Genomic DNA, 57,671 nt, shown 5'->3' with positions numbered 1-57,671 from the left:
GGTGAAGTACACCTCCGGCGGCAACGATCTGCCGGTGCTGCTCAACAGCCGGATCGCCGGGGGTTCGCCGCCGGATGTCGCGTTGATCTCGCAGCCCGGGGTGGTGGCCGAGTTCGTGAAGCGGGGCGCGGTCAAGCCGCTGACCGGTGACGCGGCCGCCGCGATCAAGGCCAACTACAGCTCGGCCTGGCAGGAACTGGGCACCGTGAACGGGCAGCTCTACGGCGTCTACTTCAAGGTGGCCAACAAGTCGGTGATCTGGTACCGGGTCGACAGCTTCACCGACGCCGGGGTGCAGCCGCCGAAGACCTGGGACGAGCTGAAGACGGTCTCCGCCGCGCTCGCCGACTCCGGGGTGACGCCCATGGTGGCCGCCGGTGGCGACGGGTGGGTGCTGACCGACTGGTTCGAGAACACCTACCTCCGGGTCGCCGGCCCGGAAATGTACGACAAGCTGGCCAAGCACGAGATCCCCTGGACCGATCCCAGCGTGGTCAAGACGCTGACCCTGCTGGCCGACTACTGGCGTACGCCGCGATTCCTGGCCGGCAACCCGACGCAGACCACCTTCACGCAGGCGATCGCCGACGTGTTCGGCAAGTCGCCGAAGGGAGCGATGCTGTTCGAGGGTGACTTCGTCGCCTCGGAGATCAACAAGCTGGGTGAGTTGAAGGTCGGCGAGTCGGCGAAGTTCTTCAACTGGCCGTCGGTCGACGGCTCGAAGCCGGCGGTGGTGACGGCGGGCGACCAGGCGGTCGCCTTCAAGGACACGCCGGAGGCGAACGCACTGATGGCCTTCCTCGCCTCGCCCGAGGCGGCGAGGATCATGGCGGCCAAGGGCGGGTTCATCTCGGCGAACTCGGGACTGGACGTCGCGACGTACGCGGACGACACCACCCGGGAACTCGCCGAAGCGGTGGTGAAGGCCGAATCGCTGCGCTTCGACCTGTCGGACCTCACGCCGCAGACGTTCGGCGGTGGGACCAGCGCCCACCTGTGGGTGCTGCTGCAGGACTTCCTGGCCAAGCCGACCGCCCCCGAGGCGTTGGCCCAGCAGCTCGAGGCCGCCGCGAAGAAGGACTTCGGAGGCAACTGATGACGATCACGCCCGACCCGGCCCAGGGCATCAGTCCGTCCCCTGCCCGAACAACGATCGGCCGGGCGAGCGTGGCCGATGGCCCCGGCGGCCCACGGCACGCCGCCGGCGGCCCGGGCCACCGGGACGCCCCCGGCGGCCCACGGACCACCGCCGGGACCGCGGCCCGCCGACGGTCGCGGGAGACCCGCCTGATGGTCGCGCTCTTCCTCGGCCCCGCCCTGGTGCTGCTGCTGGTGCTGGTCTGCTATCCCATCGTCTACACGCTGTGGCTCAGCTTCCGCAGCGGTGACGGATCGAGATTCGTCGGCCTCGACAACTACGTCACCATGTTCACCTCGCCGAACACCCGGCGAGCCATCCTGAACAACCTCGTCTGGGTGATCGTGGCGCCTGCCGTGGCCACCACCCTTGGGCTGATCTTCGCGGTGTTGACCGAGCGGCTGCGCCGGTCGGCCGTGCTCAAGGCAGTCCTGTTCATGCCGATGGCCATCTCGTTCCTGGCCGCCGGCGTCACCTTCCGGCTGGTCTACGACGAGAACCCGGACCGCGGCGTGCTCAACGCGGTCGCGGTGTCGGTGCACGACGCCTTCGAGTCCCCGTCGCGCTACCACGGCGTGGATGCCCGAGAGCAGGGCGAGCTGGCGCCGATGAACGGCGGCTTCGAGTCCAGGGGGCCGGCGAACCCGGGTGAACCCGTCCACCTCGCCCTCGTGGGTCTGCCACCGGACCGGATCCCGACCGACGCCAAGCCGGCCACGGCACCCACCGGCGGCCCCGGACTGCAGGGGGTGGTGTGGCTCGACTTCACCCGCGGCGGCGGCGGCCAGGCGGGGATTGTCGACGCAGGCGAGGTGGGGTTGCCCCAGATGACCGTCGAGGCGGTGGCCGACGGGGGCAGGGTGGTCGCCACCACCCGGACCGACGCCGCCGGGCGGTTCGCGTTCCCCGAACTCACCTCCGGCCCATACGTCATCCGGCTGCCCGCCGGCAACTTCACCGAGCCGTTCAACGGCGTCACCTGGCTCGGCCCTTCACTCATCACTCCCGCCGTCATCGGGGCGTACATCTGGATCTGGGCCGGCTTCGCCATGGTGCTGGTGTCGGCCGGGCTGGCCGCCCTGCCTCGGGAAGCACTCGAAGCGGCCCGGATGGACGGCGCGAGCGAGTGGCAGACATTCCGGCACGTGACCGTGCCGCTGGTCCGGCCGGTGCTCGTCGTGGTCCTGGTCACCCTGACCATCAACGTCCTGAAGATCTTCGACCTCGTCTACGTGCTCGCACCCGAGTCGTCCCAGGACGACGCGACCGTGGTCGCCCTGGAGATGTACCGGGTGTCCTTCGGCGGCGGCCTCGACTACGGGCTCGGCAGCGCCCTCGCGGTCCTGCTGTTCGCCCTGGTGCTCCCCGCGATGCTGTTCAACATTCGGCGCCTGAGGAGGGACAGCTGATGAGCCACGCCATCATCGACGCCGTACCGGAACTGATACCCGCCGGTACCGCGCGGGGCGGCCGGCCGCGACCGGGACCGTGGACCCGGTTCATGATGCGGTTCGGCAAGGCACTGCTGCGACTGCTGGTGGTCCTGATCGGCATCTTCTGGCTGCTGCCGACCTTCGGTCTGGCCGTGGCGAGCCTGCGTAGCAGCGCCGACAACAGCGCCACCGGCTGGTGGACGGTCTTCACCGCACCGGCCCAACTGACCCTCGACAACTACGCCCAGGTGCTGCAGAACGAGCGGATCGTCGAATCGCTGTGGAACACGGTGCTGATCACCGTGCCGTCGACCCTGCTCGTGGTGCTGCTCGGCGCACTCGGCGCGTACGCCCTGGCCTGGATGGACTTCCCCGGCCGAGACTGGCTGTTCGCGCTGGTCGTCGCGTTGATCGTCGTGCCGATCCAGGTGGCGATCGTGCCGGACGCACGGATCTTCCGGACCCTCGGCATCTACGGCGAGATCCCAGCGGTGGTTGCCTTCCACGTGGCCTTCGGGTTGCCGTTCGCGATCTTCCTGTTGCGGAACTTCTTCCTGAACATCCCGCGCGACCTGCTGGAGGCGGCCCGCATCGACGGCGCCCGGGAAATGCTCATCTTCGCCCGCGTGGTGCTGCCGATCGGCTGGCCGGCCATCGCCTCGCTGGCGATCTTCCAGTTCCTGTGGGTCTGGAACGACCTGCTGGTCGCGCTCGTCTTCGCCACCTCCGACAATGCCCCGATCACCTACGCCCTGCGGGAGCAGATGCGGTCGTTCTCGTCCAACCTCGACACGATCGGTCCCGGCGCGTTCCTGTCCATGCTCGTGCCGCTCGCGGTCTTCTTCGCCTTCCAGCGCTACTTCGTGCAGGGCGTCCTCGCCGGCTCAGGCAAGTAGCGAAAGGTGAATCACGGGGTGCGCGCCGGACACGACGCAGGGGCGCGCACCCCGGAACCCGGAACCTGGGACCGGGACCGGGACCGGGGTGGGGTCGGACTCCGCTGACCCCACCCCGGGCACCGCCGTTCGGCGAATTCGTCGGCTGCCCGAAGTACGTCGGTCGCCCGAGGCGATCGGCCAGCCTCGCATCTCGTGCGTGCGACCTCGGTGGTGGTGCGCCTGGTGCCGGATCTGCCTCGCGGGCATGGCCGTCACCTACCGGAAAGGAGCCGGTGATGAGCCCGTCGGAACTGCTCAGTACCAGGGCGGAGGCACTTTTCGCCTCCACGCTCCAACCGTCGAAGGATCCGACGCCCGAACAGATCCGGCAGGCGGTGTTGTACAGCGTCAGCCGGTACCGGGTGGCCGGTTGCGCGGCACTCGTCGCGCAGGAGTACGGCGACCATCCGGTCGAGGCGGTCAGTCGCATGCGCTGGGCCGTGGCCGCCGTCCGAGCGACGTACCAACTGGTCGGGCCGTCGGCCTGACCGCCGGCGTCCGGCGTCCGCGAGTACGGACCGAGGTTCAGGCTGGCCGGTGGGGGTAGTGGCGGCCGGCCAGCCAGATGGTGAGGCCCTTCATGGTGGTTGATCAGTCCATGGTCGGCCGGTCGGCCTGCTGCCCTCCGGCTGAGGACGTTTCTCCGGCGGCAGGCTCTGCGCTGTCGGCGATCTCTCGATGCCGTCAAGGATGGCGCCCGCGGACCAGCACCGGTCGCCGTCAGCTGTGCATACCCGTGCTGGATGTCCCGCTGTGCTACGCCGGGCTGGAGTTGCAGACGTCCACCGGCCTGGTCCGACTGCACGCTGAGTCGAGCGCGGTCATGCTCAGTGGCCAGCAGGCCGCCGTGCTGGCCGTCCTGATCACCGCGCGGGGGGCGCCCCTCAGCCGGGAGGCGATCTGGGCCGCCATGCCGCGCGGGTACCGACCGCCGACGGCTGCCCAGATCGGCGTGGTGATCGCCAACATCCGTAGGAAGATCGGTGCCGCACGCATTCTCACCGGGACGGACGGCTGGTGGGTGCGGGACCCGATCGCGCCGGAACCGGTCGACGGCACCGACGTGCTGTCGTTCGGCAGCCTGCGACTCGATGTCGGCCATCGGTACGTCCTCGACGGGCCGGCTCGGTTCATCCGGCTCGGCCCGCAGGAGTTCGCCGTGCTGCGGGTACTCGTCGAGGCGCGGGGAGTGCCGCGTAGCAGGAGTGGGATCTGGTCGTCGTTGCCGCCGCACGACCGGCCCGCCACGATCGCCGCGGTGGGCGTGCACATCCACCACCTCCGGGAACGCCTCGGGCCTGACCGGATCATCACAGGTGGGGGCGGTTGGCGGCTGGCCGGCCCGGCGGATCGACGGCAGGGCTGAGTCGACGATCGGCGCGGGCCCGATCCGCCTCCACCGTGGAGAGGTGCACGGTGCTGCGGCGCCGGTCGAGTTGCCAGGGGTGTGGCCATCGCCGCCGCGCCGATCCGGCCCTCGCACAGTAGGGGGTGAGCGGAGGATACCGATGCGAGCCCATTGCGGATAGTGTCCTCGGCCGTACCGTCCGCTCACCTGAAGGGTTCTGCTATGGCCTTTGGTCATCGATGGCTGGTGCGAACTGCCGCCGCCGCGCTGCTCGTCCTTGCCGGGACGGCTACCCCCGTCGGGTCCGCCTCGGCGGCGGACACGGGCGCGAAGTTCACGTTCGATCTGGCCGGTACGACGATTCCGCTGGGGGTGGCCAAGAAGAGAGTCCACCTGAGACTCACCAATCTGACCGACCAGACCCCGAGAGAGATCATTTTCTACGTCCGCCCCTCCGAGCTGGACTGGTCGACCAAGGCCGCACTCATCTGGCCGGAGGGCGGTGGCTCCGGTGAGTGTGACGGCGACCACTCGGGCTGGTACTGCCGTATCGAATCGAGCCTGTTTCCGGAGCTGATGCCGGAACCCGGCGGGACGGTGGATCTGCCCATCGATATTCAGGTCTACGAAAAAAAGAAGCCCTACGAAGGCAGGTTCCACGTCGAGGCCGGCATGGCCTGGGGCGACGACAAGATGCAACTCAGTGCCAGCAAATGGTTCACGCTCAAGTTGGTCGACGATCCCGAAGCCGACCTGTCGGTGGTGGCGCCGGACGTGAAGCAGTCGGTGCGGGTCGGCGCGGACGGCCGGCTCGAATCCACCGGGACGTTGAACCCGGGGGAGACGGGCGCGGTGCGGTACCGGGTCGTCAACCAGGGCCGGAAGGCAGTCAGCGGCGTCAAGGCCACGCTGCGCCTGCCCAAGGGTGTGACGTTCACCCGACCGCCGAAGGAGTGTGCGGTCGGCGACGACGGGCGGTCAGCGGTGTGCACCTACGACACGCTCGCGCTCGTACCGGTCGGCCAGGACACCAACCCGAACGACAGCGTCTACTCCGCTGTCGAGTTGCACAATCTGGCGACGGTGTCGGCCGCCATCAAGGCACCCGTCGCCTTGGCGGGCGGGACTGTGCAGGTCGAGGGCTTGACCGAGCGGACGGACACCCGCTCCGGCCCGGAGCATGCCGAACTTCCGGCGAACGCCGTCGCCGTAAAGGCAGCCGACGTGGACGACAGCGACAACGAGGACGGGTTCGCCGTCGTGGTCGCCGCGAGCGGCAGTGGCGGGGACGGTGACGATGACGGCGGCAGCGGTGGCGGCGGGGGTGACTTGCCGATCACCGGGCCGCAGTCCGGGCTGATCGCCGGAGCCGGTCTCGCCATGGTGGCCGGTGGCGGCATCATGTTGCTCCTCGCCCGGCGCCGCCGCGCGGTCCGCGGGGACGGGACGCCCGCTGTCTGACGTGTCTTCCACCGGTCCGCGAGGGCCGTTCACGTGAAGGGCGGGATGGTCTCCCATCCCGCCCTTCGCTTTCCCGCACGCACGTCGGGTACGAGCACCAGCGCGCATCTGAGGCACCGCTACCACTGCGTCGCCTCGTAGACGCGCTCACGCGGTGGCTTCGCGGATCATCGGCCCAAGCCCAGGCGTTCTCCCGCGAGGCGGTTGCCGTACCGGTGCCACTCGGGAAGTTGTTAAGCTGGTGCCGCGCGGCGGAGACCGCGATGAGAGTGCGAGGGAGCGGACTGTGGTGACGGGGGACGACGACATCTCGGGGTGAGCGGCCCCGGCCGCCTGCCGGCCTGCGCCGGTGCGGCGTGTCTCGTCGTAGACCTGTCTGCCCGACCGGGGTGTCTGTCGCGTCCCCGGCTCTCTTTCGAGGGTGTCTCCCGATGTCTGACGTCTGCATTGTTTGTACCAACCTGTCCTTTTCCTGGCCGGACGACACTCCGGTCTTCCAGGACCTGTCCTTCACCGTGCCGCCCGGCCGTACGGGACTGGTCGCGCCGAACGGCGCCGGCAAGACGACCCTGCTCCGCCTGATCGCGGGCGACCTCACCCCGACCGGTGGCGGCGTGACGGTCGAGGGTGTGCTCGGCTACCTGCCGCAGGACCTGCCCCTGGCCGGTGACCTGACCGTCGCGGAGGTGCTCGGGGTCGACGCGACCCTCGCGGCGCTGCGCGCCATCGAGGCGGGTGACGCGGCGGAGGAGCACTTCACGGCCGTCGGGGACGACTGGGACGTGGAGGAGCGCAGCCGCGCCGAACTTGACCGGCTGGGCCTCGGTGACGTGGGGTTGGACCGGCGCCTGCGCACTCTCAGCGGCGGGCAGGTGGTGTCGCTCGGCCTGGCGGCGCAGCTGCTCAGGCGCCCGGACGTGTTGCTGCTGGACGAGCCGACCAACAACCTCGACATCGACGCGCGGCACCGGCTGTACGAGGTGCTGGAGGGCTGGTCCGGGTGTCTGCTGGTGGTCAGCCACGACCGGGTCCTGTTGGACCGGATGGACCGCGTAGCCGAGCTCGACCGTGGTGAGGTGCGTCTGTTCGGCGGGAACTTCACCGCGTACGAGGAGGCGTTGCGCGTGGCGCGCGAGGCGGCGGAGCGGACCGTGCGCAGCGCCGAGCAGGACGTGAAGCGGGAGAAGCGGGAGATGCAGCAGGCCCGGGAGCGGGCCGACCGCCGGGCCAGCAGCGCGGCCCGCAACCTCGGCAACGCCGGCCTGGCCCGCATCGTCGCCGGTGGGCTCAAGCGCAGCGCCCAGGAGTCGGCCGGCCGGGCACAGCAGGCACACGCAAACCGGGTCAGCGAGGCCCAGAGCCGGCTCGACGAGGCCAGTCGGACGCTGCGCGACGACCAGGCGCTGACCCTGGACCTGCCCGACACGACCGTTCCCGCCGGCCGCACCGTGTTCGCCGGCGAGCGTATGCAGGTCCACCACGGCGACCGGGCCGTCTTCGCCGGCGACGGCGCCGACCTGACCATCCGGGGACCGGAGCGCATCGCGCTGACCGGCCCCAACGGTGCCGGGAAGTCCACCCTGCTGCGTCTGTTGCAGGGTGACCTCCACCCGGACGCCGGGCAGGTGCACCGCGCCGACGGCCGCGTCGCGTACCTGTCGCAACGGCTGGACCTGCTGGATCTCGACCGGACGGTCGCGGAGAACTTCGCCGCGTACGCCCCCGACCGGCCGCAGGCCGAACGGATGAACCTGCTCGCCCGGTTCCTGTTCCGCGGCGCCCGAGCCCACCTCCCCGCCGGCGTGCTCTCCGGCGGCGAACGGCTGCGCGCCACCCTCGCCTGCGTCCTCTACGCCCAGCCGGCACCCCATCTGCTGCTGCTCGACGAACCCACCAACAACCTCGACCTGGTCAGCGTGGGCCAACTGGGAAGCGCCCTGACCGCCTACCGGGGTGCGTTCGTGGTGGTCAGCCACGACGAACGGTTCCTCACCGACATCGGTGTGCAGCGGTGGCTCCGCCTCGATGGCGGCCACCTGCGCGAGATCCCCGCGCCCGAGCGCGCCTGACCGCCGACTCCGCCCTGCTCCGGGCCACGGGCCGTGCCGGCCGGTGGCCCGGAGCACCCCGAAGGTGACCTCCCATGCCCGAAGCACTGCTCGCTCACGACCTCGTCCACACCCTCGGCGGCCGTCGCGTGCTGGACGGGGTCTCCCTCACCGCGGCCCCCGGCCGCCGGATCGGCCTGATCGGCGAGAACGGCACCGGCAAATCCACCCTGCTCCGCCTGCTCGCCGGTGCGGACGAACCGGACGCCGGCAGCGTCGTTCGCCCACCAGACCTCGGCTACCTGCCGCAGGAAGCCCCCTACGACCCGGCCGCGACCGTGGCGGACGTGCGCGACGATGCCCTGCGCGAGGCCCGTGCCGTCCTCGCCGACCTCGATCGGCTCGCCGACCGGCTCGCCCGCACCGCCGACGACACACCCGACCGCGAACGGCTGCTCGCCGATTACGGCGATCTGCTCGACCGCGCCCAGGACATCGACGCCTGGGGCGCCGAGCGACGCGCCGGCATGGTCCTCGCGGCACTCGGTCTCGGCGATGTGGCACCGGAGCGGGCGCTCGCCGCGCTCTCCGGCGGCCAGCGCGGCCGGCTCGCACTCGCCGCCCTGCTCATCCGCCTGCCCTCAGCGCTGCTGCTCGACGAACCCACCAACCACCTCGACGACGCCGCGGCGGCGTTTCTCGAGCAGCAGTTGCGCGACCTGCCCGGAGCCGTCGTCGTGGCCAGCCACGACCGGGCCTTCCTCGACGCGGTCTGCACCGACCTGATCGACCTCGACCCCGCTGTCGCCGGCCCGGTCCGCTTCGGCGGCACCTACCGCGACTATCTGGCTCACCAGCGCAACGAGCGGGAGCGCTGGCAGCGACGCCACGCCGAGCAGCAGGAGGAACTGGCCGAGCTGCGCCGGCAGCTCGCGGTGACCGCGCACGAGGTCGCGCCGGGCCGGGACCGGCGCGACAACGAGAAGATGGGATACGGCCACACCGCCGGCAGGGTGCAGAACCAGATCGCCCGACGGGTACGCGCCGCCGGCCGCCGGCTCGACGACCTCGAACGTACCGCCGTCGCGTCACCACCCGAACCGCTGCGGTTCCGCGCCACCGCGCTCGCCACCGCCACCGCCGACGGGACCCTCGTCAGCCTGCGTCACGTGCGGATACCCGGCCGACTCACCCTCGACCGTCTCGACCTCGCCGCCACCGACCGGCTGTTGGTCACCGGCGCCAACGGTGCGGGCAAGTCCACGCTCCTCGCCGTCCTCGCCGGCCGGCTGGAGCTGGCCGGTCACGTCCGGCGCCGCCCCGACCTGCGCATCGGCGTACTGACCCAGGACACGGTGTTCGACCGGCCCGAGCGCACCGCCGAGGAGATCTACGCCGACGTCCTGGGCCATGTGCGCGCCGAGACCGTACCGCTGGACGACCTCGGCCTGCTCACCGCCCACGACGCGCGCCGGCCGATCGGCGAGCTGTCGGTCGGCCAGCGACGCCGGCTCGCCCTGGCCCTGTTGGTGGCCGATCCACCCGATCTGCTGCTGCTCGACGAGCCCACCAACCACCTCTCGCCCCGGCTCTGCGACGAGCTGGAGGACGCCCTCGGCGGCAGCCCCGGCGCCGTCGTGGTCGCCAGCCACGACCGGTGGTTGCGCTCCAGGTGGCGCGGACGCGAGATCCAGCTTCCCGGCACCTGAACGGGTGCCCGCCGCGACCTGCACGGCGAACGCGGGTGAGCCTCGAATAATTCGATGCTCACCCTGCAAAGCATTCGGGCTGTTCATGCTGGCTGATCCCCGATAGGGTCCCCGCCATCGTCTCAGGCAGGAGGTTTCGGGTGGTCAGGAAGCGTGCGCTTCGCATTGTCGTCGGTCTCGCCGCACTCTCACTCGCCGTCGCCGGCTGCGGACGTTCGACCAGCGGTCAGACGCCGCAGGCCGGTGGTTCCGCCTCGGTCGCCGCCGACGCCAAGGCTGCCGACCTGGTTCCGGCCGCCCTCAAGGAGAAGGGTGTGCTCCGGGTCGCCACCGCCGAGGGCTACCCGCCGATGGAGATGTACAAGGAGGGGACCCAGGAGCTGACCGGCGTCGACCCGGACCTGGCGGCGGCGATCGCCGGGCGGCTCGGCCTGAAGCTGGAGATGACCAACGCCAGCTTTCCCGGCCTGATCCCGGGCCTGCAGGCCGACCGCTGGGACCTGGCGATGTCCTCGATGAGCGACACCGAGGAGCGCCGTAAGGCCGTCGACTTCGTCGACTACTTCCAGGCCGGCGGCGCGATCATGGTGGCGAAGGGCAACCCGGCCGGGGTGAAGGATCTGGCGGACCTGTGCGGCCGGGCCGTGGTGCTCGCCAAGGGCAGCTCCAACCTCGCCATCGGGGAGAAGCAGAACGCCTCGTGCGCCAAGAAGATGACCATCTCGCAGAGCGAGGACGCCCCGACGGGCCTGCTGCAGATCGACGCCGGGCGCGCGGTGGCCACCATCGTCGACTACCCGGTGGCCAAGATGCTCGCCGGACAGAGCGGCAAGTACGAGGTCCTGGAGACCCAGTACGAGGCCGGCCCGTGGGGCATCGCGATCGACAAGAAGGACAGCCAGCTGCGTGACGCCGTCCAGCGGGCACTCCAGGAGCTGATCGAGGCGGGCGAGTACGCCAAGATCCTCGAGAAGTGGGGCGTGCAGGGCAGCGGTGTGCAGACCGCGACGGTCAACGACCAGAAGTGAGCACACCGGTGGATGCGATCGTCAAGGGCCCGGCTCCGGCCGGGCCCACCGGCCCGGAGGTGAACCGGATCAGCCACCCGCTGCGACCGGGGCGCTGGCTGGCCGCCGGGGTGACCGCCCTGGTCCTGGCCTGGCTGGCCTGGACCATTGCGATCAACCCGAACCTGCACTGGGACATCGTCGTCGAGTACCAGTTCGACCGGGTCATCCTGGAAGGGCTCTGGGTCACCGTCCAGCTCACGGCCGCCTCCATGGCGATCGGCGTGGTGCTCGGCGTCATCGTGGCGCTGATGCAGGTCTCCGACAGCCGTACCCTGCGCGCCGGCGCCATGGCATACGTCTGGTTCTTCCGCGGCACGCCGCTGTTGGTGCAGCTGATCTTCTGGTTCAACATCGCGCTGATCTTCCCCGAGGTCGGGCTGGGCGTGCCGTTCGGCGGCCCGAAGTTGGTGACCTGGGAGACGAACACCCTGGTCACCGGATTCGTCGCGGCGCTGCTCGGGCTGAGCATCAACGAGGGCGCCTACATGAGCGAGATCGTCCGGGCCGGCCTGCGCTCGGTCGACCCCGGCCAGCAGGAGGCCGCGGCGGCGTTGGGCATGTCACGCATGAAGATCATGAAGCGGGTGGTGCTGCCCCAGGCGATGCGGATCATCGTCCCGCCGACCGGCAACCAGTTCATCTCCATGCTGAAGACCACCTCGCTCGTCTCGGTGATCGCCGGCGCCGACCTGCTCACCGTCGCCCAGCGGCTCTACCTGACCAACTTCGAGGTGATCGCCCTGCTGATCGTCGCGTCCATCTGGTACCTGGTCCTGACCACCGTCGCCAGCATCGGCCAGTACTACCTGGAGCGCCGATTCAGCCGCGGCTTCGGCGCCACCGCTCCGGGCACCCTGCGCGGGCGGATCACCCGCAACCTGCGCCTCACGGGGAGCGCGCGATGACCCCGCCCATGGTGCAGTGCCGGTCCCTGCGCAAGAGCTTCGGCCGCCTGGAGGTGCTGCGCGGCATCGACCTGACCATCGAACGCGGCCGGGTCGTCTGCGTGGTCGGCCCCTCCGGATCCGGCAAATCCACCCTGCTGCGCTGCCTCAACCACCTGGAGGAGCCGCAGGCGGGTCGGGTCTACGTCGACGGCGAGCTGATCGGGTACGAGGAGCGCGGCGGCCGGCTGCGACCGCTGCCGGACGCGCGACTGCGCCGGCAGCGCGAGTCGATCGGCATGGTCTTCCAGCGCTTCCACCTGTTCCCGCACCGCACGGCCCTGGAGAACGTGATGGAGGGCCTGGTCGCGGTGAAGGGCGTCCGGGCGGCCGACGCGCGACAGCGCGCCGCCGACCTGCTCGACCGGGTCGGCCTGGCCGACCGCGCCCACCACTACCCGGCACAGCTCTCCGGCGGCCAGCAGCAGCGGGTGGCCATCGCGCGGTCCCTGGCCATGTCGCCGAAGCTGATGCTCTTCGACGAGCCGACCTCGGCGCTCGACCCGGAACTGGTCGGCGAGGTGCTGGAGGTGATGAAGGACCTCGCGGCGAGCGGAATGACCATGATCGTGGTGACCCACGAGATGGGCTTCGCCCGGGAGGTCGGCGACCACCTCGTCTTCATGGACGAGGGCCTGATCGTCGAGCAGGGGCCACCCCACGAGGTGCTCACCGCTGCGCGGCACGACCGTACCCGCGCCTTCCTGTCCAAGGTCCTCTGATGGCGCGGTTGGACCTGCTGGTCACCGGCGGCGACGTGATCGACGGCAGCGGCTCGCCGGCCCGCCCCGCCGACGTGGGCGTCCGGGACGGGCGAATCCTGCTGCTGCCGCCGGGCAGTCGCACGCCCGCCAGCGAGGTGGTCGACGCGAGCGGCCTGGCCGTCACGCCGGGCTTCATCGACGTGCACACCCACTCCGACCTGCTCGCCGGCGACGACGCGCAGCGCGAGGTGCTGCGCCGGGCGCCGCTGCTCCAGGGCGTCACCACGGAGATCTGCGGCAACTGCGGGATCAGCCCCTTCCCGGTCCCACCCGATCGCGCCGGCCCGGTGCGGGAGCTGCTCGCCGCGACCTTCGGTCCGCCCGCGTCGGCGTACGCGTCGTTCGCCGAGTTCGCCGACGCGCAGGGCGTGGCCCGGCGCAACCACCTCGCCGCCCTCGTCGGACACGGAACGTTGCGCGCCGCGGTGGTCGGCTTCGCCCAACGGCGGGCCACACCCGAGGAGACCCGGCGGATGTGCCGGCTGCTCGACGAGGCGCTCGCCGCGGGCGCGGCCGGCCTGTCGACCGGCCTGATCTACTCCCCGGGCGTCAACGCCGGCACCGACGAGGTCATCGCGCTGGCCCGGGTCGCGGCCGCGCACGGCAAGCCGTACGTGACGCACCTGCGTGACGAGATGTCCCAGGTCGAGTCGGCCCTCGAGGAGGCCGTCGAGATCGCCACCGCGGCCGGGGCGGCGCTGCAGGTCTCGCACCACAAGACGGCCGGGCGGCGCGCCTGGGGCGCCACCGTCCGCACCCTCGCCCGACTCGAACGGGCGCGCGCCGAGGGACTCGACGTCACCTGCGACGTCTACCCGTACACCGCGGGCAGCACCGCCCTGCACGCGATGCTGCCGCCGTGGCTGATCGCCGACGGGGTGCCCGCGATGCTCACCGCCGTCGCCGATCCGGCGGTCCGCGACCGGATCCGCACCGACCTGGTCGCCGGGGTGCCGGGCTGGGAGAACACCGTGGGAAACGGCGGCTGGGACCTGATCCGGGTCGCGTCCGCCGCGCGCAACACCGACGCCCAGGGGCACACGATCGCCGAGCTGGCCGCCGCGCGTGGCGTCGACCCGGTCGACTACGCCTGCGACCTGCTGGCCGCCGAACGCGGCGACGTCACCATCCTCAGCCACTCGATGCACGAGGACGACGTACGCCGGGTGCTGGCCAGCCGGCTGACCATGCTCTGCTCGGACGGCGTACCGAAGGGGGGCCGCCCGCACCCGCGGTGGGCCGGCAGCTTCGCCCGGGTCCTCGGCCACTACGTTCGTGACGTGGGACTGCTGGAGCTGGCGGAGGCGGTGCACAAGATGACGGCGATGCCCGCCCGCCGCTTCGGCCTACCAGACCGCGGGCTGCTCGCCGACGGGTACGCCGCGGACCTGGTGGTCCTCGACCCGCAGCGGGTCGCCGACGGCGCCACGTACGACGATCCGCTGGCGCCTCCGCACGGCGTGCGGTGCGTGGTGGTCGGTGGCCGGATCGTGGTGAACGGCGGCGAGGTCACCGACGCGCGACCGGGCCGGGTGCTGGCCGTGCCGGACCGGCAGCCCGCCCGGCCGGGGCCACGATGAGGCCGGCGGTGCGGGTCGGGGCGATGGTGCGGCGGCTGGACGACGGCCGCACGGTCTCGACCGACCCCGACCTGGCCCTGCCGCTGGCCAGCGTCGGCAAGGTGCTGCTCCTCGCCGAGGTGGCCCGGCGGCTCGCCGACGCCACGCTCGCGCCGGACCAGCCGGTGGAGCTGCTCGACGCCGACCGGGAGGTCGGCGGCACCGGGCTGCTCGGCCGGCTGTCCCCTCGGCGATGGACGGTCGCCGACCTGGCCACGGTGGTCGCCGCGGTCAGCGACAACGCCGCCACCAACGCCCTGCTGCGGCTGGTGACCCTCGATGCCGTGCAGGAGCTGGCCCGCCGTGCCGGGCTGCGGGACACCACCGTGCACGACCGGATCCGGGCCGAGCGCGGCCCCGAGGTGCCGCGGACCTTCGCCACCGGCACCGCCCACGAGCTCTGCGCCTTCCTCGCGGAGGTGGCGACGGGGACCTGGCACGGCCCGCAGGCGTGCCGGCTGCTGCGCGGCTGGCTCGCCGGCAACACCGACCGCACGATGGTCGCCGACTCCGTCGGCCACGACCCGTGGTCGAGCGACGGCGTCCGGGTGGAGAACAAGACCGGCACCGACACCGGGGTACGCGCCGACACCGGGATCGTGTCCGGCCGGCACTCCGTCGTCTACGCCGTGATCGCCGCGTTCGAGCCCGGAGCCGAGCGGGAGGCCGTGGCCGAGCTGCGGCGCTGGGGCGCGGCGGTCGACCGGCTCGCCGGAGCCCACCGCTCGGACAGCTCCTGACTGAGCGTCGCCGCCGCACCGGCCAGCCGCTCGACGAAGCTGCCGACCACTGGATTGGGGTTGCCGGGGCGCAACGCCACGCCGATCTCCCGGTGCAGATTCGCGTGGGCGAGCTGCCGCACCGCCACCCCGCCGGGATCGCCCAGGCCGAGCGACGGCACGAGCGCCACCCCGACACCGGCCCGCACCAGGCCCAGCACCACCTCGTAGTGGTCGCTGCGGCAGCGGACCCGCGGCGGGAAGCCCTCGGCCCGCGCCGCCAGCTCCAGCACCGAGACCTCACCCTGCACGCCGAGGGTGGTGATCCACGGTTCGGCGGCAAGGTCTGCGAGCCGCAGCCGCCGCCGCCCCGCGAGCGGGTGGTCGGCCGGGAGCACCACCAGTTGCGGGTCCACCATCAGCGGCTGGACCTTCGTGTGCGGCGACTCCTGCGCCGGGCTCAGCGGATGGTCGAAGACCACCACCAGGTCCAGCTCACCCTGGTGCAGCCGGGGCAGCAGTTCGTGCGGCTGCCCCAGGATCAGCGCCAGCTCCACCTGCGGATGGTCGCGGGTGAAGCTCGACAGGGCGCGCGGCAGCAGCGCGGTGCCGGCGGTGGCGAAGAATCCGATCCGCAGCAGTCCCTGGCGGCCCTTGCCGTGCGTGGCCAGTTCGTCCCGGGCGGCCGACATCAGATCGGCGATCTGCTGCGCGTAGTCCGCCAGGCGCTGGCCCGCGGCGGTCAGCCGCAGGCTGCGCGGCCCCCGCTCCACCAGCGCCACCCCGGCCTCCTGCTCGAGGGTGGCGAGCTGGTGGGAGACCGCGGACGGGCTCAGCCGAAGCTGCTCCGCGGCGGCGACGATGGTGCCGCGGCGGGCGATCTCGAGGACGACCTGCAGGCGTGCGGTGTTGAACATCGGCGGGCTGCCTTCCCCTGCTCAAGGGCGCTCGGTCAGCCGTCGACCGTCGCCCGGCTCACACTCTCGCACGCCGTCCACGCCTGCTCCACGCCGACCACGACGGCACCGCCGACCCGCCGAACCACAGATCAGTCATGTGCGGCTGGAGCATTGGGCCGCGCCGGTTCCCGCCCTGCGAGGATGGACCGGTGGACGGTGATCTGTCTGTGGCGGTGGCGGGCCTTCAGGAGGCGTTCGCCCGGTACCCGCGCAGGGCGGTGCTCGAAGGCTGCCCGCATTGCCGAGGACCGGTGCCGGTCGACGATCACGACCTGTTCTCCTTGACCATCAGCCTCGGCAACACGGTCGGCAGCCGCGACGACCTGAGGAGTCTGCTGCCCCTGCTGCTGGAGCGCATGGTCACCTCCACCGACCTCGACCCGGCGATCGTGTTGGGCAAGCTGCCTCGCGAGCAGTGGCGCACCTGGCCCGAAGCCGAGCAGGGCGCCATCGACGGCTACCTGGATGCGGTGTGGCGGTCGTTGCTGGCGACGTACCCGTCGCAGGTCGGTTCGTTTCTCGACCCGGCCACCTTCCTGGACGCGGTCGTGGCCGGCGGGGAGGGCGTCGAGCGGTTCCTCGATGTCTGGGACGTCACGCTCAGCTCGGCGGCGGATCGCCACCTGGCTGCCACGGTGAACGGGCTCGCCTTCGCGCGCCGGGGGCCGGCGGCGCTTGCCGCCTGGCTGCGCCGCGAGTCGGTCCGCGACCGGCTGTTTCGGGCGTTCGAGCGTGACCACGCCAGGTCCTGGGGTGACGACCTGGCGCGGGCCTACGACCTCGTCCGTATGTAAGGTGACGATCCGTGCGCGGCCAACTCCACCAACTCGGTTTCCGGGTCGCCCCAGACCCGCCTCGTAAGGTTCATTTCGGCTCATATCCGAACGGCGGGTCGCCGTACTAACCTCTCCCCTCAGCGTGGTTGGCGCTGCAGGAGAGGGAGAGGCCTTGATGCTGGCGGAAGTCGGCGTGGACGACACGTGTGAGCTGGTCTACCGGGCTGCCCTCCAGCGCCGGGTGTGGAGTCCGGAACAGCTTCGCGCTGCCGTGGACCTGCCGGCGGCGAAGGTCGACGCGGCGGTGCGGCGTCTGGTGGAGATCGGACTGCTCCGGCGGCCCCACGCCGACCAGATCCGGCCGGTGAACCCGGCCGTCGGGTTCGCGCCGCTGCTGTCGTACGCCGAGGCGCGGCTCACCCGCCGGACGCGAGCGGTGGAGCTGACCCGCGCAGCCGTCGCGGAGATGTCGGCCAGCTTCCGGACCAGCCCCGCGCTACTGCACGACGTCGAACTGCTCGACGACCGGGACGCCGCCTGGCTGTGTCTCGAGGAGATCGCGGCGAAGGCGACGACGAGCATCCAGTGCCTGGCGGCCGCCGGAGCGGTGCCGGGGATGGGGACCGGCACCGACTACGACCCGGCGTACCAGCTGGCGGAGTGCGCCGCCGCGCGTGGGGTCCGGGTGCAGTTGATCCTGCTGGACAGCATCGTCAACGATCCGCGGCTGCTCGCGGGCGCCCGACGGGTCCGCGACAACGGCGTGGAGGTCCGGACCACCCCGACCCTGCCGGTGTGGACGTTCGTCGTCGATGACCGGTACGTCGTGATGGTCATCGACCCGGCGGACAACCAGCGGGGCGTCATCCGGGTGTCCCACCCGGGCCTCGTGGCGGCCACCGCCGACCTGTTCGGCCGGCACTGGCTGTCCGCGGTGCCGATCGAGCAGCAGGCTTCCCCGCCACCGGGCGAGCTGACCCGGCAGCAGCGGCAACTGCTCCAGCTTCTCGCGGCGGGAGCCAAGGACGAGAGCGTCGCCCGGCAGTTCAGCGTCTCCGCCCGCACCGTCCGGCGGATGATCGCCGAGCTGGCCGACCGGATCGGCGCGACCAGCCGCTTCGAACTCGGCGTCCAGGCGGTACGCCTCGGCTGGCTCGACGACACACCCGAGCCGGTGCCGGGCCCCGAGCCGTTCCACGCCTGAGCCGCCGACGGCGAACCCGCCGGCTGCCACGAGCAACTCGGCGGGTTCGCTACCTGCGCAAAAACCGCTCAACGGGTCAGGGTGTGATCGAGGAGGCGGCAACTCGAACACCGCCATGTGCGGCGGCCCGGCCGCCGTTTCCTACATCGGGCCACTGACGCAGTTCGGATGGCATCCGACGTTGTGCAACTCTCGCCGCGTCAGCCCGCTCGAACCGTCCGCTGCTCGATGATGGACGACCGGACCTGCTCCAGGATCGTGACGGAGCCCGCACAGGACGGAAAGTCCGCATGGCGATCGAAGGGAACCGCGGCGTGAGGCCCGGACTGCGCGGCTTGGTGGTCGACGGGACGAACAGCGGCATGAGTGTCTCGTCCAGGGAGTCCTTGCAGAGGCCGTTCGGCTTGCTGAACAGCTTGCACCCCTCCCAGCTCGTGCTCCATACGCCCATGGGCACGTTGTAGGTGGTTTCGACGCCGCGGACGAACGCCTTGGACTCACGGGCGAGTTCGTCCAGATACAACCATTCCTCGGCGGCTGCCTGACGCTTGGCCTGCATCTCCGCCATTTCAGCGGAATGGCGCGACACATCGGAATGGTAGTTTTGGGAGAATTTGCCGGGGTTGAACGCGGCGCGCACGGCGTCGTCGGCGGCGTCGAGTTCCGCCTTCGCCACCTTGGCCGCTGTGATCGTGGGCTTCGCGAGTTTGGAGATCAGAGCGCCGGCACCACCAAAGGCTGTGCTGAGGACGCCGATGAAGCAGTCACTCCCCTTGAGTTCGATGCAGGACTTCCCAGTATCGAGCACACCGAAGGCAAATCCCGCAAGCCCGAGCCAACCGACCGGGGTGACCAACGACGCCACGAACAGGCCGGCAGAGATCAGGCCGGCGTTCTCCCAGATGAACTGACCGGATTTCTCAAGCCAGCCCGGCAGCAGTCCGGTCGGGTCGCTGAAGGTGACCGGGTTGGCGTTGCTGTACGAGTAGCCGTGCATCTGCTGCGGGTCGGTCAGGTCCATGATCGGGTCGACCGAGATGAACCGCCCGATGGCGGGGTCGTACTCGCGGGCGCCGAGGTGCGTGAGGCCGGTCGACGAATCGAGCGTTCCCCCGACGAAGCCCTTCTCTCCCACCCAACTCGACGGCTGGGCACCGCGCGGTCCGCCGTACGGCATGCTCTTGCGCGCGGTGGTCGTCGCGGTGACCGGGTCGAACGACACGGTGTTCGTCCCGTGATGGTCGGCGAACTGGAAGGTCACCCTGCCGTCCGAGGTACGTACCGCGGTGCCGCCGCCGACGTCGACGTACCGGGTCCCGCTCACCGTTCCGGTCGAACGGTCCAGCTTCAGTTCGGTTTCCCCGAGGTGGACGGTCACCGCCGCCGGGTCGCGGCGGACGAGCCGGTTGCCGTCGGCGTCGTACACGAACTCGGTGACCTTGCCGGCCTCGGCCACCGAGGCGACGTGGCCCTCGGCGTCCCAGGTCAGGGTCTGGTCAGCGCCGGCGACCTGGCGTCGGGTCGTGTTGCCGGTGGCGTCGTAGGTGTAGCTGTCCGTACCGGCGCCCGGCCCGGTGGTGACCACGCCCGAGAGCCGGTGCGCTCCGGGCTTGCCAGCCTCCGGGTAGCTGTACGCGCGCCGCACGTCCTCGGCCGGGTCCCCGCCGGTGTCGTGTCGCGTCTCCGTGAGCCGGTTGCCGACCTTGTCGAAGGTGTACGAGTGCCAGTAGGGATCCGGGCCGCCGACGGTCGCACCGACGCCGGTCGCCGGCGCCCCGGCGCAGTTGTCGGTGGCGGTCCACGCCTCCGTCATCCGGCGCAGGTAGTCGTAGCCGAAGCATTGCACGTCGGCGGTGCCGCCGGCCGGGGTGTCCGCGATCCGGGTGACGTTGCCGGCCGGGTCGTAGGTGTAGTTGACATCCGCCACTTTCGACGGGTTCGCCTCCCGGTCGACCTGCGCTCGCACCAGCCTGCTGGTCGCGTCGTCGTAGGCGTAGGTGCGCTGGGCGCGCTTGGTGCCGGTGGACAGGACGTGCCACAGCGGCTGGTGCAGCAGGGTGTAGGCCGTCTCGGTCAGGTAGCTGACGCCCAGCGTGGAGGAGACCGTCGTGGGCAGACCAAGCTCGTTGTAGTGCCGCAGCACCCCCTCCGCCGGCAGTCCGCCGGCCGCCGGGTAGGTGGTGGACTGCACCGTGCCGTCCAGGTTGTAGCGCTGACTCACCTGGTACGTGCCGGCCAGCGCCCCCTCGGAGGCGGGAATGGCGACCCGGGTGGCGGTGGGACGGTACCGGTCGTCGTAGCCGACCACCGCCGAGACGTAGGCGTTGCCGCCGGCCCAGCGGGTGGACGAGGTGAGCTGACCCTTGCCGCTGGTGAGCGTGTCGTAGACCCACTCAGCCAGCTTCGGCCCGGTGGCTGAGCCGTCCCGCAGCGACGTCTTCCGGCGCAGGTCGTCGTAGGTGGTCGCCACGGTGCGACCCTGCGCGTCGGTGGTGCTGACCAGCTGGTCGGCGTCGTCGTACGCCAGCGTGGTGGCACCCCGGTCCGGATCGGAGACGCTGGTCCTGCGGCCGCGCAGGTCGTAGCCGTACGTCCAGGTGTTGCCGGCCGGGTCGGTCACGCCCACGAGGCGGTCGGCGTGGTCGTAGGCGTACCGGGTGACGTCGGCCGGGCCGGTCGGGGATCCGCCGTGGTGCTGGCGCAGCTCGACGGTCCTGCCCCGGGCGTCGACCACGGTGGTGGTGGCGGTGCCACCGTCCGGCGGGTCGAGGCTGGTGCGGTCGCCGCCGTGCGTGGTCGTGGTGCGCCACTTCTCCACGCCGTACGAGCGCAGGATGCTCGCGGTCTGCCGGCCGGCGCCGTCGTAGACGGTGACCGTCTGCGACGGCACGTCGTTGTCGGCGACCTGCCACACCGTGGTCGCCGGCGCGCCCGTGGCGTGGTACGTCGCGTTCGACTTCACCACCTGGCCCCGCGAGTCGTAGCCGGTGTCGGTGATCAGGCGCCCGCCGCCGAGAGCCGGCGACTGGGTCTGCCGAGCCCGTAGCAGGCCGTCGAAGAGCGCGTAGCCGGTGGCGTAGCTGCCGTCGTTGCGCAGCGTCTTCGTGGTGACCACCGACGGCCCGGTGCTGCTCAGCGCGTAGTCGAACTCGGTGTTCGGCCCGAGCGACGTCGACCGGCCCGGAAGCCAGACCTTGGTCAGCCGACCCAGCGGGTCGTACGCGGCGGTGGTGACCTTGTTGTTGGGGTCCGTCACCGTCTTCGGGGCGCCATGTGCGGGCTCGAGCTGGGTGGTGGTGACGTGTCCCAGCGGGTTGGTGACGGTGACAGCGGTGACCGGACCGCCGGTGGCCGGGGTGTAGCGGGTCGTGGTCAGCTTGCCCAGTACGTCGTAGCTGTCCAGGGGCCGGCCGTGGCTGTCGTAGCTGGTCCGCTCCGTGGTCAGGTACTGCGGCTGGCCGCCGGACCAGCCGGCGAGTTCCTCCACCTTGACCACGTCGCCCTTGCTGGGCGGGCTGCCGTGCGGGGCCTGCGCGTCGTCGTAGTAGGTGCGCTCGTCGGAGATCAGGTCGCCGGGGTAGGCCGGGGTGGCGGCGCAGGCGGCGGAGACGGTCTCCTCCCGCGACACCGCGCCGAGCAACCAGGCGGTGGCGTTGCGGGCGTACCAGGTGCGCGTGCACCGGTCGTCGGCGGCCGTGCCGGTGTCGCCCAGGTCGCTGGTCTCGGTGACCAGGCCGTCGGCGTTGTAGGCGTACTTCGTCTCGGTGACGCGCTCGCCACCGGCGGCCAGCGCGGTGCGGGTGCGGGACGCGGCGGTGCCGGTCATGAACGCCTCGAGCGTGCCCCACGGGCGGACCATCCGGGCGGTGGGCGCGTTGCCCTTGATCCAGCCGTCGGTGACCGTGCTGCTCACCTCGGCGCCACCGGGCCCGTTGAAGCTGATCGTCTCCCGGGCCAGGCCCGCCAACGCGCGGTGGTCGTCGACCCGCACACCACGCGAGTCGGTGACCTTGACGTCCTTGGTGCCGCCGGCGGCGAGCTTGTCGCCGTCCATGCCCCGGAAGTAGCGGGTCTCGGTCTGCGAACGCTGCTCGTTGTCGGCCCCGCTGGTGACCCGAACCCGCCCGTAGCCGCGCCACTGCGACCAGGTCTTGTACTTCTCCTTGGTCAGGCCGTCATCGTCGTCGTGGTGCCAGGCCGCGCCGTCGAGGTACTCGTACCGGCTGACCATGTCGGGCGAGGCCGGGTCGCGATCGTCGACGACGACCTGGGTGACCAGGTACTTGTGGAACCAGTCCACGGTGGGGTTGGCCGCGCCGTCCGGGGTCCAGTAGCTGGGGAAGCAGCGCTTGGTGTTGGCGTCCGGGGCCGGGGTCTGGCCGCGTACGCAGTCGGTGGCGGAGTAGGTCACCGAGGTGGTGCCGCCGGCCTCCGACACGATCGCGCTGATCCGCCATTTGATCATGGGCGCGATGCCCTCCAGGGCGTCGACGCGGTTGACCAACTGGGTGCCGTGGAAGACCAGCTCCGGCAGGGTCTCGCTACCGCCGGCCCGGCCGGTGTGGGTGATGCCGGCAAGCCACAGGGCCGGGCTCGTCCCGTCTCCCGGCTTGAGCAGTTGGTGGCGCAGGGCCCACGTGTCCACGTCCCGGAAGGCGACCGTCGCGGCGTCCCAGACCTGGGTGGTGACCCCCGTCAACCGCTTGCGACTCCAGAACGTCGGGGAGAAGTTGTTGGTGCACGTGGCACCGGCGTTGCAGTTCCGGTCGAACGGCACGTCGGGCCAGTACCTGGCGTTGGTCGAGTTGAGCTTCGACTCGGCACAGTCGAAGGTCGAATCGGGCAGACAGCGCTCGGCGACGGTGAGGACCGTCCGGGCCGGGGCGGTGCTGAACAGCGCGTTCGAGCGCAGGCCGTAGTCGATCCGAGTGAGGTGGCCCCCACGGTGGTACGGCGTGCCGCTGCCGGCGGTCAGGTTGCGCCCGTAGTGGTTGGTCTCCCGCCCGTACCAGTAGGTCATGGCGTTGCCGTGCGGGTCGACCACGTAGTCGAGGTTCCACCGCCACGCCTGCTGGCACCAGGAGGTGGCGAAGGTGGAGGCCCGGCACGGTTCACCGGAGTGGTTGCCGAAGACCGGAGCGGCCCAGGTGGAGTTCGTCTCCGCCTTGCCGCTGGCCCAGCCGGGCAGGCGGTTGAGGCCGAAGTGGTACTGCGTACCGTCGACGGTGGTGACCCGCCAGTGCTCGCCGTCGTTGTCGCCGTTGGCGGTGGCCGTCGAGGTCAGCTTCTCCACCCGCGAGCCGTCGTCGCCCTTCGGTCGCCAGACACCCGTCGCGTCGTCGCGGATCAACTGGGTCGCCCGTCCCCCGAGGACCATGACGGCGTTGTCGTAGCCCCAGCACAGGTCGCCGGTCCTGGTGGTGTTGCTCGCCCCGGACCCCATGTCGTCGGCGCAGCCCTTGTAGCTGCGCTCGATGTATCCCGGCCAGAAGTCGAAACCTTCACCGACCCACGAGGTCTGGTTGTTGGTCTGCGCTATCCGGCCGTCCACGCTCCCCGAGGAGTAGCCGAGGGCCAGCTTCGGCACCAGGTCGCCCGCGACCTTGGGCGTCCGCATCGGGTACGACCAGGTGAAGTCGCCGGTCGAGCCGCCCGCCTGCCAGTTCGCGGACGGGGCGAGGGGGGTGGCCGTCCAGTCTCCGGCGCTGCCGGCGTCGGTCGCGGTGACCGCGAGGACCGTGGCGTCGGCGTCGGCCGGTTCGACGGTGACCTGCGACGAGAGCCGCCGCTCACCGAGGTCGTTGCGGGTGGACAGCGGCGTGGCCTGCTGGCAGGCCGGCAGCCGCGGTGTGGTGAGGACGCAGGCGGGCAGCCGCACCAGGCGCAGCCGCGCGGCGTAGTCACCGCCGTAGGCCCCGGCGAAGGCGGCGTAGTCGACGTCGAGCGCGACCTCGCCCGTGCGGGTCTGCCCGTCGCGGCGCTCGACCCGCATGAGCAGGCCGGGTATGCCGGCCCGGTCCGCGGCACCGCGGTCGAGCACCTCGACGCGTATCCGGCTCGGTGCTCCGGCCGGCTCCGCCTTGGCGGCCTCAGCCACCTGCCCGACCCAGACCGGGAATGCCCCGGCCCGGATCCGGGCCGGTTGGCCGTCTGCGAGGCGCGCCAGACCCGTGTCTCCGCCGGTCAGGTCGACCACGGCGCTGCCGGCCTTCGGCCAGGAGACTTCCGGTGGGGTGGTGACCGCGTGCTGCGCGGTGCGGTCGGACGCGGCCTTGCCCCAGGCCGCCGACTCACCGCCCTGAACCGAGCGGCCCCGGTCGGGTCGCGGGGGGCTCCATTGCCCGGTCGGTGTGGCGTGCGCCGGTACGGCGACCGCCAGCGGCACCGTGACCACCCCGGTCAGCAGGGCCGCCCGCAGGCGCGCCCAGCGCCCGGGCTGGGTTCTTCTCGTCGGCATTGGACGCTGACATCCTTTCGTGAGACCGGCACCCCGCCGGAACGTCGAGCGCTGCTCGGGGCACGGCGGAGCCGGCCGCGGCATCGTGGTGCCGCGGCCCGCTCCGCCGACGACGTCGCCGCCGTTGGCAGCTGTTACGGATAGATCTCGAGGGGAAGGGCGTTGACCTGGGCATCCGTCAGGGCGCCGGTCCAGACCCGGACCTCGTCCACCGCGCCGGGCCAGAAGTCGGTGGGGTTGCCGTTCCCCATCGCCCGCCCGATGGTCAACGGGCCACCTGTCGTCCACCGCGCGTCGATCGTGTCGCCCGCCGCCCAGATCCCGTTGACGTAGAGGTGCATCCGATCCACCGCGTCGTCGTAGACCAGGGTGAGGTGGGTCCACTCGCCGGCCGTCACCGGGAACTGGTCGGGCGAGGCGAGGGCGCGGACGCTGGTCGCGGTGTCGGCGTCGGTGGTCGCCATGGTCGCCACCCACCTGGCGTCCGGCTCGCTGTAACCGAGGGAAAACGCGGCGGTACGGGTGCCGACCTGCGAGACGGCGGACGGGTAGCCGACCCCGGCTGTCCGGTCCAGACGGACCCAGGCGGACACGGTGAAGCTGCTGTCGGTACGCAGCACCTGCCCGGCGGTCGCGGCGTGGCCCGTGGTGCCGTCGAGTTCCAGGGCACCGCTCGTGTAGCCCTCGCCCCAGCTCGCTCCGCCGTGCAGCGTGGCGGTACGCCCGTTGCCGGACGTGTCGGCCGTGCTCGTGCCGGCCGCCTCGTCCAGCGCCCAGGCCCCTTCGGCGCGCGGCGGCTGGTTGGACAGGTTCCGGATCTCGCTCGCCGTGCCGCCGATGGTGCTCGGGTAGACCACCCGGTTCCACACCCGCACGTCGTCGATCGCGCCGGACCAGTAGTTGACCGCGCTGCCGTACTTCTTACCCCGCCCGATCTGCAGGGACCCGACTGCCGGCCAGGTGTACGAGCCGCGGGCGGCGGTCCCGGCGAGAGCGCCGTCGACGTAGAGCCGGATCTCCCTGGTCGACGCGTCGAAGACACCGGCCAGGTGGGTCCAGGCGCCCAGGGGGGCGGGCGCGTCGGACGCCGCGCGGATGACCATGAAGTTGCTGAGACTGTCCAACACCGGCGCCTTGAACGACCACTTCTGGTCGGAGCTGTCGTAGCCGAGGAAGAAGGCGCTGTGCTTGCTGCCGTCCTGGCTGACCGCGGTACGGTCCTGGCCCGCCGTGTCGAGCCGGACCCAGGCCGAGACGGTGAAGCTGCTGCTGGTCTGCGCCACCGAACTCGCCGAGGCGTGACCGGTGGCTCCGTCGGTCGTCAGCGCGCCACCGACCCGGCCGCCGGTCCAGCCGGCCCCGGCGCCGAGGGTGGCGGTGCGGTTGTCGCCGGAGGAATCGGCCGCGGTGGTGCCGCTCGCCTCGTCGAACGTCCAGTGCCCGGCCGGGGCGCTTCGGCCGCCCACCTGGAACGAGTAGGTGGTCCACGGTCCGGGTGAGTTGGCGACGTCGAGGCTGCGGACCAGCAGGGTGTGCAGCAGTGCCTCGGAGTCCGGCGGGGTGAGCGACACGGTCGCGGTCAGGTCACCGCCGGCTGCCACGGTCCCGGTGCCGCCGGCCGCGCCGTCCAGCTCGTATTCGTAGCTGGCCACGTCGGTGACGCCGTTCGGCCCGAAGGTGAACGAGCCCGGCTGGCCGATCCCGCCGTTGACGCCGATCGCCGGATACGTGGTCGAGCTGACCGTGGGGCCGTTCGTCGGCGCCTGCGGGTCGACTGTCACCTCGCAGGAGGCGCTCCACGCGCTGACCGCGGTGCCGTCCTCGGCGCGTACCCGCCAGGAGAGGGTGCGGCCGGTCCCGATGTCGGTCGACGGGACGACCGCCTCGTGCTGCAGCCCGGAACTCTTCGCGGCGGTGAGGGTCTCGCCGAGCCTGGCGCCACCGATGTCGTACCACTCGAAGCGGGCCCTGACGTTGCCGCCGTCGGGGTCGGCGACGGTGGCCAGCATCCTGACGGTGCCGGGCGGGCCGACGACCGGCCTGCTCTCGCCGGTCAGGCATGGCTGGTCGGGGTACGTCGTCGAGTTCGTCGGCACGTTCGGCGCCGTGTTGTAGGTGATCGACAGGACGGGGTTGTTGTTGAATTTCTTCCAGCCGTACTTGTCCGTCTCGTCGCTGGCGCGCAACCCCATGGTCACGCTGGTCCAGCCGCCCGCCGCGGCGTCCTTCACCTGCTGCAAGGTGTTGAACTCGACGTCGGCCGGTCCACAACTGCTCGAGTAGCCGTGCGCGACGCTTCTGGTGTCCATCCGGTAGGCCCAGGTCGGTTGGGCGTGCCAGGCCATCGAGGCGCTGATCGAGCTCGTCGCCCAGAGCTCCACCGCCCGCGGCGAGCAGGACCAGGAGTGCGTCTCACGGATGCGGAAGGTGGCCGAGAGGATCTGCTTGCCGCGCACCTGGGAGGTGTCCATGCGGAAGAACGACCGGTAGGTGTCGCTGGTCGGCGAGGCGTTGGGGTCGTTGTAGTAGCCGACCTTGACGTCCCCGCTGCCGTTGTAGGTCGAGTAGTACTTCGACACCATGGCGTGGGCCTGCCTGGTGCCGCCCCAGGTCGGGTCGATGAAGAGCGGGTAGCGGGTCTTCGGGTCGGTCAGCATCCGCCGGTCGGGAAGGACCGCCAGTTCACCGGGGCGGGCCTCGACAGCCATCGCCGCCTGACGGGAACCGGTGCCGGGCCCGCGTACCGATCCGCTGGCGGCCTCGGCCCCCGAGGAGTCCCACATCAGCGGGGTGGGCGCTCGGAACACGACCCGCCCGGTGGCGGTCACCGCCTTGAGCCCTCCGTTCGGCTCCGACACGACGGTGAGTCCCGTGCTGCCGGTGGTGTTCAGACGCAGCCGATGCAACGCCGGGTTCGACGCGGCCTCCGCCGACCTGACGACGAGGACCTGCGCGAAGCCGTCCACGGTGGCCTGAACTCGTAGGTCGACCCCGGGCAGCACCTCCGGATACGTCGCAGTGTCCCCGTCCAGGGCCGGCTCGGGCAACCGGGCCGGCCAGCCGAGCCGGAGTTCGTGTCCGTCGCGGTGCAGCCGCGCCAGGGGCTGGTCACCGCCGCCGGAGAAGGTGACCCGCGCCGTGGTGGCCGCCGGGCCGACGGAGCCGTCGACCTGCCGGCGCAGCCGGGTGTCCACCTGGGCCCACCCGGCGCCCTGCCGCACCCGCACCGGATGGGCATGCTGCTCGAGCGTGAACGATCCACCGGGGTTGGCGAACACCTCGCCGGTCTCGGTCGTCAGGCTCGGCACCCGAACTCGCTGCCCGGACCGACGCGCTGCCGCGAGGGCCGCCGTTCGTTCGCTTCCCGTGGCCCGCGCCGCCACCGAGTTCCCGCTTGAAGGTACCGCGGAAACCCCCGTCGATATCGCCACCACCGCCGTACCCGGCAGTAGCAGACTCACGGCTGCAACCATCGCGCCGCGAGCGATTTTCCGCCCACGCGTCGCCATCACACCTCGCTAACAAGCCCGTGATCATGAGAAATGTGCCGAGCCGACGATAGGAGAGGGGTGATCACCACGGGCCCCGGCGAGCTGTCCGAAGGTGGTCATGGCCGCAGGCGGACACCGCGACCCCCACGTCCACGGGGAACGACGAATGAACTCGGACCGGACGCGGGTGTGGGTGCGGGTTCCCATGCCCCGTCGCCGACGGGGCATTATGGCCGGTCGTCGTTGCGTCCACACTGGTCGGACGGCCCGGGGGTCGGATGCGTTCGGGGTCGGATTTCCGTCCGCCCAGATCTGGTCTACGCCGGACAATGTCGATATCGTTACCGGCCAATTGGACGGCCGATGATCATTCGTCGTCAGCTGACCTCCCCCAAGCCCCGAGAACAGGAGGACGCGCTCGTGGCCTCACCCGCCGATTCAACGGTCGCCGGCGACGACGTCGAGCCGCAGCGGCCCATTCCGCGGTTTCTCACCGAGTTCACGCCCACCCGGTGGCGCCGTCGGCTGAGCCCCTTTTCGCGCGTACCGAAGCACTCCAAGATGGGCGAGACCTGGCACGTGGCGGCGAAGACCGCCCCGGACGAGCTGGTCATCGTCGACCGCCCGCCGGACATCGACCCCGACGGAGCCGAAACCCGCACCTACACCCAGTGGGCGGAACTCGTCGATCGCGCCGCGGCCTGGCTGCACAAGGCGGGCGTGCGCCCGTGGGACCGGGTGGCGATCCTCAAGCAGAACCACCTGGACATCGTCATCCTCGGCTGCGCCATCGCCCGCATCGGCGCCATTCCCTGCATGTTCTCCGGCTCCTACGGGCCGGAGGCGATGATCCCGATGCTGGAGCGGCTGGAACGGCCGTTCCTGTTGACCGACCAGAAGCACCTCGACAAGTGCGGCATCACCCCGGAGGTGGTGGCGGAGCTCACCGTACGGACGATCAGCGTCGACGCGGTCGCGGACCGGCCGGACGTGCTGCACCTGGACGACTTCAAGGACGCGCCGCCCGTCCAGCCGAACATGCGCGAGTTCAAGGAGCCGGTGGTCATCACCCACACCTCCGGCACCACCGGCGTGCCCAAGCTGGTCATGCACTCCGCCGAGTCCATCTACGCGATGGCGATCGTGGAGACCGAGCGGTGGCCCAGGTTCGGGCTCCGGCGCAGCGACACGGTGGCGTTCTGCGATCCCTACACACACGAGCGGCTCACCACCATGCAGCTGGCGATGGCCGCGGTCGGCCCGCGGGTGCTCTACCTGTCCGACCCGCTCTCGCCGCGGATCCGGGAGCTGCTGGCCGAGCACAAGCCGACGCTGGTGGAGGCGCTGCCGAACATCTACCTGGCCTGGGAGCCGCTGGCCCGCGACCCCGCCGGCCTGTTCAGCAACGTGCGCGAGTACGTCAACTCGTTCGACGCCATCCACACCCGCACGATCCGGACCTTCATGGCCGCCACCAAGCGCCGGTTCCCGATCTGGGTCCAGTCGTGGAGCCAGAGCGAGAACGGCGCGCTCTGCATCCGGCCGTTCTTCCGCTTCGTCGTGCGCCGCAAGGGGCACCGGCCGCCGCCGACGCAGCTGATCGGCTGGCCCATCCCGTTCCACGCCAAGATGCGGGCGGTGGACCCGGAGACCGGCAAGGAGGTCCCGCGCGGCCAGGTCGGCCTGATCGAGATCGACCAGCCGGGACGGTGCCTCGCGTACGTGGGCGAACAGGACCGGCACGACCTGAAGTGCAACGGCAGGTGGTGGAACACCGGCGACCTCGCGGTCATCAACAAGTGGGGTGCCGTGCGGATCGTGGACCGGGAGATCGACCGGATCCCCGGCGGCAGCGCGATCGAGTTCGAGGACCTCATCCTCGACCGGATCGACTACACCACCGAGGTCGTCGTCCTTCCGGTCGCCGGCGACCTGCCGGTACCCGTGGTCAGCACCGCGGACGACGTTCCGCTGGACAAGGGCGACTGGGAGCGGGCGGTCGCGGACCTGAGCCCGATGGCCCCGCCGATCCAGATAAAGTGGGACGAGTTCCCGCGAACCGGCACGTGGAAGATTCGCCGGGTCGCGCTCCGGGAGAAGCTGCTCTCCGATGCCCAGGCGATCGGCATCGGGCGCTGGACCTGATCATCGCCATCCTGTGATCACATCGACGCGGCGCCGGTCCTGACTGTGCCGGCGCCGCGTCGTTCTCCCGAGCACCGCGGTCGAGCGAAGGGTTGCTGTCATGTTGGATCTCCTCGGCCGGCTCGCGCACCGGGCGCGCTGGTGGGTGATCGCCGGCGCCGCGGTGTTCCTGGTCGCCGCGGGCACCTGGGGCGCCGGCGCGTTCGGCGACCTGGCCGTCGGCGGGTTCACCTACGCGGCGAGCGAGAGCTCCCGTGCCGACGAGGTCGAACGCAAGGCGCTCGGACGCAACGACGCGGACGTCGTCGTGCTGTTCGGCAGCGACCGCTGGACGGTGGAGGAGCCCGCGTACGCCGACGCCGCCCGGCGCGTGCTGGACGGGCTGCCGGCGGACCGGGTCGAGGGCGTGACCGACTACTGGGGGGCCAGGGTTCCCGCCCTGGTCAGCACCGACCGGCACGAGACGTTCGCGGCGGTGCAGATCGCCGGTGCCACCGAGAACGAACGCCTCACCAACTACCTCGCCATCAAGGACAGCCTGACCAGCCCGGATCTCGACGTCACCGTCGGGGGGCCGCTGGCGCTGATCGACGACGTCAACAGCCAGAGCAAGGCGGACCTGACGCGCGCCGAGGCGCTGGCGTTGCCGATCCTTTTCCTGCTGCTGGTGCTCATCTTCCGCAACCTGCTGGCGGCGCTGCTCCCGGTCGCGGTCGGGGTGCTGGCGATCGTGGGCTCGTTGGCCGGCCTGCGGCTGCTGGCGCAGTTCACCGACATCTCGATCTTCGCGGTCAACGTGGTCACGCTGCTCGGCCTCGGGCTGGCCGTGGACTACAGCCTGTTCATGGTCAGCCGGTTCCGGGAGGAACTCGGCGCGGGCCACCCCGTCCCGGCGGCGTTGCGGCGGACCATGGTCACCGCGGGCCGGACCATCGTCGTCTCCGCGGTGACCGTCGCGCTCGCGCTCGCCAGCCTGGCCGTCTTCCCGCAGGTGTTCCTCCGGTCCATCGCCGTCGGTGGGGTCGCCGCGGTGCTGCTGGCGGGGTTCTTCGCGATGACCGTGATGGCGGCGATGCTGGCCCTGTTCGGGTCGCGGCTGCGGGAGCGTCGCCGCAGGCCGGTCGACACCGACCCGAACTCCGGCGCGTGGGCGCGGATCGCGCGGACGGTGATGCGCCGACCCGTACTGGTCGGTGGCGCGGTCATCGCCGTGCTGGTGGTTCTCGGTCTGCCGTTCCTGCGCATCTCCTACGGCTGGCTGGACACCCGGGTGCTGCCCGCCTCGGCGGAGAGCCGGCAGGTCCAGGACGCCATCGAGCGGTCGTTCCCGGACAGCGTCACCCGGCCGGTCGAGGCCATCGTCACGCTGGACGGCCCGGTCACCGGTCCTCCCGGCCGGGAGGAGATCACCGCGTACGTGGAGCGGGTGGCCGCGCTGCCGGGCGTACGGCAGGCGGACGTCAGCGGTCTGGCCGGCGACACCGCGCGGGTCACCGTCCGGTTCGACGCGGAACCGATCTCCGAGCAGGGACGGGAGCTGGTCGACGCGGTGCGCGGCGTCGAACCGCCGCCCTCCGGCACGGTGCTGGTCGGCGGCGACGCCGCCGGGTTCGCCGACCTGATGGACATGCTCGAGCAGCGGCTGCCGTGGATGGCGCTGCTCGTCGTGGTCACCACGTTCGTGCTGTTGTTCCTGTCCTTCGGCTCGCTGGTGCTGCCGGTCAAGGCGATCCTGATGAACGTGCTGAGCCTGACGGCGGCGTTCGGCGCGGTGGTGTGGGTCTTTCAGGACGGCCACCTCGCCGGGCTGCTGCGGTTCACCTCCACCGGCAACATCGACGTGGTGCAACCGATCCTGATCTTCGCCGTCGCGTTCGGACTGTCGATGGACTACGAGGTGTTCCTGCTCTCGCGCATCCGCGAGCACTACGACCTCAGCGGTGACAACACCGAGGCGGTCGCGGTCGGGTTGCAGCGGTCCGGCCGGATCATCACCAGCGCGGCCCTGCTGCTGGTGGTGGTGATCGTGTCGTTCGCGACCGCGAGCGTGCTGGTCGTGAAGATCATCGGTATCGGGCTCGCCCTCGCCGTCGTCGTCGACGCCACCATCGTCCGGGCGCTGTTGATGCCGGCCACGATGCGGCTGCTCGGCCGGCTCAACTGGTGGGTGCCCGGGCCGCTGCGGCCGCTCTACAGCCGGTGGGGGATCCGCGGGGAGAGCAGCCACCTGGACGCGGAGCGTACGGCCGCGTAGAGCCGCGCCGCCGCGGTGCCCGCGTAGAGCCGCGCCGCCGCGGTGCCCGCGTAGAGCCGCGCCGCCGCGGTGCCCGCGTAGAGCCGCGCCGCCGCGGTGCCCGCGTAGAGCCGTGCCGCCGCGGTGCCCGCGCCCGGGAAGCCCCCGCCGTGCCAGCCCGTCGCGAGGCGCGCCCGTGGCCTGGGGCCGCCCCCCAGGCCACGGGACGGAGGATCAGTAGATCAATGCCCGGCCGAGGCCCATGTCGGTGAGGCGGGTGGAGTGCACGATGCTCGTGACCTCGACAGCCTTCTGGATGCGTTCCTCCGGCGTGGTGTCGACCAGCCGCCGCCCGTCCCACACCTCGTAGTCACCGATGGCGGCCAGGTGCGGGGCGATGCCCTCCTGGAACCAGTTCTCCCAGCGGGTTAGCTGGTCGGACACCGGCAACTGCTCCCACAGCCGCATGCCGTCGCGGATGAGCTCGACGAGGCGTTCCTTCTCGTCGGGGTGCCGCTGCACGTGCTCGCGGATGATCGACGTGCCGACGGCGAGGTGGCGCACCTCGTCGATGGCGGCGCCCTTCTCCATGTCCGCCATCCGCGGGTCGATCGGTCGCCACTTGCGCTCGCTGAGTTCGAACGACGGGGCGAGGAAGCCTTCGACCAGGATCGTCAGCAGCACCACGCCGCCGACGAAGTCCTGTTGCTCGCGCACGATCGGCATGCCGTACTCCTCCAACGGATCGAGGATGGCCGCCTTGTCGTGCGCGGTCTGCTCGGCGATGACGGCGGCGACGTCGTGCTCGTCGATGCCGAGGTTCCGCAGGTGGTTCCGGAAGATCATCGCGTGCCGGGTCTCGTCCACCAGCTGGGTGGCGTAGAACTCGGCGGTCGTGGAATCCGGCGCGCACGCCACGATGTGACCGATCGCGCGGGCCGCCCGCTCCTCGGCCAGCGCGCGGAACGCGACCTCCTGGATCAGCGCGTCGCGGAGCGGGCCCGGCTCGTGCAGGAAGTCCGGGGTCACCAGCTCCGGCGAGTAGCCGACGATGTTTCCGCGCAGCGTGCGCTGCGGGACGTTGGCGAACCAGTACCGCAGGTCGCAGTCGCGTGCGGTCAGCCGGATGCCCTCCGCGCCGTCGAACAGGGAGGACGCCTGGTCCCAGTCGGCGGCGTCGGCCGCCGTCATCCCCGACCGCTCGTCGGTGCGGGGGGCCGCCGGCTGGGGACTGTAGGTGACCACCGGCTGCGGACGCGGACCGGGCACGGTGACCGGTGCCGCGTCGGCGGATCGAACAAGGGCCGGGGCCGGCTCGATCGTGGGGCTGGGCGCGGGTGCGGCGGCCGGCGGGACCACGGACGGCGGTACCAGCGCCGGTGCCCGCACCGCCTGCGGGCCCGGTGGCTGCGCGGCCGGCACCGCCGGTGCCTGCACGGGCGGCTGCGCCGCTGGTGGCTGCGCGGCGGGTGCCGGGGCGCTGTCGTTCATGATGAACGGGCGGGTGCCGTCGAGGTAGTCGACCAGCGGCGCCGCGACGCTGGCCCGCGACGGCGGGTGGAACGCGACGCACTGGCAGGCCGCGACCAGGTAGGCCACCTCGGGGGAGCGGATGAACGACATGCCCCCGAGCATCTCGACCGCCTGGCGGGCGGCGTCGGTGATGGCGTCCTGCGTGCCGTAGCGGGCCATCAGGACACGGGCCAGCGCGTCGTTGCCCGTCTCGCCGGCCTGCATGGCGCGGGCCGCGCCCTCCAGCAGTTGCGTCGCCGTCTCCAGCCGGGTGCCCAGCGCGGCGCGGTCGGTGACCGCGCCGCGCCCGGCGGCCAACGCGCGTTCGACGAGCGCGCTGGCCATGCCCAGGTACGACGCGGTGATGAGCAGCTCGAACCAGATGAACCCGACGGTCTGCAGGTCGTCGAGCATCCCGTCCGGGCCGTTCTCGGTCGGGATGACCAGTTCCTCCTCGATGAACACGTCGGTCAGCCGGACCTCGTCGCTCTCCGCGCCGGCGAGCACGCTGCTGCCCCAGAACGGGTGCCGGGTGATGCCGCGCAGCGTGGCCGGCATGAGCAGGAAGGCCGTCTGCTGGCCGCCGCCCGGTGCGGGCACCGCCACGCTGGCCGTCAGCAGGTCCATCGAGTGGCTCAGGCTGCACGGTTTCTTCGACCCGTTGATCCGGTAGCCGCCGTCCACCGGCGTCGCCGTCATCGTGGGGGAGAGGATGCCCTGGGCCGGGCGGCCCTCGGCGAAGGCCGAGGAGACCAGCAGGTTGCGGCTGGTGATCGCCTCCAGCAGGGCCCACTCCATGCCGGAGTTCTTGATGCTCTCGGCGAAGGTGAACAGCGTCGCCACGGAGAAGTGGTGCATCGTGGTCGCGACCGCCAGTGACGGCGCGTGGGCGCCGATCGCGCGGGTGACCCGTACCGCGTCCAACGGGGACGCGCCGAGCCCGCCGTAGTCCTTCGGGATCACCAGGCTCGGGCCGCCGCTGGCCCGGAACACCGGCAGCGTGTCGCCGCCGGAGGCTTCCCGTTGCTCGAACGGGACCTTCGACAACCCGTCGAGCAGCCCCGGCAGGTACGACTCGCAGAGGGCACGGGCCTGATCAAGGGATCGCACAGTCTTCCTCCGGAGGCGGACGGTCAGCGAGGGATGAGCGAGCGGGCCGCCGCGCGGCGCAGCTTGCCCGACGGTGTCTTCGGAAGGCTGCCCGGCGGCAGCACCACGACCTCCGCCGGACGGGCGTCGACGTCGGCGAGGACCCGGTTGGCGATCGCGTCGGACAGCGCCTTCTCGGCGGCCGGGTCACCGACCAGGCGGGACTCGACCAGCACCGCGAACGACTCCCGCGCCACCCCGTCGCCGGCCAGCAGTCGTACCGCCGCGACGTTGCCGTCCCGGACGCCGTCGACGCCGGCGGCCGCGCGCTCGATGTCGGTGGGATAGATGTTGCGACCGCCCATGATGACGACGTCCTTGCGGCGGCCGCAGACCACGATCTGACCGTCGACCAGGTAGCCCTCGTCGCCGATGTCCAACCAGCCGTCGTCGTCCAGAGCCGGGGCCGGACCGTCCTCGGTGAGGTAGCTCCGGGTCACCGAGTCGCCGCGCAGCTGCAACCGGCCGACCTCACGGTCGCCCAGCTCGGCGCCGGAGTCGTCGACGACCCGCACGGTCACGCTCGGGTGGGCGGCGCCGAGCATGGGCAGCCGGCGCAAGGCGCTCGGGTGGTCGTCGCCCGCCGGTACCGCCCGCCGGTTCTTCTCCAGCTCCAGGGCGTCGACGGTGTCGAGGAGCATCGGATCCGACAGCGCCGACAGCGAGATGACCAGGGCGCTCTCCGCCGCGCCGTAGCAGCAGTTCACCGCCTCCGGTCGCAGGCCGAACCGGGCGCCGGCCGCGACGAACGCCTCCACCGTCGACGGGTCGATCGGCTCCGCGCCGTTGCACAGGGCCTTCAACCGGGACAGGTCGAGCGAACCGGCGTCGGCGCGGGCGAGCTGCCGGGTCAGGATCGCGTACGCGAAGTTCGGGGCGGCGGTGATCGTGCCGCCGTACCGGCTCATCAGCTCCGCCCACACCATCGGACGGCCGAGGAACTCCGCGGGCGTGACCATGACCAGGTCGATGCCGGTGAACATGGGCAGCAATAGGCAGCCGACCATGCCCATGTCGTGGAAGAGCGGCAGCCAGCTCACCAGCACGTCGTCGTCGCCGCACTCGAGGTGGGCCGCGGTGTCGACGAGGTTGGCGTGGATGTTGCGGTGGGTGATCCGCACCGCCTTCGGCTCGGCGGTCGAGCCGCTGGTCAACTGGAGCAGCGCGGTGTCGTCCTCGCCGGCGGGCACGATGGTGAACTCCCGGTCGCTGTCCAGGTCGCCGATCATCCGGTGGGGGACGCCCTGCGCGCGCAGCACGTCGGCCATCGCCTCGAACGGGGCGCCCACCAGCACCAGACGCGCGTCGATCATGCGCAGGACACGCAGCGTGTCGTCGCGCCAGACGGACAGGTCGGTCCGCGGGGTCGGCTGGTGCAGCATGGTCACGCTGCCGCCGGCCAGCCACGTCCCCTGGGCGACGCGCGCGACCTCCCCCGGGTCACCGGCCAGGACCGCGACGGCCTGGCGGGGGGCCAGCCCGCCGGCGACCAGTGCCGCCGCCGTACGCCGGGCCGCCTCGTGCAACTGCCCCCAGCTGCGCCGCACCGGGTTCCCGGGGGCGCCGGTGACCATGCCGCCCGGCGACCGCCCGGCGGTGCCGACGACGGCATCGACGAAACGGCTCACCTCGATCTCGCCTGAATCATGCGGCACAGCGTAGACAGGGCGATCGACAAAGACCATAGATCCTTTGTGGAGTCCGTACGGGCGATTGTGTTGGCCGCCGTGACCGATGGAGGATGACCGCTGCCCGGTGGGTGACCGCGGCACCGACGTTGATGATCGCGGAAGGCGGCCGCCTGAATGGGTGACTCCAGGACGCAGTGGTGGTTGGATGTCGTACGTACCGAGGCGGCCGAGGTGCTCGGTCGGCCGCGCGGTGACGTCACTGCCGACGGCGCCTTCGCCGACCTTGGCTTCGACTCGCTGACCGCGCTCGAACTGGCCGACCGGCTGTCCGAGGCGAGTGGGCTCCAACTCTCCGGCACCCTCGCCTTCGACTACCCCAACCCGGCGGCCCTGGCCGGGTACCTGGCCGAACAGGTCGGCGGCCCGGAGGCGGACCGGGGACCGGGGCGCCGCGTCGACACGCCGATGGCCGGCGAGCCGGACGGCGCGCCGTCGGGTGGGCCCGAGCCGATCGCCATCGTGGCGATGGCCTGCCGTTTCCCCGGCGGGGCGGCCACCCCCGAGGAATTCTGGACCTTCCTGGCCGACGGCCGCGACGGCGTCGGACCGTTCCCGACCGACCGGGGCTGGGACCCGCAGGTGTTCCATCCCGACCCCGACCGTCCCGGCTCCACCTACGCCCGCCACGGCGGATTCCTCTACGACGCCGGCGACTTCGACGCCGGATTCTTCGGCCTGTCGCCCCGCGAGGCACTGGCCACCGATCCGCAGCAGCGGCTGATGCTGGAGATATCCTGGGAGGCGCTGGAACGCGCCGGCATCGACCCGCGCACGCTGCGCGGAAGCCGCACCGGCGTGTACGCCGGCGTCATCGCCGGCGACTACGCCCCGCGCCTCGGCGCCATCCCGCCGGAGGTCGCCGGCTTCCTGATGGCCGGCAACGCGTCCAGCATCGTCTCCGGCCGCGTGTCGTACACGTTGGGCCTGGAGGGACCCTCGCTGTCGGTCGACACCGCCTGCTCGTCGTCGCTGGTCGCGCTGCACCTGGCGGCCCGCTCGCTGCGTACCGGCGAGTGCGACCTCGCATTGGCCGGCGGGGTCACCGTGATCGGGACGCCGTTGGTGTTCACCGAGTTCAGCCGCCAGGGCGGGCTCTCCCCGGACGGGCGGTGCCGGTCGTTCGCCGCGTCCGCCGACGGCACCGGCTGGGCCGAGGGCGCCGGTGTGCTGGTCCTCGAACGGCTCGCCGACGCACGCCGGCACGGCCGGCGCGTCCTGGCGGTGCTGCGGGGCAGCGCGGTCAACTCCGACGGGGCGTCCAACGGCCTCACCGCGCCCAACGGTCCGTCCCAGCAACGCCTGATCGCCGACGCGCTCGCCGACGCGGGACTCGACGCACCCGACGTGGACGTGGTGGAGGCACACGGCACCGGCACCCGGCTGGGCGACCCGATCGAGGCTCAGGCGCTGACCGCCGCGTACGGCTCCGGCCGGCAGCGTCCGCTGTGGCTCGGGTCGGTCAAGTCGAACATCGGACACACCCAGGCGGCGGCCGGCGTGGCCGGGGTCATCAAGATGGTGCTGGCGCTGCGGCACGGCCGGCTGCCCCGCACGCTGCACGTCGACGAACCCACCCCGTACGTGGACTGGTCCGCCGGCCCGCTGCGGCTGCTCACCGACGAGCAGCCCTGGCCGGCCGGCGCCCGGCCGCGCCGCGCCGCGGTGTCGTCGTTCGGGATCAGCGGCACCAACGCGCACGTCATCGTCGAGGAGGCGCCGCAGGACGAGCCCGCCGCCCCGGCCGACAGCGCGGCGGTGCCGGCGCCGCTGGTGCTCTCCGCGCGGACCGTCCCCGCGCTGCGCGAACATGCCCGCCGCCTCGACGCCTTCCTCGACGCCCACCCCGACCTGCCGACCCGCGCGGCGGCGGTCGCGGCAGCCCGGCGTACGGCGTTCGAGCAGCGCGCCGTCGTCCTCGACCGCGACGCCCTCGCGGCGCTCGCCGCCGGGCAGGACGCCCCGGCCGTGGTCACCGGCACGGCGAGCGAGGGCAGGCTGGCCCTGGTCTTCCCTGGACAGGGATCGCAGCGACCCGGGATGGGGCGGGAACTCGCCGCGGCCGAACCGCGGTTCGCCGCCGCCCTGGACGAGGTCTGCGCCGCACTGGACCGGCACCTGGACCGTCCCATCCGCGCGGTCATCGACGGCGACCCGGACCTGCTGGACCAGACCGAGTACACCCAGCCGGCGCTGTTCGCCGTGGAGGTGGCGCTGTACCGGCTGCTGCGACACTGGGGCCTCCGGCCGGACTTCGTCCTCGGCCACTCGATCGGGGAGATCACCGCCGCCCACGTGGCCGGCGCGCTCTCGCTGGACGACGCCGCCCGCCTCGTCGTCGCCCGCGGACGGCTGATGCAGGCGCTGCCCGCCGGCGGCGCGATGGCCGCGATCCAGGCCACCCCGCAGGAGGTCGAGCCACTGATCGCCGACCCCGCGGCCCAGGTCGGGCTCGCCGCCGTCAACGGCCCGACGTCGGTCGTCGTCGCCGGCCCGCAGGACGCGGTGCGGACCGTCGCCGACGCGTTCGCCGCACGAGGCCGCAGGACCACCCGGCTACGCGTCAGCCACGCGTTCCACTCCCCGTTGATGGAGCCGATGCTCGCGGACCTCGCCAAGCTGGAGGCGGACCTCACCCACCGGGCGCCGGAGATCCCGCTGGTCTCCAACGAGACGGGCCTGCCGGTGGACATGATCACACCGGGGCACTGGAGCCGGCACGCGCGGCAACCGGTGCGGTTCGCGCAGAGCGTACGCCGGCTACGCGAGCAGGGGGTGAGCCGGTTTCTGGAGGTCGGGCCCGGCGGCGTGCTGTCGGCCATGGTCCTCGACTCCGTCGGCGACCTGGACGCCGACACGGGTGACCCGACGATCGCCGTGCCGCTGCTGCGCGGCGGGCGCGACGAACGGGACTCCGCCTGGGACGCGGTGGCCCGCCTGTTCGCCCACGGCGTGGACGTCGACTGGCCCGCGCTGGTCGGAGGGGACGGCCCGCCCGCGGAGCTGCCCACCTATCCGTTCCAGCACCGGCGGTACTGGTTGCCCCAACCGACCCGGCCGCTGCTCGGGGAGCCGGTCGAGACGCCGGACGCCGGAGTGCTGCTGACCGGCGAACTGTCGATCGCCGCCCAGCCGTGGCTCGCCCAGCACCGCGTGGGCGGGACGGTCGTCGTACCGGGCGCGCTGCTGGCGGAGCTGGCGGCGCGCGCGGGCGCGCACGCCGGCTGCCCCGAGGTGGTGGAGCTCCTCCTGCAGGCGCCGCTGGTGCTCCCCGAGGCCGGCGCCGTCCAGACCCGGGTGGTCGTCGCCGGGACGGACGGCGACCCGACCCGCCCGCTGACCATCCACGCGCGCCCGCCCGGCGGAACGTGGACGCCGCACGCGACGGGAACCGTCGCCCCGGTGCGGACCAGCGACGCCACCCGGTTGAGGCTGTGGCCGCCGCCGGGCGCGGCGCCGTTGGACACGGACGGCTTCTACGACCGCCTGCGCGCCGGTGGCTACGACTACGGCCCGGTGTTCCAGGGCGTCGGCCGGGCGTGGAAGCGGGGCGACGAGATCTTCGCCGACGTGACGCTGCCCGCCGAGGCCGCCGGCGCGACCGAGGGTTTCCTGCTGCACCCGGCGCTGCTCGACGCTTCGCTGCACGCCCTCGGCCTGCTCGGCGACGCCGGGGCGGACGGCGGGATCGCGCTGCCGTTCTCCTGGACGGGCCTACAGATGCACGCCCGAGGCGCCACGGCGCTGCGGGTCCGGCTGACCCGCGACGGCGACGGTGTCGACGTCGTCCTCGCCGACCCGTCCGGTGCGCCGGTCGCCTCTGTCCGGCACGTCGCGCTGCGGCCGATCACCCCCGACCGGCTCGCCCCCGGGCCGTCCGGGGCGGGCGGCGGGTACGAGCTGCGCTGGGTGCCGGCCGCGCCGGTCCGGTCCGACCAGCCGGTGGTCTGGCTCGACGAGTTGACGGCCAGCGACCAGGTTCCCGACCTCGTCTTCACCGAACTGCCGCCGGGCGGTGACGACCCGCACCCCACCGTCGCCGCCGCGCTCGACCTGGCACACCGCTGGCTGGCCGACCCGCGGTACGGCGCCGCCCGGTTGGCGGTGGTGACCCGGCGGGCCGTCGGCGACCGCTCCCGGGACCTCGCGCAGGCGGCGGCGTGGGGGCTGCTGCGGTCGGCGCAGTCCGAGCACCCCGGCCGGTTCGCGCTGATCGATCTGGACGACGACCCGGCGTCGCGGCAGGCGCTCGCCGCGGCCGGTGCCGCCGGAGAACCGCAGGTCGCCGTCCGTGCCGGCGGACTGCTGGTGCCTCGGCTGCACCCGTCGGCCGCCGACAGCCTCGTCCCGGAGACCTGGGTCCCCACTGAGCCCGGGGCCGTCACCCGCGTCGGACCACGGCCGTGGGCCCCGCAGGGCACCGTCCTCGTCACCGGCGCGACCGGCGCCATCGGCCGTCTCGTGGCACGGCACCTGGTCGAGCGGCGCGGGGTGCGGCACCTGGTGCTCACGTCCCGGCGTGGATCCGACGCCCCCGGCGCCGCCGACCTGGTCGGCGAGCTGTCCGCGCTCGGCGCGGAGTCGGTGCGCGTCGTCGCCTGCGACGTCGCCGACCCGGCGGCCCTGGCCGACCTGCTGAGGTCCGTCCCCGCCGAGCATCCGCTCACCGCCGTGCTGCACCTGGCCGGTGTGCTGGACGACGGGGTCGTCGAGTCGCAGACCCCGCAGCGGGTGGCCGGAGTGCTGCGGCCGAAGGCGGACGGCGCACGGCAGCTGCACGAGCAGACCCGCGAGTACGACCTGGCCGCGTTCGTGCTCTTCTCCTCCGCGGCCGGCCTGTTCGGCTCGCCCGGGCAGTCGGGTTACGCCGCCGCCAACGCCTACCTCGACGCCCTCGCCGAGCAGCGGCGCGCGCAGGGGCTGCCGGGGCAGTCGCTGGCGTGGGGCCTGTGGGAGCTGCCGGACGGGATGGCCGAGCAGGTCAGCGACACCGGCCTGCGGCGCATGCGCGGGATCGGGCTGACGCCGTTGCCGCCGGGGCGCGGGCTGGCCCTGCTGGAACGGGCGCTCGACTCGGACGCGGCGACGCCGGTCCTCGTCGACGTGGACAGCGCCCTGCTCGACGGGCACGACCGGCGGTCGGTGCCGCCGGTGCTGCACGACCTGATGGCCACGGACCGCCCGGCCGGCGCGGACGTCGCCGGCCCGGGGGCGCGGGCCACCGCGTCGGTCGACGCGGTAGCGGGTGGCGCGCCCGGCCCGGCCGGCGGCACCCGGGCGGGAGGCACGGACCTCGCCAGGACCCTGCCCGGGCTCGCTCCCGCCGAACAGGACCGGGTGCTGCGTGAGATGGTGCTCGCCGAGGCAGCCAGGGTGCTCGGCCACACCTCCGCCGCCGACCTGGACGGCAACCGGAGCCTGCCCGAGCTCGGATTCGACTCGCTGACGGCGGTCGAGCTGCGCAACCGGCTCGCCACCGCGACCGGGCTGACCCTGCCAGCGACCCTGGTGTTGGACTACCCGAACGTGCGGGAACTGGTCGGCTACCTACGCGGTGAGCTGCTACCCGAGCAGGCGTCCACCGCGCTCGGGGTGCTGGAGGAGCTGACCCGGCTGGAGTCCAGCCTGGCCAACCTGACGATGGACGGTGTGGCGCGCAAGCGGCTCGCCGACGCCCTGAACCAGCTGCTGTCGCTGGTCGACACCGAGTCGGACAAGGTCGACGCGGCGAAGGACGACTTCTTCGACCTGCTCGACTAGGAGCCCGCCCCGGCCTGTAGGGAAAGCGGGCCGTCCTCCAGCCGATCGGGCGGCTGGAGGACGGCCCGCGGTCGCTCAGCCGAGCGGGGCGGCCTCCACCACGGTGACCTCGATGTCGGCGCCGAACAGCCCGCGCAGGATGTCCCGGATCGAGTCGCGCATCGCCGCGCACGCCACCGGGTCGATCAGGCTCGCCAGGGAGGCGATGCCCAGGTCGAACCGGCTGTCGAACTCGACCCGCACCCCCTCGTCGGCCTCGACGACCAGCCACGAGCCGGTGAACGTCGCGAAGTCGCCCTTGGTCTGTTCGAAGTCGATGCGGCGGTTGACCGGGTCGATCTGGTCGCGTTCGGTCCAGACGAGGATGCCCCGGCGGAAGTTCACCTCCCACGTCGACTCCACCTCGGTCGGGCTGACCCGGGTCACCCCGACCGTCCGTACGGTGTCGGTGAACTCCGGATACGCGGCGAAGTCGGCCAACCGGTCGAACGACTCCTTGGCGTCTGCCCTGGGCAGCAGAGCGTGCACGATGACGGAGCACTCCATCGCGGGTGGCCTCCTCAGCTCGGGTTGACGATCACTGCTGCAACCCCCGGATCAGGTGACGCAGGCTGACCCGCCACGCGTCCTCGGCCTGCGCCGGGGTCATCGCGTCCGGTCCGCCGGGAATCGTGCCGAACGACGTCGGCAGCAGTTCGGGGATGATGACCAGCCCGCAGACGGCCACCACGCCGTCCAGCCGCGCCAGGTCCTCGGGAGGAAGGACGTCCGCGAACGCCGGCCGGACCAGTCGGTCCACGATGGACGGATCCGCGATCCGACCGTCGGGGATGTCCATGCCGCACTCGCGGGCGGTTTCCGTCACCAGTTCGAGGTAGCGCTCCACCGGGATGCCGGCGGGTCCGGCGGTCAGCCAGTAGTCGCCCTTGCGGAGGTCGGCGTCGAGTACCGCGCGGATCCCCTGCGCGACCATGTCCTGGGGGACGAGGTCGAAGAACGTGCCGGGATGCGCCGGGATGAACGGCAGCTTGCCGGTCACCAGGTACTCGGCGAGCTGGTGCACTCCCTGGTGCTGGCGGATGACGCCGGTACGGGAGTCGCCGATGACGATCGCCGGCCGGACGATCACCGCGTCGATGCCGCTGTCGCGGACCGTCTGCTCGCCGAGGTACTTCGACGTGACGTACTCGTCGGTCCGCGCGGCCACCTTCTCGGTGCCCAGCCTGCCGCCGCCACCGGCCCGGCCGTACCGGGACACGTAGGCGGTGCTGACGTGGACCAGCGTCGCGTCCGCCTCGGCGGCGAACTCGACGACCCGGCCGAGGCCCTCGATGTTGAGCCGGTCCACCTCCGCCTGGTCGGCGGAGAAGTTGACGATGGCGGCCGAGTGGACCACCGCGTCGACCTCGGCGCACAGCTCGCGGTAGGCGCGGCGGTCGAGCCCGAGCGAGGGGGCGTGCAGGTCCAGCCGGACCACCCGGTTCGAGCCGCCCGGCAGGCGTCGGTAGGCGGCGGCGACCACGTCGTACCCGGAGAGTTCGGCCAGTACGGCGGTGCCCACGACGCCGCTGGCCCCGGTGACCAGGACGGTACGTCGCGTCATGCGGGGAAGTCGCTTCCGGTGGCGGGGAACCGCGCGGCCAGGGCGGCGCAGGCCCGCTCGAACGAGGCGACCAGCCGTTCTTCCTCGTCGGGAGTCATCGTGGCGGGTGGGGTGAGCCGCAGCACCGGGTGCGCGTTCATCGAGTGGTTGACGACCACGTCGTTGTCGAGCAGGTCCATCAGGAACTCCGCGGCGTGCATTCCGGAGCGGAACTCCACTCCGATGAGCAGCCCGGCGCCGCGTACGTCGGCCAGCAGGTGCCCGATCGGCCGCACCGTCTCGGTGATCGCCGCAAGTAGCCGCGCGCCCAGGTCGGCCGCCCGCTCCACCAGCTTCTCCTCCCTGATCACCTCGACCGTCGCGCGGACGGCGGCCATGGCGAGGGGGTTCGCGGAGAACGTGGACGTGTGCAGGTAGGGGTCCTTGTCGAACGGGGCGAACGCCTCCTCGGTCGCCAGGGTCGCCGCGACCGGCACCAGCCCGCCGCTGAGCGCCTTGCCGACCAGCAGGACGTCCGGCCGTACGCCGTCGCGGTCCGCCGCCCACCAGGTTCCGAGCCGCCCCAGCCCGGTCATCACCTCGTCCAGGACGAGCATCGCCCCCCGATCGCGGCACAGCGCCTCGACCGCCTTGAGATAGCCGGGCTGGGGGATGATCACCCCGCCCTCGCTCTGCACCGGTTCGACGACCACGCAGACGTCACGGTCGACGACGGCGGCGAGTTCGTCCAGGTCGCCGAACCTGACGTGGGTGACCTCGGGCAGCAGCGGGCGGAACGGGTCCTGATAGAGCGACCGCGCGGTGAGCGACAGCGCGCCGACCGTCTTGCCGTGGTATCCGCTGTGCATGGAGACCAGCCGGTGCCGCCCGTTCGCCCGGGCGATCTTGATCGCGGTCTCCACCGCCTCCGCGCCGGAGTTGGAGAAGTGCACCTTGACCAGGCCCTCGGGCGCCACCGAGGTCAACGCCTCGGCGGCCAGGGCGGCGGGCTCGTTCAGCAGCACCCGGGTGGACAACGCCTGCCGTTCGAGCTGGTCGCGCACCGCCGCGAGCACGACCCGATTCCCGGCGCCGACGAAGAACACGCCGTAGCCGGCGCAGTTCAGCAGTTGACGACCGTCCGCGGTGTGCACCACGGTGCCCGTGGCGCCGACCTCCAGTGGTGTGTGGAGCATGGCGGCGACCCGACCCAGCCCCTCGCCGAGATGGCGGCGGTAGATATCGAAGACACTGGAGGACACGGCGGAAGTCTGCCCGAACGGCACCAACCGATCAATGGTCTACTCAGGACCGTCGTCGGTGACCGAACAGCCGACCCGTCGAGCATTGCCGCCAGCGTTGACCTTGCTCTAGGGTGCCGGCGTGGACACGTACAGCGAGATCATTTACTCCGTTTCGGACCGGATCGCCACGGTCTCGCTCAACCGTCCCGAGGAGCGCAACGGCTACACCCTGCGGATGGCCGACGAACTCGCGCACGCGTTCGACCGCGCCGACCGCGACGACGACGTCCGGGTCGTCGTCCTCACGGGTACGGGTGAGCACTTCTGCGCCGGGTTGGACATGTCCGTGACGGAGTTCGACACCCCCGACGACCCCGAGGCCGAGTGGGCGGAACCGGCGGGGCGGTGCTCGATGCGGATCTTCGCGATGAACAAGCCGGTCATCGCCGCGATCCGGGGCGCGGCCGTCGGCGCGGGGGCCACCATCATCCTGCCGGCCGACTACCGGCTCGCCGCCACCGACGCGCGCTTCGGGTACGTCTTCAGCCGGCGCGGCATCTACGCCGAAGGCGCGTCCACCTGGTTCCTCCCGCGGCTGGTCGGGATGGGCTGCGCGCTCGACTGGATGATCAGCGGGCGGGCGTTCGACGCCGCCGAGGCGCTCTCGGCCGGCCTGGTGCACAGCGTCCACGAGCCGGAGCACCTGCTCGACAAGGCGTACCAGCTCGCGCGGACCATCATCGCCACCACCGCGCCGGTCTCCGTGGCGGTCATCCGGCAGATGCTGTACCGGACCAGCGCGCTGGACTCGCCGTACCCGGCGCACCGGCTGGACTCCCGACTCTCCGCGGAGGCTCTGGCCAGCGCGGACGCGAGGGAGGGCTTCGACTCCTTCCGGCAGCGACGCGCTCCGGCCTTCCCCGGGCGGGTCAGCAGCGACCTGCCCGACCACCTCCCGTGGAGGAACGAATGACGTCTATGGTTGCGGCATGACTGCGCAGGCAGCCGGGAACGGTCCGGAAGTCGCCGAACAGATCACCGTCGCGGCACCGGCCGGGACGGTCTACACGGCCGTCGCCGACGTACGGCGGATGGCCAGGTGGAGCCCGGAGTGCGTCGCGGTCTGGGTCACCCGGCGCGACAGCGGGCAGCCGCGACGGTTCGTCGGCTGGAACCGTCGGGGCCCGTTGCTGTGGTTCACCACCTGCCGGGTCGTCACCGCGACGCCGGGCAGCGAGTTCGCCTTCGACGTCACCACCTTCGGCCAGCCGGTGGCCCGCTGGGGCTACCGGTTCAGCGAGACCGACGGCGGCACCCAGGTGACCGAATACTGGCAGGACCGGCGCAACCGGGTGGCCCACGTTCTCGGCCGGATCTTCACCGGCAGGGCGTCGGGCGACCGCCCGACCGTGAACCGGAACGGCATGCGGGAGACCCTGCGCCGGTTGAAGCGGGAGCTGGAGGCGGCCTGACCCCGCGGCGGCCGACCAGGTGTCGTCAACCGGCCCTACCCGAGGACGGGTAGGGCCGGGTTCGGCGGGCGGGCTCAAGCCCCCGTCGTCGCCAGCGTGCGCTCCTGCTGTGGGGTCGCGGGTAGGTCGTGCGACACGCGCGGGAGCCATTCCAGCCACCGGGGCAGCCACCAGTTCTTCTCGCCGAGCAGGGCCATGACCGCCGGCAGCAGTACCGCGCGGACGATCGTCGCGTCGAGCAGCACGGCTGCGGCGAGCCCGACGCCGAGCTGCTTGGGAGCGGCCATCGGCAGCGTGGCGAAGAGCGCGAACACGGCCACCATCACCGTCGCCGCGCTGGTGATGACCCCGGCCGTGCGGGTGATCCCCTCGGTGACCGCCAGCCGGGTCGGTAGTCCTCGGTCGTGGCCCTCCCGGATCCGGCTGACGACGAAGACGTGGTAGTCCATCGACAGCCCGAACAGGATGACGAACAGGAACAGCGGCATCCAGTTGGTGATGCCGTCGGTGGCGCGGAAGTCGAGCAGCGACTCGAAGTGACCGTACTGGAAGACGTAGACCAGCATGCCGTAGGCCGCGGCGACGGACAGCAGGTTGAGCAGCACGCCGGTGACGGCCACGACGACGGACCGGAACGACACCAGCAGGAGCAGGAAGGCCAGGCCGAGAACGAACCCGAAGACCAGCGGCAGGGACTTCGCGAGCTGGTCGTTGAAATCCTGGGAGGTGGCGGTGGCGCCGGTGACGCCGACCCAGGCGTCGGGCAGCCGGCCGAGCGTCGCCGGCAGCACGGTGCCGCGCAGGGTCGCCAGGGCCTCCTCGGAGGTGCGGTCCCCGCCGGAGCCGGACAGCCCGACGCTGACGACGGCGACCGTACCGGCGGGGTTGACCTCGACCGTGATCGGCTCGTGCAACCGGCCGGTCGCCAACGCCTGCTCCTTGAACGCCGCCAGCGCGCCGTCCCAGGCCGGCCCCGTGAGGTGCGGGGCCTTGACCACGACCTCGGCCGGGGCGGCGCCGCCTGGGAACGCCGTCTGGATCGCCATGAACGCCTGCGCGATCGGTGCGCTCGGCGACAGGTCCTCGACGCCTTCCCCCTTCGTACGCAGGTCCAGTGCGGGTGCGGCGAGCGCGCCGAGTGCCACGGCGGCGAGCACCGCCGAGACCAGCGGGCGGCGCAGGACGAGCCGCAGAACTGTGCCCCACACCCGGCCGTCGGAACGGGTGCGGTACAGGACGGGGATCCGGCCCGAATCGACGCGGTCGCCGAGCGCGGACAGCAGCGCCGGCAGGACCGTCAGCGAGCCGAGCACCGCGGTCGCGATGACGAGGATGGTGCCGACGGCGAAGCTGACGAAGGTGGTGTCACGGGTGAGGAACATGCCGGCCATGGCGACGATGACGGTCAGCCCGGAGATCCAGACCGACCGGCCGGAGGTCTGCGCGGCGATGAGCAGCGCGCGCTGCGGATCCGAGCCGTTCCGGCGTTCGTCGCGCTCCCGGCGGATGTAGAACAGGCAGTAGTCGACGCCGACGGCCAGCCCGACGAGCAGCATGACGTGCGTGGTGGTGTCGACCGTCGGCGCCAGGTGGCTGGTGAAGCCGAGCAGGCCGATCGCGGCGACGACGGCGGTGATGGCGAGCCCGACCGGCAGCAACGCGGCGGCGACCGCGCCGAAGGCGACGAACAGGATGCCGAGGGTGACCGGGATGGAGAGCATCGACAGCCTGGTCAGGCCGGCGTCGAGGTCGTCGCCGACGAGTTTGTCGCTGCTGGCGTCGCCGGCCTGCGCGATGTACAGCTGCGGGTGCGCCCGCTGGACCGCGGCGACGGCGTCGAGGACCGGTCCGACTCGGTCCTTGGCGGTCTCCGGGTCGCCGTGCATGGCGAAGGTGAGCAGCGCCGACTTCCCGTCCTCGGAGATCACCGGCGGGTTCATCGCGTCGGTGGCGCCGGTGGCCTGCACGGCGGCGGTGACCTCGGCGATGGCGGCCCGCCCCTCCGGACCGTCCACCGTCGACGTGCGCGAGCTGACGACAACCATTTCCCCGGCATGCTCTGCGGGGAAGCCGGCCTGTTCGACGATACGGTCGGCGTGGCCGGACTCGCCGAGGCCGAAGTCGCTGTCGGTCGCCTTGACGATGCCGACCTGTCCACTCAGGACGGTGACACCGACGACGAAGACCAGCCAGCCGAGTATGGCGAGCGCGCGGTGACGGGCACTCCACACCGCGACGTGCGCCGCGATGCCGGTGACGTCTTCCCTGGATCTCATGTCTCGAACGGTATGGAGCGCGCCGGGGCGGGTCGATCCCGTGAGCCTCCTGGTGGGGGGTGGGGGCAGCCCTACCCCGACGGCCGGGCAGGCCGGATGGACGCACGACGCGGGCAGGAAGATCAACGGCTCATCATCCGCAGCCCGAGTGGGCGGGCCTGGATCAAGCCGTCGGCCGGAGTGACGGCGGCATACCCCAGTGCGTGGGTGGCGCCGCGAGCCGCGCAGGCGGCAGCGCCATCCGGCAGCATCTGGCCCCTATCGGACCCAGGCGGACAGAACGGCCCTTACACCCCAGGAGATGTGAACCAACTACTTATAGCACCCCAGGTGCTACATGTTGCGAAACCCGGAAAACTCCTCTTGTTTCACATGAACCGGCCTAACGTTCGTCATGGCTCGTCCTCCTGAGCCGATCAGATGGGAGTGAGGAACATGTCGATGAGGTTTTTGACCAAGCTCGCCGGCGGGGTGGTGCTGGGCAGCGCCGCCCTGCTGATCGCTGCGCCCGCTACCGCGCTCGCCGCGACCGACGAAGGTCCCAAGGCGCCCACGACCTCGAACCAGGGGCAGGCGAAGAAGAAGTCAGACGACAAGCCGAAGACCTTCACCCTGCACGACAAGAAGGGCAACGGGGTCACCTGCGCTACCAACAAGCAGATCAACGAGCAGAACATCACCCAGATCATCAAGGACAACACCATCACGAACAGCATCGTCACCTTCAACCTGTCCGCAGCGCAGTCAGCGACGAACGACAACAGAACCCAGCCGAACAACATCGTCGTCTGCATCCGCGACCTCGACGTGGATGTGGATGTCGAGACCGATCTGCTCGCCGACCTTCTCGGGATGGTCGAGGCCGGTATCGGCAAGGCTGGTTCGCCGGTGGGCCAGACTGCCGGCAACAGCGGCGCGTACGCGGGTCCGGACGGAGCCTGGGTGTTGCCGAGGACGGCCGGCGTCGCCGCCGGTGACGGTGGCGCGCTCTCCGACACCAACACCGGTGCTCTGACGGCGACCGGTGCCGGCATGATGGGCGTTGGTGTGCTCGGCGGCATCGCACTGCTGCGTCGGCGGTCCGCCAATGGCACTGTCGCCTAGGGCGGCCAGGAGCGCCCGCCACGGTTTCCCGTGGCGGGCCGCTGGCCTCGTCCTGGTCGTCCTCATCACGCTCACCGGAGCAGGACTGATCACGTTCGCGGCCACGGCTCCTGATCCGGTCGGGCCGCCGCAGCCCGACCCCGCCGCCGCACCGCAGTCCCTGCTTTCACCGCTGGCGGACGAACCCATCACACCAGAGCCGACGCCGAGCGAAGCCAACGCGTCGCCGGCCACCGGGACGACCCAGGGCGAGGCGCACAGTGCTCGCGGCCGCCTCGAAGCCGATCTCGGGTCCACCGCGACCCGCCCGTCTCCCGCACCGACGGTGGCCGGGATGCCGCGATCGCAGCCCACCCGCATCAGGATCCCGCGGATCGGTGTCGACGCGCCGACGGTTCCGCTCGGGCTGGACCGGAACCAGCAGATCGCGGTCCCACCGCTGGACCAGGCAAAGACGACCGGGTGGTACAAGCTGGGACCAAGTCCCGGCGAGGTCGGGACCGCGGTGGTGGTGGGCCACGTCGACTCACGCGCCACGGGTCGGGCGGTCTTCTACCGCCTCGGCGCGCTGAAACCCGGAGACATCATCGAGGTGCCCCGCAAAGACGGCAAGAAGGCCCGCTTTGTCGTCGACGGGGTGGCCCGCTACCCGAAGAAGAAGCTCCCGCTGAACCTGGTCTACGGCCACACCGGCAAGGCGCAGCTCCGCGTGATCACCTGCGGTGGCGACTACGACAAGGCAGCGAAGTCGTACAAGGACAACATCGTGGTGTTCGCGACGCTGGCGCCCTGACCACGAACGTTCGCGGTGCTGGTGAGACGCCGGCCCGCGGGGCGGAGCGCTGGGACCATCGAGGCGGCCGGCAGCGCGGTGCTGGCCGGTGTGGCGACCGTCGGATGCGTTCTTCTCTGTATTCGCGCCCGGCGCTGCCTGGCTGCCAGGGCTGAGGTCGGGCCAGGCCAACCCGACAGTGACGGCCGAGAGGATGGGCCGGGGAACGTCCGGCCCATCCCGTTTTCTCGAAGCAGCATGGACGACGACACGGACGACACGTCGCCCCGACTGGCCTGGCGAGACCCACCGTCACCTCGTCCAGCGACCGTCACCCTGGCGTTGCCCGACCCGTACCGCCTGCCGGCGGTGCAGCCAGCCCTGTTTGGTCGGGGTCGACCTGGATTCGATACGGTCGTGCGCATGCTCAAGGTGTTGGTGAGTGGATGTCTGGCGGGTCGTCCGATCCGATTCAACGAGACTTCCGTGCCCGTCTGCTCGCCGATTTGGGATAAGTGGGCAGCCGAGGGTCGATTGGTGCACTTCTGCCCTGAGCTAGCGGTCGGATTCCCGGTTCCACGTCCAGCAGCAGAAATTGTGGGCGGCACCGCAGCCGGTGTCCTCGACGGCGCCGCGCACGTCCGGGAGGTGGATGGTCGAGACGTGACCGACCTGTTTCGGCTGGCGGCGCGTCGGGCGCTGCACCGAGCCGTCGAGGCCAAAGTCGCGCTCGCTGTCCTGGTCGACGGGAGCCCGACGTGTGGAAGCAGCAAGGTCTACGACGGGTCCTTCGCCGGTCGTACGGTGTCCGGGCGCGGCGTGGCCGCGGAGGAATTGCATCGCCACGGTATCCCGGTGTTCCATGAAGGACAATTGGAACAAGCGGCATCGCTGCTCGACGAGCTTGAGCGAAATGACCTGGGGGCACCTGACGTGCCGCTAAGGGACGTCTCGTAACTCGGTGACCGGTCCATGGTGGATCATGTCGGGGTGCAGGTGATCTCGGCGGCCCGCCCGGAGTGGATCTTTCCGTTCACCGGGCTGCAGCCCGCCCAGTTCCGCAGGCTGGTCAGACTGGTCGCCGAGCGCGGCGGTGACGCCATCGCAGACGGTCGACCAGGCCGGCAATGGTCTCTCGACCTCGCCGACCGGGTGTTGCTGGTCGCCGCGTACTGGCGCACGAACCTGACCATGCGGCAGATCGGCCCACTGTTCGGGGTGTCGCACTCTGCCGCGCACCGGGTCATCGACACCGTCGGCCCCCTGCTCGCTCTGGCACCGGGACGCCGACGTCGGGTCGACCAGATCACCATCGTCGACGGCACCCTCATCCCGACCCGGGACCACCGCCTGGCCGCCCCGAGCAAGAACTACCGCTACAGCACGAACCTGCAGATCGCCATCGACGCCCACACCCGCCTCGTCGTCGCCCTCGGCGACCCGCAACCAGGAAACCGCAACGACACCATCGTCTACCGCACCAGCGGCATCGACCGGAAGCTGGCCGGACGACCCGTCATGGCCGACGGCGCCTACCGCGGCAACCCCGACGTGATCATCCCGTACCGCAAGCCCACCGACGGCAGTGAACTACCCGCCTGGAAAGCGGACCTGAACAAGCAACACCGCACCATCCGAGCGCAGGTCGAACACGCACTGGCCCGCATGAAGTGCTTCAAGATCCTGCGCGACTACCGCCGCGCCGCCCACACATTGACCGACACCGCCTCCGGCATCGCCCACCTCCACAACATCATCCTCGCGGGGTGACACCAGAACCGTTGCCGGGCAACGCCTTCACCGAGTTACGAGACGTCCTTTAGCAAACGGCTTCCGCGACCCTGACGACGTCATCGAGATGCCGTTCCGCGAAGGTGGGCGAAATGAATTGTCTGCCGAGCCCGCCGCCGGGACGGATCCGGCCCTGAACCAGGCTGTGCCCCGTCGCGGCCGGTGTGGCAACCGGGTACGCGCGTGACAGGCTTCGCGGTCGGAGGAGCGCTCGTGCGACGTCAGCCGTTGGTCATCGCCGTTGCTCAACCGCGGACCATCGCGTACGACATCGTCGCGAACGCGGCCGGGCACGCCGACGTGGTCCGGTCCGCGCGGGCGCGGGTGGTGGTCTTCCCCGAGCTGTCGCTGACCGGATACGAGCTGGACGCCCCCGCTGTCGCCGCCGACGACCCGCGGCTGGCGCCGATCGTCGAGGCCTGCGCCGAAGCGGGGTCGACGGCGTTGGTGGGCGCCCCGGTCCAGGGCGAGGCGGGCCGTGAACACATCGCGATGCTCGCCGTCGACGGGGGCGGCGCGCGCGTGGCATATCGGAAGGTGCATGTGCACCAGTCCGAGGAGCGGTTCAGCCCCGGCGACGGACCGGCGGTACTCGACGTGGACGGCTGGCGGCTGGGCCTGGCGATCTGCCGGGACACCCGGTTCCCGGAGCACGACGCGGCCACCGCGGCGCTGGGCATGGACGTCTACGTCGCCGCTGTCCTCGACCACGCCCGGGACGCCCACGTGCCGGTCGAGCGGGCTCAGCGCATCACCGCCGCCCGCAAGGTGTGGGTCGTCACGGCGAGTTTCGCCGGGTCGACCGGCGGGGGCTTCGACCGGGCGGCAGGCGGCTCGGCGGTATGGGCGCCCGACGGCACGATCCTCGCGCAGGCCGGAACCGGGGCCGGGGAGTTGGCAAGGGCGACGCTGCACAACCTGTAGACCGGGTCTCCCTTTCTACCGATCCGCAGAGGGGCTCGATGTCGCGGCGCTGATCAGGGGAACAGCCATGTCATCGCCTCCAGGCTCTTGCTCACGTACGCGTCCTGCCCGGTGTCGACTCCGTACGTCATGTCCTCGAACAGCGTGCACCGGGCGTAGAAGACCGCTCGGTCGTGCAGGCCCTCGCGGTCGGGCTCGGGTGCGTCGTACCTGGCCAGGGCGAGGTCGAGTGCGTGTGGGCCGAGGTCGCGACAGATCAGGCCGAAGTCGTAGGCAGGGTCGGCGATGGCGGCGTCCCCCCAGTCGATGATGCCGGTGACCTCACCTTTGTCGGGGTCGACGAGGACATGTTCGATGCCGAGATCATTGTGGGTGAACACCGAGGTGTGCGGTGCTGGCGGCGGGGTGGACCGGAAGAAGGCGTCGACGGCTGGCCGATGTCGAGGTGGAATGTGCCCGGCGACAATCGAGTGGAACTCCTCGGCGTCGCGGTGCCACTCGGTCAGCGGCGTGTCGTCGATGTCGACCAGCCCGGCCACGCGGTCGGCGGGGATGGCGTGAAGGGCGCGGAGAAGGTCACCCAGGGCGGGCGCGGCTGACGGGATCAGCGCCGGGCGCGATGCCTCGGGAATCGACAGGAGCGGGCGACCGCGCAGTTTGGGGTACGCCAGAACGCCGAGCTCGGCCGCCGCGAGCGATGGTTGGGGCACCGGTAGCGGTGATGCGGGTGCGACCACCTGTAGCAGTTGGAATTCACGGGTCGCGCGGGCGGTGCGCTCGTCAGAGTCGGGGTCTTTGGAGATCCGGACCACGAGTTCGGCGTTCACCTCGTACGAAATGTTGTCCAGGCCCGCCCCGAGCGGGATCACCGACGTGACGTGGATGTCCGGCAGGTGGGCGGACACCATCTGCCGTACGGTCTGTTGGTCGTCCCACTCGGAAATGGTGGGACCGGGTTGTCCGGGCACGGGGCCTCCAGGATGTGGTGCGACGGCTGACGTCGGGACTGAGATGCTGGAAGTGGCCTGGGTGTCTTCGCGCGATCAACGGTGGCCGGTGGACGAGCTATGCGCGACACCGCTGACGTCGCCGTGGCAGGACACCCACCACAGCGAGGCCGACAATCACGGTGACCACGCCGGCGGCCAGCCATCCGGGCGACCCACCCGTGACGGGGCGACAGTCGGCGACGCACAGGATCGGCCTTGTCCGTACCAGGTCGGCGCCCTGCAGTACCCATAACAGGCCAAGCAGGACGAGGGTCGTTCCGGCGACCATCCTCGCGGTCCTACGCCATCTCACGGCCACGCCCCTTCCGGTTCGGTGAGTGTCGGGATGCGTCAGAGGCATCCCGCAGCCGGCGTCGCTGTCGCGGGGACGGCAACCGGCGGCGAGCTGCCGGCCCGGGCGCTAGCGGTCGGCTAGGCTGGAAGTATTCAAGTAGCCTTAGAAGGCGAGATTATAAGGTGTCCGAACAATCTACAAGTGGCAAGCCGTTCCTGCCGCAGCTCATCGGTCAGGCGTTCAACCTGGTCCTCGACCAGCTTCACCACCACCTCGTCGAGACCGGATACGGCGACCTGCGACCCACCCACTACCTCAACGTGTTCCGGTTCATCGACTGTGACGGCACCCGGCCCACCACCCTCGCCCGGCGAGCCGGGATGACCCCGCAGGCGATGAGCGAGCTTGTGGGCTACCTGGAGCAACGCGACTACGTGCGGCGTGTCCCGGACCCGACCGACGGCCGCGGCCGCGTCGTCGTCTACGCCGACCGCGGCACCCGGGCCGCCGAGGTCGCCACGAGATTCTTCGCGGACCTGGAGGCCCGCTGGGGCGCCACGGTCGGCCACGACCGCCTCCAGGACGTCACGTCCGCTCTCGCTCAGATCCTCGACGCCTCTCCTCGCGGAGCCGCGACGTCGAAACCCTCCACGCCATGACACCACCCGGTCGACGCCGTTCCTGCCGGCCCGGGCCTGCTGGTCCGGCTGCTACCTCACCGGCCAGCCCTGCCGGCCCAGCGCGACGCCGGCCTGGAACCGCGTGCTCACGCCGAGGCGCCGCTGGATCTCGGAGATCCTGCGGCGCACCGTCTGCGCCGACACCCCCAGTCGGGCGGCGATCGCCTCGTCCTTCATGCCGCTGGCCATCAGGGTCAACACCGTGTCCTCGTCGGCCGCCCGGGACCTGGCGGACGGGTCCTGGCCGTTGAACCGCAGTTGCACGCCGCGCTCCCAGTAGATGTCCCAGAGTGCGACGAGCGCGTCGAGCAGGGCGCACTCGTGCACCACCAGGCCGGCGTCCACGGCCTTGATCGGGTCCGACTGGACGAACGGCACCAGCGCGGTGTGGCGGTCGGACATGGACAGCTTCATCGGCAGCCCCTTCACGACCCGCGCCTCCTCCCCGAGCGCAACCATTCTCTGGGCGTGCTCGAGCACGCCGGGTTGCTTCAGCGCCTCCTCGTCGTAGATCGCGCGGGATGGCACGCCTCGGGCGAGCAGCCGCTCCTGCAGCGGCTCAGAATCGTCGGGCCGCTGCTGCGCGAACGGCGGCAGGACGAAGACGTCCAGGCTGCGGCGCGCGCTCAGCTGCAGCTGCTTCCAGCGTTCGGCGTACGCCTCACGACTGGTCACGACCTCGATCAGCTCGGTGACCCGTTCCTGCTCGGCCGGCACGCGGTGCAGCGCCGCGAGCCGCTTCGCGTCGAGGCGTACCTGATGCAGCGCCTCCTCCCGGGAGCGGACCAGGACCTCGACCACGACGTCCGGGGGCACCGACTGGTAGCGGGCCGGGGAGCCGCTGCGCCGGGTGACCATCGCCTTGCTCTCCAGTTCGGACAACGCGCCGCGCAGCCTCCGCTGACCGAAGCCGGTCAACGCCCGCAGTTCGGTCACGCTCGCCCCGGGGTTGGCCAGCAACGACCGGTAGACCTTCTCGGCGCTGTCGCCGACGCCCACCTCGTCCAGCACCCGCTCGTTACGTCGCACGGCCCGGACCCCCCTGATCACTTCTCGACAACGGTGACTATCGATCATCATAAGTCCTTGACCTTGGCGCGCACCCACAGGAGGTTTACGAGGAAATTTGAAGATCCGTCTGGAGGAAGCGTGCATCTCCGCAGACCCGCGCTGGCCGGTGTGCTGGCGCTCGCACTAGCCGGGGCGGTGCCCACCGCCGCGTCGGCGGGCCCTGACCGCCCGTCCGGCCTGACACCCGTCGCCAACCCGTCCGCCACGGAGACCGTCACCCTCGTCACCGGCGACCGGGTTGCCGTGCAGGCCGGGCCTGACGGGCGGACCGCCTTCACCATCCAGGAGGCCGACCGCGACGGCGACGTCTCGTTCGAGACGCTCACCTACGGCGACGACACCTACATCATCCCGTCCGACGCCGCGCCGTTGGTTCCCGAGGTGCTGGACCGGGAGCTGTTCAACGTCACCAAGCTGGCCGAGTACGACTACCACGAGTCGGTGCCGGTGATCGTCAGCTACGAAAAAACGAAGGCTCCCCGCACCCTCTCCGCGCCAGCGGGCGCGAAGGCCACGGCGCATCTGTCGAGCATCAACGCGGTCGCCGCCACCATCGACCGCAGCGGGCGCTGGTGGCGCTCCGCGCAGCCCTCGGGCGCGGCCGGAGACATGAAGCTGGCCCGCACCGGAATGCTGGCCGGCGTCGACAAGGTGTGGCTCGACGGCATGGCCAAGGTGACGCTCAGCGACAGCGTACGGCAGATCGGCGCGCCCGAGGCGTGGGCCGCCGGCTACGACGGCACCGGGGTCACCGTGGCCGTACTGGACACCGGCGTCGATGCGGATCACCCGGATCTCAAGGGCAGGGTGCTGGCCGCGCAGGACTTCACCGACAGCGGCGACCCGCGCGACCGGCACGGGCACGGCACCCACGTGGCGTCGACGATCGCCGGCACCGGAGCGGCC

The 57,671-nt window shown here is 71.5% G+C and carries 37 protein-coding genes and 1 pseudogene (2 of these 38 cut by a window edge); 27 read left to right on the top strand and 11 right to left on the bottom strand.

Annotated elements, in window-relative coordinates:
• From ABT006_RS24610 to ABT006_RS24550, 13 genes are all read left to right on the top strand, one after another.
• Positions 1 to 1,096, top strand: partial view of an ABC transporter substrate-binding protein gene (locus ABT006_RS24610; protein WP_350710003.1) — the 3' portion only. Its footprint begins 206 nt before the window's first position; 1,096 of the gene's 1,302 nt are visible here — the last part of the coding sequence; its start codon lies beyond the left edge, outside the window; it ends in the stop codon at positions 1,094 to 1,096.
• Positions 1,096 to 2,547, top strand: coding sequence for an ABC transporter permease (locus ABT006_RS24605; protein WP_350710001.1), 1,452 nt, complete (start codon positions 1,096 to 1,098; stop codon positions 2,545 to 2,547). Before ABT006_RS24610 ends, ABT006_RS24605 begins: the two co-directional genes overlap by 1 nt.
• Entirely contained in the window at positions 2,547 to 3,467 is a 921-nt protein-coding gene (locus ABT006_RS24600; protein WP_350710000.1) for a carbohydrate ABC transporter permease, read from the top strand. Before ABT006_RS24605 ends, ABT006_RS24600 begins: the two co-directional genes overlap by 1 nt.
• Positions 3,468 to 3,745: 278 nt before the next feature.
• Positions 3,746 to 3,997: a hypothetical protein gene (locus ABT006_RS24595; protein ID WP_350709999.1), complete on the top strand. Its 252-nt coding sequence runs from the start codon at positions 3,746 to 3,748 to the stop codon at positions 3,995 to 3,997.
• 248 nt (positions 3,998 to 4,245) lie between these two features.
• Positions 4,246 to 4,875, top strand: a complete 630-nt coding sequence (locus ABT006_RS24590) for a winged helix-turn-helix domain-containing protein (RefSeq protein WP_350709997.1) — start codon at positions 4,246 to 4,248, stop codon at positions 4,873 to 4,875.
• 204 nt (positions 4,876 to 5,079) lie between these two features.
• The gene (locus ABT006_RS24585; protein WP_350709995.1) at positions 5,080 to 6,318 is read left to right on the top strand and encodes a COG1361 family protein; all 1,239 of its coding nucleotides are present in this window, start codon (positions 5,080 to 5,082) and stop codon (positions 6,316 to 6,318) included.
• Positions 6,319 to 6,749: 431 nt separating this feature from the next.
• On the top strand, positions 6,750 to 8,387 hold the full coding sequence (gene abc-f, locus ABT006_RS24580; RefSeq protein ID WP_350709993.1) for a ribosomal protection-like ABC-F family protein: 1,638 nt from the start codon (positions 6,750 to 6,752) through the stop codon (positions 8,385 to 8,387).
• Between the two features lie 74 nt (positions 8,388 to 8,461).
• Positions 8,462 to 10,075 (top strand): ABC-F family ATP-binding cassette domain-containing protein, encoded by a 1,614-nt coding sequence (locus ABT006_RS24575; protein WP_350709991.1) that lies wholly within the window; start codon positions 8,462 to 8,464, stop codon positions 10,073 to 10,075.
• A gap of 140 nt (positions 10,076 to 10,215) precedes the next feature.
• A complete protein-coding gene (locus ABT006_RS24570) occupies positions 10,216 to 11,103 on the top strand; it encodes an ABC transporter substrate-binding protein (protein WP_350709989.1) in 888 nt (295 codons plus the stop codon).
• A complete protein-coding gene (locus ABT006_RS24565) occupies positions 11,100 to 12,050 on the top strand; it encodes an amino acid ABC transporter permease (RefSeq protein WP_350709987.1) in 951 nt (316 codons plus the stop codon). The genes ABT006_RS24570 and ABT006_RS24565 overlap by 4 nt, the downstream gene beginning before the upstream one ends.
• A complete protein-coding gene (locus ABT006_RS24560) occupies positions 12,047 to 12,811 on the top strand; it encodes an amino acid ABC transporter ATP-binding protein (RefSeq protein ID WP_350709985.1) in 765 nt (254 codons plus the stop codon). The genes ABT006_RS24565 and ABT006_RS24560 overlap by 4 nt, the downstream gene beginning before the upstream one ends.
• Positions 12,811 to 14,433, top strand: coding sequence for an N-acyl-D-amino-acid deacylase family protein (locus ABT006_RS24555; RefSeq protein ID WP_350709983.1), 1,623 nt, complete (start codon positions 12,811 to 12,813; stop codon positions 14,431 to 14,433). The genes ABT006_RS24560 and ABT006_RS24555 overlap by 1 nt, the downstream gene beginning before the upstream one ends.
• Entirely contained in the window at positions 14,430 to 15,212 is a 783-nt protein-coding gene (locus tag ABT006_RS24550; RefSeq protein ID WP_350709981.1) for a serine hydrolase, read from the top strand. Before ABT006_RS24555 ends, ABT006_RS24550 begins: the two co-directional genes overlap by 4 nt.
• Here ABT006_RS24550 and ABT006_RS24545 read toward each other — a convergent pair.
• Positions 15,095 to 16,108 carry a LysR family transcriptional regulator gene (locus tag ABT006_RS24545; protein WP_350709979.1) on the bottom strand — a complete coding sequence of 338 codons (1,014 nt, stop codon included), beginning with the start codon at positions 16,106 to 16,108 and terminating at the stop codon, positions 15,095 to 15,097. The genes ABT006_RS24550 and ABT006_RS24545 overlap by 118 nt on opposite strands.
• Before the next feature lie 191 nt (positions 16,109 to 16,299).
• On the opposite strand from ABT006_RS24545, the gene ABT006_RS24540 reads away from it, so the two are divergent.
• The gene (locus ABT006_RS24540) at positions 16,300 to 16,944 is read left to right on the top strand and encodes a hypothetical protein (RefSeq protein WP_350709977.1); all 645 of its coding nucleotides are present in this window, start codon (positions 16,300 to 16,302) and stop codon (positions 16,942 to 16,944) included.
• Positions 16,945 to 17,101: 157 nt separating this feature from the next.
• Positions 17,102 to 18,130, top strand: coding sequence for a DUF7436 family protein (locus tag ABT006_RS24535; protein ID WP_350709975.1), 1,029 nt, complete (start codon positions 17,102 to 17,104; stop codon positions 18,128 to 18,130).
• Positions 18,131 to 18,206: 76 nt separating this feature from the next.
• Here the strand turns inward: ABT006_RS24535 and ABT006_RS24530 are convergent, their stop codons facing one another.
• On the bottom strand, positions 18,207 to 24,587 hold the full coding sequence (locus ABT006_RS24530; RefSeq protein ID WP_350709973.1) for an RHS repeat domain-containing protein: 6,381 nt from the start codon (positions 24,585 to 24,587) through the stop codon (positions 18,207 to 18,209).
• Positions 24,588 to 24,721: 134 nt separating this feature from the next.
• Entirely contained in the window at positions 24,722 to 27,895 is a 3,174-nt protein-coding gene (locus ABT006_RS24525; protein ID WP_350709971.1) for a LamG-like jellyroll fold domain-containing protein, read from the bottom strand.
• 744 nt (positions 27,896 to 28,639) lie between these two features.
• Here ABT006_RS24525 and ABT006_RS24520 point away from each other — a divergent pair.
• Positions 28,640 to 30,223 carry a class I adenylate-forming enzyme family protein gene (locus tag ABT006_RS24520; protein WP_350709969.1) on the top strand — a complete coding sequence of 528 codons (1,584 nt, stop codon included), beginning with the start codon at positions 28,640 to 28,642 and terminating at the stop codon, positions 30,221 to 30,223.
• Positions 30,224 to 30,323: 100 nt separating this feature from the next.
• A complete protein-coding gene (locus ABT006_RS24515) occupies positions 30,324 to 32,477 on the top strand; it encodes an MMPL family transporter (protein WP_350709967.1) in 2,154 nt (717 codons plus the stop codon).
• A 213-nt stretch (positions 32,478 to 32,690) separates the two neighbouring features.
• Here ABT006_RS24515 and ABT006_RS24510 read toward each other — a convergent pair whose 3' ends face one another.
• Both ABT006_RS24510 and ABT006_RS24505 read right to left on the bottom strand, forming a co-directional pair.
• Positions 32,691 to 35,078 carry an acyl-CoA dehydrogenase family protein gene (locus ABT006_RS24510; RefSeq protein WP_350709965.1) on the bottom strand — a complete coding sequence of 796 codons (2,388 nt, stop codon included), beginning with the start codon at positions 35,076 to 35,078 and terminating at the stop codon, positions 32,691 to 32,693.
• A 23-nt stretch (positions 35,079 to 35,101) separates the two neighbouring features.
• A complete protein-coding gene (locus ABT006_RS24505) occupies positions 35,102 to 36,745 on the bottom strand; it encodes a fatty acyl-AMP ligase (protein WP_350709963.1) in 1,644 nt (547 codons plus the stop codon).
• Positions 36,746 to 36,952: 207 nt separating this feature from the next.
• Between ABT006_RS24505 and ABT006_RS24500 the strand changes: the two are divergent.
• Positions 36,953 to 42,565: pseudogene (locus tag ABT006_RS24500) on the top strand (SDR family NAD(P)-dependent oxidoreductase); the annotation flags it as partial.
• A gap of 75 nt (positions 42,566 to 42,640) precedes the next feature.
• Here the strand turns inward: ABT006_RS24500 and ABT006_RS24495 are convergent.
• The 3 genes from ABT006_RS24495 to ABT006_RS24485 are packed head-to-tail and all read right to left on the bottom strand — an operon-like array spanning position 42,641 to position 45,409.
• Positions 42,641 to 43,111 (bottom strand): type II toxin-antitoxin system RatA family toxin, encoded by a 471-nt coding sequence (locus ABT006_RS24495; RefSeq protein ID WP_350709959.1) that lies wholly within the window; start codon positions 43,109 to 43,111, stop codon positions 42,641 to 42,643.
• 31 nt (positions 43,112 to 43,142) lie between these two features.
• On the bottom strand, positions 43,143 to 44,168 hold the full coding sequence (locus ABT006_RS24490) for an SDR family oxidoreductase (protein ID WP_350709957.1): 1,026 nt from the start codon (positions 44,166 to 44,168) through the stop codon (positions 43,143 to 43,145).
• Complete coding sequence (locus ABT006_RS24485) at positions 44,165 to 45,409, bottom strand: aspartate aminotransferase family protein (protein ID WP_350709955.1); 1,245 nt, start codon at positions 45,407 to 45,409, stop codon at positions 44,165 to 44,167. Before ABT006_RS24485 ends, ABT006_RS24490 begins: the two co-directional genes overlap by 4 nt.
• A gap of 121 nt (positions 45,410 to 45,530) precedes the next feature.
• Here ABT006_RS24485 and ABT006_RS24480 point away from each other — a divergent pair, with 121 nt between their 5' ends.
• Complete coding sequence (locus tag ABT006_RS24480; RefSeq protein ID WP_350709953.1) at positions 45,531 to 46,364, top strand: enoyl-CoA hydratase-related protein; 834 nt, start codon at positions 45,531 to 45,533, stop codon at positions 46,362 to 46,364.
• A gap of 16 nt (positions 46,365 to 46,380) precedes the next feature.
• The gene (locus ABT006_RS24475; RefSeq protein WP_350709951.1) at positions 46,381 to 46,863 is read left to right on the top strand and encodes an SRPBCC family protein; all 483 of its coding nucleotides are present in this window, start codon (positions 46,381 to 46,383) and stop codon (positions 46,861 to 46,863) included.
• Between the two features lie 74 nt (positions 46,864 to 46,937).
• On the opposite strand, the gene ABT006_RS24470 is transcribed toward ABT006_RS24475, so the two are convergent.
• A complete protein-coding gene (locus tag ABT006_RS24470; protein WP_350709949.1) occupies positions 46,938 to 49,139 on the bottom strand; it encodes an MMPL family transporter in 2,202 nt (733 codons plus the stop codon).
• Between the two features lie 441 nt (positions 49,140 to 49,580).
• Here ABT006_RS24470 and ABT006_RS24465 point away from each other — a divergent pair, with 441 nt between their 5' ends.
• From ABT006_RS24465 to ABT006_RS24445, 5 genes are all read left to right on the top strand, one after another.
• Positions 49,581 to 50,243 (top strand): hypothetical protein, encoded by a 663-nt coding sequence (locus tag ABT006_RS24465; RefSeq protein ID WP_350709948.1) that lies wholly within the window; start codon positions 49,581 to 49,583, stop codon positions 50,241 to 50,243.
• On the top strand, positions 50,185 to 51,036 hold the full coding sequence (locus ABT006_RS24460; RefSeq protein ID WP_350709946.1) for a class F sortase: 852 nt from the start codon (positions 50,185 to 50,187) through the stop codon (positions 51,034 to 51,036). The genes ABT006_RS24465 and ABT006_RS24460 overlap by 59 nt, the downstream gene beginning before the upstream one ends.
• Positions 51,037 to 51,438: 402 nt before the next feature.
• Positions 51,439 to 51,972, top strand: coding sequence for a 2-thiouracil desulfurase family protein (locus ABT006_RS24455; protein WP_350709944.1), 534 nt, complete (start codon positions 51,439 to 51,441; stop codon positions 51,970 to 51,972).
• A 33-nt stretch (positions 51,973 to 52,005) separates the two neighbouring features.
• Entirely contained in the window at positions 52,006 to 52,785 is a 780-nt protein-coding gene (locus ABT006_RS24450) for a transposase family protein (RefSeq protein WP_350710019.1), read from the top strand.
• Between the two features lie 234 nt (positions 52,786 to 53,019).
• A complete protein-coding gene (locus ABT006_RS24445; protein ID WP_350709942.1) occupies positions 53,020 to 53,730 on the top strand; it encodes a carbon-nitrogen hydrolase family protein in 711 nt (236 codons plus the stop codon).
• A gap of 53 nt (positions 53,731 to 53,783) precedes the next feature.
• Here the strand turns inward: ABT006_RS24445 and ABT006_RS24440 are convergent, their stop codons facing one another.
• Positions 53,784 to 54,638, bottom strand: a complete 855-nt coding sequence (locus ABT006_RS24440; protein ID WP_350709940.1) for a phosphotransferase family protein — start codon at positions 54,636 to 54,638, stop codon at positions 53,784 to 53,786.
• Between the two features lie 558 nt (positions 54,639 to 55,196).
• On the opposite strand from ABT006_RS24440, the gene ABT006_RS24435 reads away from it, so the two are divergent.
• Positions 55,197 to 55,673, top strand: a complete 477-nt coding sequence (locus ABT006_RS24435; protein ID WP_350709938.1) for a MarR family winged helix-turn-helix transcriptional regulator — start codon at positions 55,197 to 55,199, stop codon at positions 55,671 to 55,673.
• A gap of 51 nt (positions 55,674 to 55,724) precedes the next feature.
• Here ABT006_RS24435 and ABT006_RS24430 read toward each other — a convergent pair whose 3' ends face one another.
• On the bottom strand, positions 55,725 to 56,723 hold the full coding sequence (locus ABT006_RS24430; protein ID WP_350709937.1) for a LuxR C-terminal-related transcriptional regulator: 999 nt from the start codon (positions 56,721 to 56,723) through the stop codon (positions 55,725 to 55,727).
• Positions 56,724 to 56,843: 120 nt separating this feature from the next.
• Between ABT006_RS24430 and ABT006_RS24425 the strand changes: the two genes are divergently transcribed.
• On the top strand, positions 56,844 to 57,671 hold the start of the coding sequence (locus ABT006_RS24425) for a S8 family peptidase (RefSeq protein WP_350709935.1). The gene runs 2,541 nt beyond the window's last position; 828 of the gene's 3,369 nt are visible here — the first part of the coding sequence; it begins with the start codon at positions 56,844 to 56,846; its stop codon lies beyond the right edge, outside the window.

Origin of the sequence: Micromonospora sp. NPDC002717 (genome assembly GCF_040295705.1) — a bacterium.
Lineage (GTDB): Bacteria > Actinomycetota > Actinomycetes > Mycobacteriales > Micromonosporaceae > Micromonospora.
The sequence above is the reverse complement of the archived record's forward strand: the minus strand, read 5'-3'. Positions and strand labels throughout refer to the sequence as shown.

Bases quoted from the DNA above. Each gene is read 5' to 3' on its own strand.
- ABT006_RS24440 (WP_350709940.1), bottom strand. From the start codon at position 54,638: ATGGTGTCCGCCCACCTGCCGGACATCCACGTCACGTCGGTGATCCCG.
- ABT006_RS24515 (WP_350709967.1), top strand. From the start codon at position 30,324: ATGTTGGATCTCCTCGGCCGGCTCGCGCACCGGGCGCGCTGGTGGGTG.
- ABT006_RS24455 (WP_350709944.1), top strand. From the start codon at position 51,439: ATGCTCAAGGTGTTGGTGAGTGGATGTCTGGCGGGTCGTCCGATCCGA.
- ABT006_RS24575 (WP_350709991.1), top strand. From the start codon at position 8,462: ATGCCCGAAGCACTGCTCGCTCACGACCTCGTCCACACCCTCGGCGGC.
- ABT006_RS24490 (WP_350709957.1), bottom strand. From the start codon at position 44,168: ATGACGCGACGTACCGTCCTGGTCACCGGGGCCAGCGGCGTCGTGGGC.
- ABT006_RS24545 (WP_350709979.1), bottom strand. From the start codon at position 16,108: ATGTTCAACACCGCACGCCTGCAGGTCGTCCTCGAGATCGCCCGCCGC.
- ABT006_RS24495 (WP_350709959.1), bottom strand. From the start codon at position 43,111: ATGGAGTGCTCCGTCATCGTGCACGCTCTGCTGCCCAGGGCAGACGCC.
- ABT006_RS24520 (WP_350709969.1), top strand. From the start codon at position 28,640: ATGGGCGAGACCTGGCACGTGGCGGCGAAGACCGCCCCGGACGAGCTG.
- ABT006_RS24585 (WP_350709995.1), top strand. From the start codon at position 5,080: ATGGCCTTTGGTCATCGATGGCTGGTGCGAACTGCCGCCGCCGCGCTG.
- ABT006_RS24550 (WP_350709981.1), top strand. From the start codon at position 14,430: ATGAGGCCGGCGGTGCGGGTCGGGGCGATGGTGCGGCGGCTGGACGAC.
- ABT006_RS24535 (WP_350709975.1), top strand. From the start codon at position 17,102: ATGCTGGCGGAAGTCGGCGTGGACGACACGTGTGAGCTGGTCTACCGG.
- ABT006_RS24600 (WP_350710000.1), top strand. From the start codon at position 2,547: ATGAGCCACGCCATCATCGACGCCGTACCGGAACTGATACCCGCCGGT.
- abc-f (WP_350709993.1), top strand. From the start codon at position 6,750: ATGTCTGACGTCTGCATTGTTTGTACCAACCTGTCCTTTTCCTGGCCG.
- ABT006_RS24465 (WP_350709948.1), top strand. From the start codon at position 49,581: ATGAGGTTTTTGACCAAGCTCGCCGGCGGGGTGGTGCTGGGCAGCGCC.
- ABT006_RS24605 (WP_350710001.1), top strand. From the start codon at position 1,096: ATGACGATCACGCCCGACCCGGCCCAGGGCATCAGTCCGTCCCCTGCC.
- ABT006_RS24555 (WP_350709983.1), top strand. From the start codon at position 12,811: ATGGCGCGGTTGGACCTGCTGGTCACCGGCGGCGACGTGATCGACGGC.
- ABT006_RS24530 (WP_350709973.1), bottom strand. From the start codon at position 24,587: ATGCCGACGAGAAGAACCCAGCCCGGGCGCTGGGCGCGCCTGCGGGCG.
- ABT006_RS24470 (WP_350709949.1), bottom strand. From the start codon at position 49,139: ATGAGATCCAGGGAAGACGTCACCGGCATCGCGGCGCACGTCGCGGTG.
- ABT006_RS24595 (WP_350709999.1), top strand. From the start codon at position 3,746: ATGAGCCCGTCGGAACTGCTCAGTACCAGGGCGGAGGCACTTTTCGCC.
- ABT006_RS24475 (WP_350709951.1), top strand. From the start codon at position 46,381: ATGACTGCGCAGGCAGCCGGGAACGGTCCGGAAGTCGCCGAACAGATC.
- ABT006_RS24560 (WP_350709985.1), top strand. From the start codon at position 12,047: ATGACCCCGCCCATGGTGCAGTGCCGGTCCCTGCGCAAGAGCTTCGGC.